We start from the raw sequence: 56,978 nt of genomic DNA on the forward strand, positions 1-56,978 counted from the left end.
CAGATGCAATGAAGAGCCTGTGGGAGCGGGCTTGTCCCGCGAATGGGGCGCAAAGCGCCCCCAATCCCACAGGTCCCCATCAACCTCAGATGCAATGGAGAGCCTGTGGGAGCGGGCTTGTCCCGCGAATGGGGTGCAAAGCGTCCCCAATCCCACAGGTCCCCATCAACCTCAGATGCAATGGAGAGCCTGTGGGAGCGGGCTTGTCCCGCGAATGGGGCGCAAAGCGCCCCAATCCAGTCAGCGGCCTTGCAGGAACGCGCGAATCCGCTCCGCCGCCTCGATGCACTCGGCCAGCGGCGCAACCAGCGCCATGCGCACACGCCCGGCACCCGGGTTCACTCCATCCACTTCGCGCGACAGGTACGACCCCGGCACCACCGTCACATGCTGGGCCTCGAACAGGTCACGGGTGAATTCGGCATCGTCACCGGGCACCTTGGCCCACAGGTAGAAGCTGCCATCCGGGCGCTGCACGTCCAGCACCGGTTGCAGGATGTCCAGCACGGCATCGTATTTGGCGCGGTACTGGTCGCGGTTCTCGCGCACATGCGCCTCGTCCTGCCAGGCGGCAATGCTGGCCAGTTGGGTTTGTACCGGCATGGCACAGCCATGATAGGTGCGGTACAGCAGGAACGGTTTGATGATCTCGGCATCACCGGCGACGAAGCCCGAACGCAGGCCCGGCAGGTTGGAGCGCTTGGACAGGCTGTGGAACACCACGCAGCGCTTGAAGTCGCTGCGGCCCAGCTCCGCACAGGCAGTCAGCAGGCCCGGTGGCGGGGCGTCTTCATCGAAGTACAGCTCGCTGTAGCACTCGTCGGCGGCAATCACGAAGTCGTGCTGGTCGGCCAGGGCAATCAGCTTTTTCAGGGTGGTCATCGGCACCAGCGCGCCCGTGGGGTTGCCCGGCGAGCACAGGAACAGGATCTGGCAGCGTTGCCACACCTGGGCCGGCACGGCATCGAAGTCGGGGTTGAAACCGTTGCTTTCCAGGCACGGCAGGTAGTGCGGGGTGGCACCGGCCAGCAGCGCTGCACCTTCGTAGATCTGGTAGAACGGGTTGGGGCTGACCACCAGGCCATCATCGGCGCGGTTGACCACGGCCTGGGTGAAGGCGAACAGCGCCTCGCGGGTGCCGTTGACCGGCAGGATATGGCGCTCGGCGTCCAGCCAGCCGGCCGGGACGCCAAAGCGGCGCTCGCACCACTGGCCGATCGCCTGGCGCAATGCCGGCAGGCCGATGGTGCTGGGGTATACCGCCAGCTTGTCGAGGTTGTCGGCCATGGCCTGGGCGACGAACGCCGGCGATTCATGCTTCGGCTCACCGATCGACAGGGCGATGGCGCGTTTGTCCGCCGCCGGCTTCACGCTGCCCAGCAGGGCGCGGAGTTTCTCGAACGGGTAGGGCTGAAGCTGGGTCAAGGCATGGTTCATCGGCGCAAGGTCTCGTCAATCGTCTGGTCGTTAAAAGGTCACGCGGGTCGGGCTGGTATCGCTGGCCTGGCCGGCCTGCAGCTGCTGGACAATGGCCTCCTGCAGGCGGCTGCACAGCTGTGGGTCGGACAGCGGCTGGTTGTCGGCGTCGGTGATGAAGAACACGTCTTCCACCCGCTCGCCAAGGGTGGCGATCTTCGCATTCTGCAGCGACAGGTCGAACTCCAGGAAGATCCGCCCCAGCCGGGCCAGCAGGCCTGGGCGGTCGGGCGCGGTGATTTCGAGGATGGTCACCGGCCGCTGGGCATCGTTGAGGATGGTTACCTGCGGCGGGAAGTCGAAGTGCTTGAGCTGGCGCGGGACCCGGCGCTGGATGATGGTCGGGTAGTTCTCGGGGTTGCGCAGCGCTTCGGTCAGGCCGTCGCGAATCTGCTTGACCCGCTGCGGGTTGTCGCCGATCGAGCCGCCATCGTTGTCCAGCACGATATAGGTGTCGAGGGTGAACTGGCTGCTCGAGGTGATGATCCGCGCGTCATGGATGTTCAGGTTCAGTTGCGACATCGCCGCCACCGTCACGGCAAAAAAGTCGTGCTGGTCGGGGGCGTAGATGAAGATCTGCGTGCCACCTTCGAATTCGCGCTGGGTGGTTTCCTTGATCAGCACCAGCGGCCCGCCGTCGGCCGGTTGCTGCAGGATCGCGTCACTGTGCCAGGCCACGTCGGCGGCGGTGTGCTTGAGGAAGTAGTCATCGCCCAGCTGCGACCACAATTGCTCGACGTCATCCGGGTCGGTGCCCTCGCGTACCAGGATATCCAGTGCTGCGGACTGGGTCTGGCGAATCTGCTCCTCGCGGTCCAGCGGGTTTTCCAGGCCACGGCGCAGGGCGCGCTTGGTCTCGGTGTACAGCTGGCGCAGCAGGCTGGCGCGCCACGAGTTCCACAGGCTGGGGTTGGTGGCGTTGATGTCGGCCACGGTCAGCACGTACAGGTAGTCCAGGCGCGTTTCGTCGCCCACGTGCAGGGCGAAGTCGTTGATCACCTGTGGGTCGGACAGGTCCTTGCGCTGGGCAGTGGTAGACATCACCAGGTGGTTCTGCACCAGCCAGACGATCAGGCGGCTGTCCCAGGCCGGCAACTGGTGGCGTTCGCAGAACTTCTGCGCATCCAGCGCGCCCAGGTCCGAGTGGTCGCCCTGGCGGCCCTTGCCGATGTCGTGGTACAGGCCGGCCAGGTAGATCAGCTCGGGCTTGGGCAGGCGCCCCATGAGCTTGCTGGCCAGCGGGAATTTCTCGGACACCGGCGTGTACTGCAGCTTGCGCAGGTGCTTGATGAGATTGAGGGTGTGCGCGTCGACCGTATAGATGTGGAACAGGTCGTGCTGCATCTGCCCGACGATCAGGCCGAATTCCGGCAGGTAGCGGCCCAGGATGCCGTAGCGGTTCATCCGCCGCAGGTTGCGGTGGATGCCGATTTCACACTTGAACAGCTCGATGAACAGGCTGGTGTTGCGGATGTCGGTGCGGAAGGTGTCGTCGATCAGGTGCCGGTGTTCGCGCAGCAATCGCACGGTATCGGCGCGCACGCCCTTGATCTCGGGGTGCTGGGCCATCAGCACGAAGATCTCCAGCATGGCGAACGGGGTGCGCTTGAACACGTTCGGCCGGGTGGCTTCTATATAGCCATCATGCAGGCGGAAGCGCGCATTCAGCGGCTGGGTAGTACCGCTGTCGTCATCGGCCAGGATGACCTCTTCGAAATGCTGGATGATCAGGTCGCACAGCTGGCTGATGCTCATCACCACCCGGTAGTACTGCTGCATGAACTGCTCGATGGCCCGCTTGGGGTTGTCGTCGCTGTAGCCCAGCAGCGTGGCGATGCTGCGCTGGTGGTCGAACAGCAGGCGGTCCTCGGCACGCCCGGCCAGCATGTGCAAGGCATAACGCACCTTCCACAGGAAGTCCTGGGAAGAAGCCAGCAGTTCGTTCTCGCTTTCCAGCAAAAAGCCTTCGTCGGCCAGGGCATGCAGGTTGAGGGTGCCATACTGACGACGCGCCACCCAGAGCACGGTCTGGATGTCTCGCAGGCCACCGGGCGAACCTTTCACGTTGGGTTCGAGGTTGTATTCGGTGTCGTTGTACTTGTGGTGGCGGGCTTTGAGCTCGGCGCGTTTGGCCAGGAAGAAGTCCTTGCTCGGCCACATGTGCGTGGTGTCGGTCACCTCCAGCATGCGCTGGCGCAAGGCCTCGGGGCCGGCGATGGTGCGGCTTTCCATCAGGTTGGTGATGACCGTCAGGTCGGCGCGGGCCTGCTCGGCACACTCGTCGACGGTGCGCACGCTCTGGCCCACTTCCAGGCCGATGTCCCACAGCAGGGTGAGAAAGCGCTCGATGGCGTCGCGGTACTGCTCGTGTTCGGCGGCACCCAGCAGGATCAGCAGGTCGATGTCCGAATGCGGGTGCAGCTCGCCGCGCCCGTAGCCGCCAACCGCGACCAGGGCAATGCCGCTGTGGTCGCCCCAGTCGAACTGGTTCCATGCCTGTTGCAGGATATTGTCGACGAGCCAGGCGCGGGCCTCGATCAGCGGGCGGATTTCGCCGCCGCTGCGAAAACGCCTGTCAAGCACCTCGCCGGCCTGGCGGATGGCCTTCTTGAAGGCGGCGATGGGGCTCGCCTTGAGGGCCAGTTCCGCCTGGAACTGGCCACGGTCGAACAGCTCGGAATCCACCTGGGGCATCGCGTCAGGTTCCTGTCGAGGGGTGGCCGTTGGCTGAGTACGCTCAGGCCGAGGTGCGCGGGATGGTGTCGTCCTTGCGCAGGGTGAAGATCTCGTAGCCGGTCGCGGTCACCACCAGGGTGTGTTCCCACTGGGCCGAAAGCTTGCGGTCCTTGGTGATGGCCGTCCAGCCGTCGCCCAGTACCTTGGTGTCGGCCTTGCCCTGGTTGATCATCGGCTCGATGGTGAAGGTCATGCCTTCCTTCAGCTCCATGCCGGTGCCGGCGCGGCCGTAGTGAAGGATCTGCGGCTCTTCGTGGAACACCTTGCCGATACCGTGGCCGCAGAACTCGCGCACCACCGAGAAACCGTTCTTTTCCGCGTGCTTCTGGATCACTTCGCCGATGTCGCCCAGGCGGCAGCCCGGCCTGACCAGCTCGATGGCCTTGTACATGCACTCCTGGGTAACCTTGGACAGGCGCTCGGCCCATACCGGCACGTTGCCGACGTGGAACATGCGGCTGGTGTCGCCGTGGTAGCCGTCCTTGATCACGGTGACATCGATGTTCAGCGTGTCACCGTCCTTGAGCGGCTTGTCGTTGGGAATGCCATGGCAGACCACATGGTTGATCGAGGTGCAGATCGACTTCGGGTAGCCCTTGTAGTTGAGCGGCGCCGGGATAGCCTGCTGGACATTGACGATGTAGTCGTGGCACAGGCGGTCCAGCTCTTCGGTGGTGACCCCGGGCTTGACGTGTTCTTCGATCATTTCCAGCACTTCGGCGGCCAGGCGGCCGGCGATGCGCATCTTCTCGATGTCTTCTGCGGTCTTGATGGTGACGGTCATTACAGGCTCTCTACAGCGCCGCATGCGGCGCGAACAAACGGGAAAGGCCGGATTCTAGCAGAGCAGGGCGCCGATCGGTCGGGATAAAGACGCTTATGCTGCTGTCTATAGCTGGCATTCTGGCGCGAAAGCCGGGGTGCTGCAAAAACCGCTGACGGACGCAACAGTATCCGGGTTCCGTTCGGCCGCTGTCTGTGGTATAAAATGCGCCGCTTTCGGGGACGACCCCGTCAGCACTTAACCCACACACGTGTCGACACGATGGCCTGGGTGCCCCGAGTTGCAGAATTCGCGGGTTGGTCATTGGGATACGTGGAGGCCCAACCCGACTTATCAAGGAACTATCATGTCCCAAGTCAACATGCGCGATATGCTGAAGGCCGGTGTGCACTTCGGCCACCAGACCCGTTACTGGAACCCGAAAATGGGCAAGTACATTTTCGGCGCGCGCAACAAGATCCACATCGTCAACCTGGAAAAAACCCTGCCGATGTTCAACGACGCCCTGGCGTTCGTAGAGCGCCTGGCCCAGGGCAAGAACAAGATCCTGTTCGTCGGCACCAAGCGTTCCGCTGGCAAGATCGTCGCCGAGCAGGCTGCTCGTTGCGGTTCGCCATACGTTGACCACCGTTGGTTGGGCGGCATGCTGACCAACTACAAGACCATCCGCGCTTCGATCAAGCGTCTGCGCGACCTGGAAACCCAGGCCGAAGACGGCACTTTCGCCAAGCTGACCAAGAAAGAAGCCCTGATGCGCTCCCGCGACCTGGAAAAACTGGATCGCAGCCTGGGCGGTATCAAGGACATGGGCGGTCTGCCTGACGCTCTGTTCGTTATCGACGTTGATCACGAGCGCATCGCGATCACCGAAGCCAACAAACTGGGCATTCCGGTTATCGGCGTTGTCGATACCAACAGCAGCCCGGAAGGTGTTGACTACATCATCCCAGGTAACGATGACGCCATCCGCGCTATCGAGCTGTACATGACTTCGATGGCTGACGCAGTCATCCGTGGCCGCAACAACGTTGCCGGCGGCACCGAAGTTTACGCTGAAGAAGCGGCTGCACCTGCTGCCGAGTAATTAGACGCTAGCGTCGACTTGGCACGCAAAAAGGGGGCTCTGCCCCCTTTTTGCCACCTTGAAATCCTGCTGTCAGCATCGCCCCCGCATCATGGGCCTTGCTGAGATAGACACAGTGGATTTGCAGAATTGAACGCCCGTGAGCAACGGGTGGAATGGTTGAAAAACTTTCCAAGAGGATTTTGAAATGGCAGCAATTACTGCAGCGCTGGTCAAAGAACTGCGCGAGCGTACCGGCGAAGGCATGATGGATTGCAAGAAGGCCCTGGAAAAGGCCGGCGGCGACATCGAGAAAGCCATTGACGACATGCGTGCCTCGGGCGCCATCAAGGCCGCCAAGAAGGCTGGCAACGTCGCTGCTGAAGGCGCTATCGCGGTCAAGACCGACGGTAAATCCGCCGTCCTGCTGGAAGTGAACTCGCAGACCGACTTCCTGGCCCTGCAAGACGACTTCAAGGCTTTCGTAGCCGACAGCATCGAAGAGGCCTTCGCCCAGAAGCTGACCGACGCCGCTCCGCTGATCGCATCGCGTGAAGCTGCGCGTGAAGCGCTGGTCGCCAAGTGCGGCGAAAACGTCAACATCCGTCGCCTGGTGCGCGTTGAAGGTGACGTGGTCGGTGCCTACCTGCACGGCAACAAGATCGGCGCTGCCGTTGTCCTGAAAGGCGGCGACGTCGAGCTGGCCAAGAACATCGCCATGCACGTTGCCGCTTCGAACCCTGAGTTCCTGCTGCCGTCGGAAGTTTCGGCCGAAGCGATCGAGCGCGAAAAGGGCGTCTTCCTGCAGCTGAACGCTGACAAGATCGCCGGCAAGCCAGAGAACATCGTCGAGAACATGATCAAGGGTCGTATCTCGAAGTTCCTGGCCGAAGCCTCGCTGGTCGAGCAGGCCTTCGTCATGAACCCGGAAGTCAAGGTTGGCGAGCTGGCCAAGAAAGCCGGTGCTGAAATCGTTTCCTTCACCTACTTCAAAGTCGGCGAAGGCATCGAGAAGCCAGTCGACAACTTCGCTGAAGAAGTTGCCGCCCAGGTCGCTGCTGCCAAGCAGTAAGACAGCCCCGTCTGTCGCCCCGAAGAGGCTGCCCGCTCACGCGCGCAGCCTCTTTGTCAAAACGGAGAGGGGTTTATCCGGCTCTCTCTTCGCTGGCACCGAAGCGGTGCCACGCTACAGTTAGCAGGCTGAAAACAGCCCGCACGAATTTTCTAAAAGTACGCCGCAGGAGAGACTCGCAATGGCTCAGCAGGTGAGTGGTCGCCAACCTCGCTATAAACGCATTTTGCTCAAACTTAGCGGCGAGGCCCTGATGGGCTCGGAAGACTTCGGAATCGACCCGAAGGTGCTGGATCGCATGGCCCTTGAAGTTGGCCAGCTGGTAGGGATCGGGGTCCAGGTCGGCCTGGTGATCGGCGGTGGCAACCTGTTCCGCGGCGCCGCGCTCAGCGCAGCCGGCATGGACCGCGTTACCGGTGACCACATGGGCATGCTGGCCACCGTGATGAACGCCCTGGCCATGCGCGATGCGCTGGAGCGCTCGAACATCCCGGCCCTGGTCATGTCGGCCATTTCCATGGTCGGCGTCACCGATCATTACGATCGTCGCAAAGCTATTCGCCACCTCAACTCCGGGGATGTGGTAATTTTCTCCGCCGGTACCGGCAACCCGTTCTTCACCACCGACTCCGCGGCCTGCCTGCGCGCCATCGAAATCGATGCCGACGTGGTGCTGAAGGCGACCAAGGTCGATGGTGTGTACACTGCCGATCCATTCAAGGACCCGCACGCCGAGAAGTTCGATCACCTGACCTACGACGAGGTGCTGGATCGCAAGCTGGGTGTGATGGACCTGACCGCAATCTGCCTGTGCCGTGACCACAAGATGCCATTGCGGGTATTCAACATGAACAAGCCTGGCGCCCTGCTGAACATCGTGGTGGGTGGCGCTGAAGGCACTCTGATCGAGGAAGGCCAAGCATGATCAACGACATCAAGAAAGACGCGCAGGAGCGCATGACCAAGTCCCTCGAGGCCTTGGGCCGCAACCTGGCGGCAATCCGTACCGGTCGCGCGCACCCAAGCATCCTGGATAGCGTCAAGGTCCCGGCCTGGGGCAGCGAGATGCCGCTGAACCAGGTGGCCGCGATCACCGTCGAAGATGCCCGCACCCTGAAGATCGTCGCCCACGACAAGAACCTCAGTGCTGCCATCGAGAAGGCCATCCTCACCTCCGACCTGGGCCTGAACCCGTCCAGCGCCGGCACTACCATTCGTGTGCCGATGCCGGCCCTGACCGAGGAAACCCGCAAGGGTTACACCAAGCAGGCCAGCGGCGTTGCCGAGGATGCCAAGGTCGCAGTGCGCAACGTGCGCCGCGATGCCCTGGCCGAGCTGAAGAAGCTGACCAAGGACAAGGAAATCAGCGAAGACGAAGAACGTCGCGCCGCCGACGAGATCCAGAAGCTGACCGACAAGTTCGTTGCCGAGGTAGATGCCGCCTTCAAAGCCAAGGAAAAGGACCTGATGGCCGTCTAAGGCCGGGGCTTTTTAATGGAAAAGACCAAGCCAGCGGTGCCGTCCTCGGTGCCGCGTCATGTCGCGATCATCATGGATGGCAACAACCGCTGGGCGAAAAAGCGCCTGCTGCCCGGCGTTGCCGGGCACAAGGCGGGTGTCGACGCCGTTCGCGCGGTCATCGAGGTATGTGCAGAATCCGGGGTCGAGGTGCTGACCCTGTTCGCGTTCTCCAGCGAAAACTGGCAGCGCCCCGCCGAAGAGGTCGGTGCGCTGATGGAGCTGTTCTTCTCGGCCCTGCGCCGCGAGGCCAGGCGCCTGAACGAGAACAACATCAGCCTGCGTATCATCGGTGACCGTTCGCGTTTCCATCCGGAACTGCAGGCTGCCATGCGCGAGGCCGAGGCGCTGACTGCCGGCAACAACCGTTTCATCCTGCAGATCGCGGCCAACTACGGTGGCCAGTGGGACATCGCCCAGGCCGCCCAGCGCCTGGCGCGGGAAGTGCAAGCCGGGCACCTGCGCCCGGAAGACATTACCCCGGGCCTGTTGCAGACTTGCCTGGCAACCGGCGAACTGCCGCTGCCGGACCTGTGCATCCGCACCGGTGGTGAGCACCGCATCAGCAATTTCCTGCTGTGGCAGCTGGCTTATGCCGAGCTGTACTTCTCCGACTTGTACTGGCCGGATTTCAAACACGAGGCCATGCGCAATGCCCTGGCCGATTTCGCTTCGCGCCAGCGCCGCTTCGGTAAGACCAGCGAGCAGGTCGAGGCTGGAGCTCGTGCTTAATGCTTAAACAACGCATCATTACCGCACTGATCCTGCTGCCGATCGCGCTGGGTGGCTTCTTCCTGCTCAATGGCGGGGATTTCGCCCTGTTCATCGGCTTTGTGGTAACCCTCGGCGCCTGGGAGTGGGCACGCCTGGCCGGGCTGATGGCCCAGCCGCTGCGTATCGCCTATGCCGCGGTGGTCGCCGGAGCGCTGATGCTGCTGTATATCCTTCCCGAGCTGGCGCCCTGGGTGCTGGGCGCTGCGGTGATCTGGTGGGGGCTGGCCACCTGGCTGGTGCTGACCTATCCGCGCAGCAGCGAACTGTGGGCCAGCGCCGCCTGCCGCCTGCTGATCGGCCTGCTGGTGTTGCTGCCGGCCTGGCAGGGGCTGGTGCTGCTCAAGCACTGGTCGCTGGGTAACTGGCTGATCCTGTCGGTCATGGTGCTGGTGTGGGCTGCTGATATTGGTGCGTATTTCTCCGGTCGTGCCTTCGGCAAGCGCAAGCTGGCCCCGCAGGTCAGCCCGGGCAAGAGCTGGGAAGGCGTGTATGGCGGCCTGGCGGTCAGCCTGGCCATCACCGTGGTGGTCGGGGTCAGCCGCGACTGGAGCGTCGGCCAGATCCTGCTGGGCCTGATGGGTGCCGCGCTGGTGGTCATGTCGTCGGTGGTCGGTGACCTGACCGAAAGCATGTTCAAGCGCCGCTCCGGTATCAAGGACAGCAGCAACCTGCTGCCCGGTCACGGCGGGGTGCTGGATCGCATCGACAGCCTGACTGCCGCCATCCCGATTTTCGCCGTGCTGTTGTGGGCTGCAGAATGGGGTGTGATGTGAGCCGTCCGCAGCGCATTACCGTGCTTGGCGCCACTGGCTCCATCGGCCTGAGCACGCTGGATGTCATCGCGCGCCATCCTGACCGCTATCAAGTGTTCGCCCTGAGCGGCTATTCGCGTATCGACGAGTTGCTGGCCCTGTGTTTGCGCCATCGCCCGGCGTTTGCCGTGGTGCCGGTGGCCGAGGCGGCCGGGCGTCTGCGCGAAGGCCTGGCTGCGGCGGGTTGCGCCACCGAAGTGCTGGAAGGCGAGGCCGGGCTGTGCCAGGTGGCTTGCGCGGCGGAAGTCGACGCCGTGATGGCGGCCATCGTCGGTGCCGCCGGCTTGCGCCCCACCCTGGCGGCGGTCGAGGCCGGCAAGAAGGTGCTGCTGGCCAACAAGGAGGCGCTGGTGATGTCTGGCGCGCTGTTCATGGACGCGGTGCGGCGCAGTGGTGCTGTGCTGCTGCCGATCGACAGCGAGCACAACGCGATCTTCCAGTGCATGCCTGGCGACTATGCGCGCGGCCTGAGTGCCGTAGGTGTGCGCCGGATCCTGCTCACCGCTTCCGGCGGCCCGTTCCGCGAGACGCCCGTCGAGGCGCTGCTCAACGTCACGCCGGAACAGGCCTGCGCGCACCCCAACTGGTCCATGGGGCGCAAGATTTCCGTGGACTCCGCCAGCATGATGAACAAGGGGCTGGAGCTGATCGAGGCCTGCTGGCTGTTCGATGCAGCACCGGCCAGGATCGAGGTGGTGGTGCACCCGCAGAGCGTGATTCACTCCCTGGTGGATTACGTCGACGGTTCGGTGCTGGCGCAGCTGGGTAACCCGGACATGCGCACGCCTATTGCCAACGCCCTGGCCTGGCCCGAACGGATTGATTCCGGGGTGGCCCCGCTGGACCTGTTCGCCATCGCCCGTCTGGATTTCCAGGCGCCCGACGAACAGCGCTTCCCTTGCCTGCGCCTGGCGCGGCAGGCTGCCGAGGCTGGCAACAGCGCGCCGGCGGTGCTCAATGCGGTCAACGAAATCGCGGTCGAGGCATTTCTCCAACGGCGTATCCGCTTCCCGGAAATCGCGGGTATGATCGAACAGGTGCTCGATCAGGAGCCCGTCATGCCGCTGCCGTCGCTGGATGCGGTGTTCGCCGCCGACCAGCGTGCCCGGGAGCTTTCCCGTGAATGGCTGAGGCGCCACGGTCGCTGATGCAGGCCCGCCATGGTTAACGAGGGAGGGCGGCACGACGCCGGCCCGCTGAACATCATTCGGAGATGGATATGACAGCGCTCTACATGATTATCGGCACCCTCGTGGCCTTGGGGGTGCTGGTCACCTTCCATGAGTTCGGCCACTTCTGGGTGGCGCGTCGCTGCGGGGTCAAGGTACTCCGCTTCTCGGTGGGCTTCGGCACGCCATTGCTGCGTTGGCATGATCGCCATGGCACCGAATTCGTGGTGGCCGCAATCCCGCTGGGTGGCTACGTCAAGATGCTCGACGAGCGCGAAGGCGAGGTGCCGCCGGCGCTGGTCGACCAGTCGTTCAACCGCAAGTCCGTGCGCCAGCGCATCGCCATCGTCGCAGCCGGCCCGGTTGCCAACTTCCTGCTGGCCATCCTGTTCTTCTGGGTGCTGGCGATGCTGGGTACCCAGCAGGTCCGTCCGGTGATCGGCGCCGTCGAAGCTGGCAGCCTGGCAGCTTCGGCAGGCCTGGCCGCAGGTCAGGAAATCGTCTCCATCGATGGCAAGCCGACCAATGGCTGGTCGGCGGTCAACCTGCAGCTGGTCCGACGCCTGGGCGAGAGTGGTACCTTGCAGGTAGGCGTGCGCGACGAGGGCGCCACTGCCGAGCGTCAGTTGCAGGTGAAGCTGGACAGCTGGCTCAAGGGAGCCGACGAGCCCGACCCGATCCAGTCCCTGGGCCTGCAGCCCTGGCGCCCGGCGATCGTGCCGGTGCTGGCCGAAATCGATCCGAAGGGGCCGGCTGCCGCTGCCGGCCTGAAAACCGGTGACAAGCTGCTGGCCCTCGATGGTATTGCCGTGACCGAGTGGCAGCAGGTGGTCGATGCCGTGCGCGCCCGCCCGCAAGCCAAGGTTCTGGTGCGTATCGAGCGTGACGGCGCTGCGCTGGAACTGCCGGTGACCCTGGCGCGCAAGGGCGAGGGCAAGGCGTCCGGTGGCTATCTCGGTGCCGGGGTAAAAGGTGGCGAGTGGCCTGCCAGCATGCTCCGCGAAGTCAGCTACGGCCCGCTGGAAGCGGTGGGTGAGGGCTTGTCGCGGACCTGGAGCATGAGCGTCCTGACCCTTGAATCGCTGAAGAAAATGCTGTTCGGGGAGCTCTCGGTAAAAAACTTGAGCGGACCGATAACCATTGCTAAAGTGGCGGGCGCTTCAGCCCAGTCCGGCGTGGGGGATTTCCTGAATTTCCTGGCCTACCTGAGCATAAGCCTGGGGGTTCTTAACCTGCTGCCCATTCCGGTTCTGGATGGGGGGCATTTGCTGTTTTACCTGGTCGAGTGGGTGCGCGGTCGTCCGCTGTCGGATCGGGTGCAAGGTTGGGGGGTCCAGATCGGTATCAGTTTGGTCATAGGGGTGATGTTGCTCGCCCTGATCAACGATCTGGGTCGACTATAAAGCTTCGCTCAATTGCGAACCTGCCGTTTAGTGACGGCGGGTTGTTTATTGCCAGTTGGAATAAAAGGACTTCATGAAACGTCTGCTGCTAACTGCGGTCATGTCCGCACTGATGATCGCTGAAGTTCACGCCGAGTCCTTCACCATCTCCGATATCCGCGTCAACGGCCTGCAGCGGGTTTCCGCCGGCAGCGTGTTTGGTGCGCTGCCGCTGAACGTCGGCGACCAGGCCGATGACCGCCGCCTGGTGGAATCGACCCGTTCCCTGTTCAAGACCGGCTTCTTCCAGGACATCCAGCTGAACCGCGATGGCAATGTCCTGATCATCAATGTGGTTGAGCGCCCGTCGGTGTCGAGCATCGAGATCGAAGGCAACAAGGCGATCAGCACCGAAGACCTGATGAAGGGGCTGAAGCAATCGGGCCTGGCCGAAGGCGAGATCTTCCAGCGAGCCACCCTCGAAGGCGTGCGTAACGAGCTGCAGCGCCAGTATGTGGCCCAGGGCCGCTACTCGGCCGAGGTCGACGCCGAGGTGGTGCCGCAGCCGCGCAACCGTGTGGCGCTGAAGATCAAGATCAACGAAGGCACCGTCGCCGCCATCCAGCACATCAACATCGTCGGCAACAACGTGTTCGACGACGAGACCCTGGCGCAGCTGTTCGAGCTGAAGACCACCAACTGGCTGTCGTTCTTCAAGAACGACGACAAGTACGCCCGCGAAAAACTGTCCGGTGACCTGGAGCGCCTGCGTTCCTACTACCTGGACCGCGGCTACATCAACATGGACATCGCTTCCACCCAGGTGTCCATCACGCCGGACAAGAAGCACGTCTACATTACCGTCAACATCAACGAAGGCGAGAAGTACACCGTTCGCGACGTGAAGCTGTCCGGTGACCTCAAAGTGCCGGAAGACCAGGTCAAGTCGTTGCTGCTGGTGCAGCCAGGCCAGGTGTTCTCGCGCAAGGTGATGACCACTACCTCCGAACTGATTACCCGCCGCCTGGGTAACGAAGGCTATACGTTCGCCAACGTCAACGGGGTGCCGAAGCCGAACGATGAAGACCATACCGTCGACATCATGTTCGTGGTCGACCCGGGCAAGCGTGCCTACGTCAACCGCATCAACTATCGTGGCAACACCAAGACCGAAGACGAAGTGCTGCGTCGCGAAATGCGTCAGATGGAAGGTGGCTGGGCCTCGACCTACCTGATTGACCAGTCCAAGACCCGTCTGGAGCGCCTGGGCTTCTTCAAGGAAGTCAACGTCGAGACCCCGCCGGTGCCAGGCACCGACGACCAGGTCGATGTCAACTACAGCGTCGAAGAGCAAGCCTCCGGCTCGATCACCGCCAGCGTCGGTTTCGCCCAGAGCGCCGGCCTGATCCTCGGTGGTTCGATCAGCCAGAGCAACTTCCTCGGTACCGGTAACAAGGTATCCATCGGCCTGACCCGTTCGGAATACCAGACCCGCTACAACTTCGGCTTCGTCGACCCCTACTTCACTGCCGATGGCGTGAGCCTGGGTTACAACGCCTTCTACCGCAGCACCGACTACGATGACCTCGACGTCGACGTGGCCAGCTATGCGGTGGACAGCTACGGTGCCGGTGTCAGCCTGGGCTACCCGATCAGCGAAACCTCGCGCCTGACCTATGGCCTGAGCGTGCAGCAGGACAAGATCAAGACCGGCAAGTACACCGTCGACGAGATCTTCGACTTCCTTGAAGAGGAGGGCGACAGCTTCCTGAACTTCAAGGCCTCGATCGGTTGGTCGGAATCGACCCTGAACAAAGGCGTGCTGGCAACCCGTGGTCACTCGCAGAGCCTCACCCTGGAATCCACCATTCCAGGTAGCGACCTGTCGTTCTTCAAGCTTGACTACCGTGGCCAGCTGTTCAAGCCGATTACCAACGAATACACCCTGCGCCTGCACACCGAGCTGGGCTATGGTGACGGTTACGGCAGCACTTCGGGCCTGCCGTTCTACGAGAACTACTTCGCCGGTGGTTTCAACTCTGTTCGTGGCTTCAAGGACAGCAGCCTGGGCCCGCGCAGTACGCCAAGCCGTGGCGAGGCCAACGGTGGCAAGCCTGGTACCATCGCCGACCCGGACCAGGATCCGTTGCCGTTCGGTGGTAACGTGCTGGTGCAAGGTGGTGTCGAGCTGCTGTTCCCGCTGCCGTTCGTCAAGGACCAGCGTTCGCTGCGCACCTCCGTGTTCTGGGACGTGGGTAACGTATTCGACACCAATTGCGGCAACAAGCCTGATTGCGAGAAGGTCGGTTTCTCAGGCATGGCCAGTTCGGTCGGCCTCGGCGTGACCTGGATCACTGCACTGGGCCCGTTGAGCTTCAGCCTGGCAATGCCGGTGAAGAAGCCGGACGATGCCGACACGCAGGTGTTCCAATTCTCTCTGGGCCAGACCTTCTGAGGTCGGCCCTCGCTTAACGACAACGGTTTATCCAGGAGTGCATCGTGCGTAAGTTGACTCAACTGGCCGTAGTGGCCGCGGCGCTGGTCGCCACCCCGGCTTTCGCCGAAATGAAGGTTGCCGTCCTGAACTATCAGATGGCCCTGCTGGAATCGGACGCCGCCAAGAAATACGCGGTGGATGCCGAGAAGAAGTTCGGCCCGCAACTGACCAAGCTGAAAAGCCTGGAAAGCAGCGCCAAGGGTATCCAGGACCGCCTGATCAAAGGCGGCGACAAGATGCAGCAGCAGGAGCGTGAGCGCCTGGAGCTCGAGTTCAAGCAGAAGGCTCGTGACTTCCAGTTCCAGTCCAAGGAGCTGAACGAAGCCAAGGCCGTTGCCGACCGCGACATGCTCAAGCAGCTGAAGCCCAAGCTGGATGGCGCAGTCGAGGAAGTGATCAAGAAGGGTGGTTATGACCTGGTCCTCGAGCGTGGTGCGGTCATCGATGTCAAACCTCAGTACGACATCACCCGCCAAGTCATCGAGCGCATGAACCAAGCCCGTTGATATGACCGTGACCATGACGCTAGGCCAGCTGGCCGAGGCTCTCGGCGCCACCCTCAAGGGCCCCGAGGCGCTGCAGATTACCGGGCTGGCCACCTTGCAGGAGGCAGGCCCCGGTCAGTTGAGCTTCCTCGCCAACCCGCAATACCGCAAATACCTGGACAACAGCCAGGCGGCCGCGGTGCTGCTCAAGGCGGCGGATGCCGAAGGCTTTGCCGGCAACGCACTGATCGTGGCCGATCCGTACCTGGCCTACGCACGTATTTCCCACCTGTTCGATCCCAAACCCAAGGCTGTGGCGGGTATTCATCCCAGCGCCGTGGTGGCTGAGGACGCACAGGTGGATGCCAGCGCCAGCATCGGGCCGTTTGCGGTCATCGAAAGCGGCGCGCGTATCGGCGCCAATGTCAGCGTGGGCGCGCACTGCGTGGTCGGTGCCCGTTGCGTGATCGGCGAGGGCGGATGGCTGGCGCCAAGGGTCACTCTGTACCATGACGTGACCATCGGTAAGCGTGTGGTCATTCAGTCGGGGGCGGTGATCGGCGGCGAAGGCTTCGGCTTTGCCAACGAGAAAGGTGTGTGGCGCAAGATCGCCCAGATTGGTGGCGTGACCATCGGTGATGATGTGGAAATCGGTGTCAACACCGCGGTTGACCGTGGTGCATTGTCGGATACGCGCATCGCTGACGGGGTCAAGCTCGACAACCAGATCCAGATCGCCCACAACGTTCAGATCGGTGAGCATACGGCCATGGCCGCCTGCGTCGGTATTTCCGGCAGTACGCGCATCGGCAAGCATTGCACCATCGCCGGCGGTGTCGGCATGGTGGGTCATATCGATGTCTGTGATAACGTTTTCGTGTCCGGAATGACCATGGTGACCCGTTCGATCACCGAACCGGGTGCCTATTCTTCCGGCACTGCCATGCAGCCATTGGCTGAATGGCGCAAGAGCGCCGCGCGTATCCGCCACCTGGACGACATGGCCAAGCGTCTCCAGCAGCTGGAAAAACGCGTCGATACCGTGACCTCAGGTGGCCAGCCGACATCAGAAGGCTGATACCATTCCCTGAGCAAGAGTGAACAGTCGCTAGCTGGCTCCTCTTTGGATTGCAAAAGGAGCGTGTGGTCAGCACCTGCGCTCCCTATTCTTATTACAGGCTTCCCCCCGAAATGATGGACATCAACGAGATTCGCGAATACCTGCCTCACCGTTACCCGTTCCTGCTGGTGGACCGTGTAACGGATCTGGACTTCGAGGCCCAGAGCATTCGTGCCTACAAGAATGTCAGCATCAACGAGCCATTCTTCAATGGACATTTTCCGGCGCACCCGATCATGCCCGGTGTTCTGATCATCGAAGCCATGGCCCAGGCAGCCGGTATCCTTGGTTTCAAGATGCTCGACGCCAAGCCGGCCGATGGCACCCTGTACTACTTCGTCGGTTCCGACAAACTGCGCTTCCGTCAGCCGGTGCTGCCGGGTGACCAGCTGGTGCTGGAAGCCAGGTTCCTCAGCCGCAAGAGCATGATCTGGAAGTTCGAGTGCCGTGCGCTGGTCGACGGCAAGCCGGTTTGTTCGGCCGAGATCACTTGCGCGGAACGCTCCCTATGAATTCGATTGATCCTCGGGCCATTATCGATCCATCGGCCAAACTGGCCGATGGCGTCGAGGTCGGCCCCTGGTCGATCGTAGGCCCCGATGTGGAAATCGGGGAGGGCACCGTTATCGGCCCGCATGTTGTGCTCAAAGGGCCGACCCGCATCGGCAAGCACAACCGTATCTTTCAGTTTTCCTCGATCGGCGAAGACACCCCGGACCTGAAGTACAAGGGTGAGCCGACGCGCCTGGTGATCGGTGACCATAACGTCATCCGCGAAGGGGTGACCATCCACCGCGGCACCGTCCAGGACCGCGCGGAAACCACCGTGGGCGACCACAACCTGATCATGGCCTATGCCCACATCGGCCACGATAGCGTCATCGGCAACCACTGCATCCTGGTCAACAACACAGCGCTGGCCGGGCATGTGCACGTGGGCGACTGGGCGATCCTGTCCGGCTATACCCTGGTGCACCAGTACTGCCACATCGGCGCTCATGCGTTTTCCGGCATGGGCACGGCGATCGGCAAGGACGTCCCGGCTTTTGTCACCGTGTTCGGCAGCCCGGCCGAGGCCCGCAGCATGAACTTCGAGGGTATGCGCCGGCGCGGTTTCAGCGACGAAGTCATCCATGTGCTGCGCCGTTGCTACAAGATCGTCTACCGCCAGGGCCTGACCGTCGAAGACGCGCTCAAGGAACTGGCCGAACTGGCTGTGCAGCACCCTGAGGTCGAGCTGTTCCGTCAGTCGATCGTGAATTCTGCCCGCGGCATCACCCGCTGACATGGCCCGGCTTTGCGTAGCGTTGGTCGCCGGTGAGGCCAGCGGTGACATCCTCGGTTCAGGTTTGATGCGTGCCCTCAAGGCACGCCACCCGGACGTGCGGTTCATCGGCGTCGGCGGCCCGCTGATGGAGGCCGAAGGGTTGCAGTCCTATTTCCCCATGGAGCGCCTGGCCGTCATGGGCCTGGTCGAAGTACTGGGGCGCCTGCGCGAGTTGCTCAAGCGCCGCAAGCTGCTGATCGAAACCCTTGTTGGCGAAAAGCCTGATGTGTTCATCGGCATCGATGCTCCCGATTTCACCCTGAATATCGAGCTGAAGCTGCGCCAGGCCGGCATCAAGACCGTGCACTACGTCAGCCCCTCGGTGTGGGCCTGGCGGCAGAAGCGTGTGCTGAAGATCCGCGAAGGCTGCGACCTGATGCTCACGCTGTTGCCGTTCGAGGCGCGCTTCTATGAGGAAAAGGGTGTGCCGGTGCGCTTCGTTGGCCACCCATTGGCTGACACCATTCCGCTCGTAGCCGACCGTCCGGCGGCGCGCGCCGAGCTTGGCCTGGGCGAGGGGCCGGTAGTGGCACTGATGCCGGGCAGCCGGGGCGGTGAAGTCGGGCGCCTGGGGGCGCTGTTTCTCGATGCCGCCGCACGGCTGTGCCAGCAGGTGCCGGGGGTGCGTTTCGTGCTGCCTTGTGCCAATGCCGCGCGACGCGCGCAGATCGAACAGATGCTCGAAGGGCGCCAGCTGCCGTTGACCCTCCTCGATGGTAAGTCGCACCAGGCCCTGGCGGCCTGCGACGCGGTGCTGATCGCCTCGGGTACCGCTACACTCGAAGCACTGTTGTACAAGCGGCCGATGGTGGTGGCCTACCGCCTGGCGCCGTTGACCTACTGGATCCTCAAGCGCCTGGTCAAAAGCCCTTACGTGTCGCTGCCAAACCTGCTCGCCCAGCGTGCGCTGGTGCCTGAACTGTTGCAGGACGATGCTACCAGCGAAGCGCTGGCCGATACCCTGGCGCCTCTGGTGGCCGACGGCAGCCAGCAGACCGGGCGTTTCGACGAAATTCACCGCACCCTGCGCCGTGACGCCTCGAATCAGGCCGCCGAGGCGGTGCTGGCGCTGTTGAAGGACCGCTGACATGCAGATTGGACTGGATTTCAACCTGGTCGAAGACCTCGTCGCTGGCGTCGACGAGGTGGGCCGTGGCCCGCTGTGCGGCGCGGTGGTGACGGCGGCGGTGATCCTCGACCCGGCGCGCCCGATCCTCGGCCTGAACGATTCGAAGAAACTCACCGAAGCCAGGCGTGAGGCGCTGTTCGATGAGATCTGCGAGAAGGCCCTGAGTTTTTGTATCGCCCGTGCCGAGGTCGAGGAAATAGACCGGTTGAACATCCTCCACGCCACCATGCTGGCCATGCAGCGTGCAGTCGAAGGGCTTCACGTTACGCCGAAACTGGCCCTCATCGATGGCAATCGCTGCCCGAAACTGGCGGTGCCTTCGGCGCCGGTCGTACAGGGTGATGCAAAGGTGCCAGCCATTGCTGCGGCTTCGATCCTGGCCAAGGTGACCCGAGACCGTGAGATGAGCGCATTCGAGCTGATCTATCCGGGCTATGGCATTGGTGGGCACAAGGGCTACCCGACACCGGTGCACCTCGAGGCCCTGGCGCGCTTGGGGCCTACGCCCATTCATCGGCGTTCCTTTGCCCCGGTGCGGGCTGCCTGGGATGCGCGCGAAGGCGTCATGGAATCCCTGATCTGACCTCGGGGCCTGCTTCGCGGATAAATCCTCTTCTGCAGTGGGCGCCGTACCTGTAGATACTCTGTTCGCGATCACCGGCATCGCCGGTGCGATCCGCCGCGTAGCCTGCTCCGCAGGTCTATCCGCGCCCACAGAAACAACGCCAGCGCTGGAGAACAGCGCGACGCGTGTGAGCGCCTTGTGTCGCGACAGGCTGCAACGCAACCCAAAACCTCGCCTCATTTACGCTACAATCCCGCCCTTGTCGTTCAGCACTGCTACAGGATCTTCCATGTCGGTTCCCTTCGTTCACCTGCGCGTCCACTCCGAATTCTCGCTGGTCGACGGCCTGGTGCGGATCAAGCCGCTGGCCAAGGCACTGGCCGGGATGAACATGCCGGCGGTGGCAATCACCGACCAGAGCAACATGTGCTCGCTGGTGAAGTTCTACAAGACCGCCATGGGTGCCGGCATCAAGCCGATCTGCGGTGCCGACCTGTGGCTGGCCGGCGCCGACCCGGAAGCACCGCTGTCGCGGATCTGCTTGCTGGCCATGAACCCGAAGGGCTACCGCAACCTCACCGAGCTGATCTCGCGTGGCTGGACCGACGGCCAGCGCAACGGCCTGGTGATTCTCCAGCGCGAATGGATCGCCCCGGCCAGCGAAGGCCTGATCGCCCTCTCTGCAGGCAAGGAGGGCGACATCGGCATGGCCTTGCTGGCCGGCAAGGACAATGAAGCCGCAGTCCTGCTGCAAGACTGGATGGGCATGTTCCCGGAGCGCTTCTACGTTGAAGTGCAGCGCACCAACCGCGCCCGCGACGAAGAGTACGTGCATGCTGCCGTAGCCCTGGCGGACAAGTTCGGTGCTCCGCTGGTAGCCACCAACGACGTGCGTTTCATCAAGCAGTCCGACTTCGACGCCCATGAAACGCGGGTGTGCATCGGTGAGGGCTGGACCCTCGACGACCCGCGCCGCCCAAGGATGTACAGCGACCAGCAGTACCTGAAGTCGGCTGAGGAAATGGCCGAGCTGTTCAGCGACCTGCCCGACGCCATCGCCAACACTGTCGAGATCGCCAAGCGCTGCAACATCCAGGTACAGCTGGGCAAGTACTTCCTGCCCGACTTCCCCACGCCCAATGGCATGGGTATCGATGACTACCTGCGTCACGTCTCCCACGAAGGCCTGGAAGAGCGCCTGGCGGTGCTGTGGCCGAAAGAGACCACGCCCAACTACGAAGAGAAGCGCCAGGTCTATCTGGACCGCCTGAAGTTCGAACTGGACATCATCATCCAGATGGGTTTTCCCGGTTACTTCCTGATCGTGATGGACTTCATCAAGTGGGCCAAGAACAACGGCGTCCCGGTGGGCCCGGGCCGGGGTTCGGGGGCCGGCTCGCTGGTGGCCTACGTGCTGAAGATCACCGACCTCGACCCGCTGGCCTACGACCTGCTGTTCGAACGTTTCCTCAACCCTGAACGTATTTCCATGCCGGACTTCGACGTCGACTTCTGCATGGACGGGCGTGACCGGGTAATCGACTACGTGGCCGAAACCTATGGCCGCAACGCGGTCAGCCAGATCATCACCTTCGGCACCATGGCCGCCAAGGCGGTGGTGCGTGACGTGGCGCGGGTGCAGGGCAAGTCGTACGGGTTGGCCGACCGCCTGTCGAAGATGATCCCGTTCGAAGTCGGCATGACCTTGGAAAAGGCCTACGAGCAGGAAGAAATCCTCCGCGACTTCCTCAAGGGTGACGAAGATGCCCGCGAGATCTGGGACATGGCCCTGAAGCTCGAAGGCGTGACGCGGGGCACCGGCAAGCATGCCGGTGGTGTGGTGATTGCCCCGACCAAGCTCACCGACTTTTCGCCGATCGCCTGTGATGAAGAGGGTGGCGGCCTGGTAACCCAGTTCGACAAGGACGATGTCGAAGCCGCGGGCCTGGTGAAGTTCGACTTCCTCGGCCTGCGTACCCTGACCATCATCAAATGGGCCATGGAGATCATCAACCGCGAGCAGGCAAAGAAGAACCTGCCCGAGGTCAACATCGACTTCATCCCGCTGGACGACCGCAAGACATACGAGCTGTTGCAGAAAGCCGAAACCACGGCGGTGTTCCAGCTTGAATCGCGTGGCATGAAGGAGCTGATCAAGAAGCTCAAGCCCGACTGCCTGGAAGACCTGATCGCCCTGGTGGCACTGTTCCGCCCCGGCCCGCTGCAGTCGGGCATGGTGGACGACTTCATCAACCGCAAGCACGGCCGCGCCGAGCTGGCCTACCCGCACCCGGACTACCAGTACGAAGGCCTGCAGCCGGTGCTGGCGCCAACCTACGGCATCATCCTGTACCAGGAACAGGTGATGCAGATCGCCCAGGTGATGGCTGGCTACACCCTTGGCGGCGCCGACATGCTGCGCCGGGCCATGGGCAAGAAAAAGCCCGAGGAAATGGCCAAGCAGCGCGGCGGCTTCATCGAAGGTTGCGCCAACAACAATATCGATGCGGACCTGGCCGGCAACATCTTCGACCTGGTGGAGAAGTTCGCCGGTTACGGCTTCAACAAATCCCACTCCGCCGCCTATGGCCTGGTGTCCTACCAGACGGCCTGGCTGAAGACCCATTACCCGGCGCCGTTCATGGCCGCGGTGCTGTCTGCGGACATGCACAACACCGACAAGGTGGTGGTGCTGGTAGAAGAAGTACGCAGCATGAAGCTGCGCCTTGACGCACCGGACGTGAACTTCTCCGACTTCAAGTTCACCGTCAACGATGACGGACGCATCGTCTATGGACTGGGCGCCATCAAGGGTGTGGGCGAGGGCCCGGTGGAGGCGATCGTCGAGGCACGTGCCCAGGGCGGCCCGTTCAAGGACCTGTTCGATTTCTGCGAGCGTATCGACCTCAAGCGGGTCAACAAGCGTACCCTCGACGCGCTGATCCGCAGTGGCGCGCTGGACCGTCTGGGCCCGCATTTCCATGACGAGATCAAGGCCTATCACGCCCATATCGACATCAACCGGGCCACCTTGCTGTCGGCGCTGGGCGAAGCCATCAAGGCCGCCGAGCAGGCCGCCCACACCGCGGACAGTGGCCACGTCGACCTGTTTGGCGGCATGTTCGACGCTGCCGATACCGACGTCTACGCCAACCACCGCAAGGTACGCGAGCTGACCCTCAAGGAACGCCTGAAAGGCGAGAAGGACACCCTTGGCCTGTACCTCACCGGCCACCCGATCGATGAGTACGAGGCCGAGATCCGCCGCTTCGCCCGCCAGCGCATCATCGACCTCAAGCCGTCGCGCGACACCCAGACCATCGCCGGCATGATCATCGCCTTGCGGGTGATGAAGAACAAGAAGGGCGACAAGATGGGCTTCGTTACTCTGGATGACCGCTCCGGGCGCATCGAGGCGTCGCTGTTTGCCGATGCCTTCATGGCGGCGCAGTCCTTGCTGCAGACCGATGCCATGGTGGTGGTCGAAGGCGAGGTCAGCAACGACGACTTCTCCGGCGGCCTGCGCCTGCGGGTGAAGCAGGTGATGACCATGGAAGATGCGCGTACCAAGCTGGCCGAGAGCCTGCGCCTGAAGGTGGCCCACGAAGCGCTCAAGGGCGACCGGCTGAAGTGGTTGGGCGAACTGATTACCCGTCACCGTGGTGCTTGCCCGATCACCCTGGAATATACCGGCAGCGACGCCAAGGCCATGCTGCAGTTCGGCGACCAGTGGGCGATCGACCCGGCCGATGGGCTGATCCAGGCACTGCGTGACCAGTTCGGACGTGAGAACGTCTTCCTGCAATATCGTTGAACCGACAAAAAATTTAATCTCGACCTGAATGCGCCTGATCCCTTAAGGTAGGGCGCCAAACGGATCAACCGGCCGGCCGCCTGGCCGTAGACCCAAGACGGATGACTATGAACCCGAATTTTCTCGATTTCGAACAGCCGATTGCCGACCTGCAAGCCAAGATCGAAGGCCTGCGTCTGGTGGGCAACGACAACTCGCTGAACATCAGCGATGAAATTGCCCGTCTGCAAGACAAGAGCAACACCCTGACCGAAAGCATCTTCGGCAACCTGACCAGCTGGCAGATCGCCCGCCTGGCCCGTCATCCACGTCGTCCTTACACCCTGGACTACCTGGAGCATATCTTCACCGAGTTCGAAGAGCTGCACGGCGACCGCCACTTCTCCGACGACGCCGCCATCGTCGGTGGTACCGCCCGCCTGGACGGCAAGCCGGTGATGGTCATCGGTCACCAGAAAGGCCGTGAAGTACGCGAGAAGGTGCGCCGCAACTTCGGCATGCCGCGCCCTGAAGGCTATCGCAAGGCCTGCCGCCTGATGGAAATGGCCGAGCGCTTCAAGATGCCGATCCTGACCTTCATCGACACCCCGGGCGCCTACCCGGGCATCGACGCCGAGGAGCGTAACCAGAGCGAGGCGATCGCCTGGAACCTGCGCGTGATGGCGCGCCTGAAAACGCCGATCATCGCCACCGTGATCGGTGAGGGTGGTTCCGGCGGCGCGCTGGCCATCGGCGTGTGCGACCAGCTGAACATGCTGCAGTACTCCACCTACTCGGTGATCTCGCCGGAAGGCTGTGCGTCAATCCTGTGGAAGACCGCCGACAAGGCCGCCGACGCGGCCGAGGCCATGGGCATCACGGCCGAGCGCCTGAAGAGCCTGAACATCGTCGACAAGGTCATCCAGGAGCCGCTGGGCGGCGCCCACCGTGACCCGGTCAAGATGTCGGAAAGCATCCGTGCCGACCTGGTACAGCAGCTGGACATGCTCGGCAAGCTCGACCACGACGCGCTGCTGGCCCGTCGTTACGAGCGCCTGATGAGCTACGGCGTCTGATTCTCTGATTAGACCCGGGGTCGCTTTGCGGCCCCTGTGGGAGCGGGTTCAGCGGCGAAGAAGGTGACGCGGTGCCTGGCACCAGCTGCGCCGCTGTTCGCGGGGTACACCGCTGCCACAGGGTTCTCGATCTTCCCGGCGATGTGAGGCCCAGATGATCAACCTCACCCCCTGGCTCAGCGCCCGCACCTGGTACATCGCCTTCTCCGGCGGCCTCGACTCCACTGTGCTCCTGCACCTGCTGGCCGAGCACGCCCGCAACCACGCCACCCCCGCGCTGCGCGCCATCCATATCCACCACGGCTTGCAGCCTGCCGCTGACGCCTGGCCTGCACACTGCCAATCCGTCTGCGACCAGCTCGGTATCGTACTCCAGGTCATCCACGTCCAAATCAGCCCCGGCGCCAGCCTCGAACAGGCCGCCCGCGCCGCCCGCTATGCCGCCTTCAGCCAGAGGCTGGGCCCGGGCGATGTCCTGTTCACCGGCCAGCACCGCGACGACCAGGCTGAAACCTTGCTGTTCCGCCTGCTGCGCGGTGCCGGCCTGCGTGGCCTGGCGGCGATGCCGGGGCAACGACGGCTAGGGCAGGGCAACCTGGCCAGGCCTTTGCTGGGGTGGTCCCGCCAACAGTTGCGCGACTACGCCGAGGTGCACCAACTGGCCTGGATCGAAGACCCCTCCAACGCGGATACCCGATTTGCCCGCAACTACCTGCGCGCCGAAGTATTCCCGCACCTGCAGCAGCGTTGGCCACAAGCCAGCCAGAACCTCGCCCGCGCTGCCGAGCACCTGGGTGAAGCCCTGAGTCTGCTGGACGAGCTTGCCCAGGGCGATCTGGCGCTTGCCGAGGAGGGTGCTCCGCTGGCCTGGCCCGGGCTCGATTCGCTCGACCTGGCCGCCCTGGTTGCGCTGTCGCCGGCCCGTCAGCGCAATGCCTTGCAGTACTGGCTGAGTCGGCGTACCCGCTTGCCCGACACCCGGCACTGGGCGGGGTGGGCTGACCTGCGCGATGCGGCCGCCGATGCCCAGCCGGTATGGCGGCTGGGCGATGGGCAGCTGCTGCGCAGCCACGGACGCATCTGGTGGCTGAGCGGCGACTGGCTGCAGCAGCCTGGTGCAGGGCCGACGTGGCCTGATCCCGGCAAGCCCTTGCGGCTGCCGGGTAACGGTAGTGTGCGGCTGGTCGGCGCAGTACCTGTAGGTGACCTGCGCATTGCCTACCGCCAGGGTGGCGAAGTGCTGGACATCCCCGGCCGTGGCCGACGCGAACTCAAGCGCCTGCTCAACGAGCTGCAAGTACCCCACTTCCTGCGCCCGCGCCTGCCATTGCTGTACCAGGGCGAGCGCCTGCTGGCGCTGGCCAACCTGCCCGGCCTGGTACAGGCGGATTGCCAGCTGGATTGGCAGTTGCCGACGAACGCGCAAGGTTTGAGCTGAAGGGTACATTCGGGTAGACTACCCTCCCTTCTTGATACAGCTTCTGTGGGTTCCGCGAAAACACAGGAGTTGCCGATTACCAAGCAGTTTTTTGCTGGGCTGATTCTGAAAATGACGAGCGAGCTCCATGCCGGGGATGCCCCTGGTCTGTACAGACGCGGCAGTTTTTCGAGATGCACTGTGATTGACGCAGGTGATCGGGGGCTTCGGCCTTCCTTCGCTTTCTCCGGCGGCGCTGGCCGCCTTAACGCAGACTTCTAGGGTTTTTCATGACGCGCTACATATTCGTCACGGGCGGTGTTGTTTCTTCATTGGGGAAAGGCATTGCCTCGGCTTCCCTGGCGGCCATCCTGGAAGCGCGGGGCCTGAAGGTCACCATGCTCAAGCTGGATCCGTACATCAACGTCGATCCGGGCACCATGAGCCCGTTCCAGCATGGTGAAGTGTTCGTCACCCACGATGGCGCCGAGACCGACCTCGACCTGGGCCACTACGAGCGGTTCATCCGCACCACCATGACCCAGAACAACAACTTCACCACCGGGCGTATCTACGAGCACGTGCTGCGCAAGGAGCGCCGTGGTGACTACCTGGGCGCGACCATCCAGGTCATCCCGCACATCACCGACGAAATCAAGCGTCGTATCATCAAGGGCGCCGGCGACGCCGACGTGGCCCTGGTGGAAATCGGCGGTACCGTGGGCGACATCGAATCGCAACCGTTCCTCGAGGCCATCCGCCAGCTGCGCGTCGAAGTGGGCTCCAAGCGCGCCATGCTGATGCACCTGACCCTGGTCCCGTACATCGCTACCGCTGGCGAGACCAAGACCAAGCCGACCCAGCACTCGGTCAAGGAGCTGCGCTCCATCGGCCTGCAGCCTGACGTGCTGATCTGCCGCTCCGACCACCCGGTCGATGCCTCGTCGCGTCGCAAGATCGCGCTGTTCACCAACGTTGAAGAGCGTGCGGTAATTTCGCTGGAAGACGTTGACACCATCTACAAGATCCCGGGCGTGCTGCATGCTCAGGGCCTGGACGATTTCGTCGTCGAGCGTTTCGGCCTGCAGTGCAACGGCGCCGACCTGTCCGAGTGGGACAAGGTGGTCGATGCCAAGCTCAACCCGGAGCACGAAGTGACCATTGCCATGGTCGGCAAGTACATGGAACTGCTGGATGCCTACAAGTCGCTGATCGAAGCGATGAGCCACGCTGGCATCACCAACCGCACCAAGGTCAACCTGCGCTACATCGACTCGGAAGACATCGAGAACCAGGGCACCAGCCTGCTCGAAGGCGCCGATGCCATCCTGGTGCCGGGCGGTTTCGGCCTGCGCGGCGTGGAAGGCAAGATTACTGCGGTGCAGTACGCCCGTGAGAACAAGGTGCCGTACCTGGGTATCTGCCTGGGCATGCAGGTGGCGGTGATCGAGTTCGCCCGTAACGTGATGGGCTGGAAAGACGCCAACTCCACCGAGTTCGACCGCAACAGCGGCCACCCGGTGGTCGGCCTGATCACCGAGTGGGCCGATGCCACGGGTGCCGTCGAGACCCGCAGCGAGGCCTCCGACCTGGGTGGCACCATGCGCCTGGGCGCACAGGACTGCCAGCTGATCGCCGGTTCCAAGGTGCACGACTGCTACGGCAAGGACGTGATCACCGAGCGTCACCGCCACCGCTACGAAGTGAACAACAACCTGCTGCCACAACTGGTCGACGCCGGCCTGGTGGTTTCCGGTCGCTCCGAAGACGGTGCGCTGGTGGAAGTGGTCGAGTCCAAGGACCACCCATGGTTCGTCGCCTGCCAGTTCCACCCGGAATTCACCTCGACCCCGCGTGACGGCCACCCGCTGTTCAGCGGTTTCGTCAAGGCAGCCCTGGCTCAGAAGAACAAGGCCTGATCAATGACCCAGAAGATCATCCGCGTCGGTAACATCGAGATCGCCAACGACAAGCCGTTCGTCCTGTTCGGCGGCATGAACGTCCTGGAGTCCCGTGACCTGGCAATGAAGGTCTGCGAAGAGTACGTGCGGGTCACCGAGAAGCTCGGTATTCCGTACGTGTTCAAGGCCAGTTTCGACAAGGCCAACCGCTCGTCGGTAACCTCCTACCGCGGCCCGGGCATGGAAGAAGGCTTGAAGATCTTCGAAGAGATCAAGCGCACCTTCAACGTGCCGGTCATCACCGACGTGCACGAGCCCTACCAGGCCGAGCCGGTGGCCAAGGTGTGCGACATCATCCAGCTGCCGGCCTTCCTGTCGCGGCAGACCGACCTGGTGGTGGCCATGGCCAGGACCGGCGCGGTGATCAACATCAAGAAGGCGCAGTTCCTCGCACCCCAGGAAATGAAACACATCCTGACCAAGTGCGAGGAAGCCGGTAACGACCAGCTGATCCTCTGCGAGCGTGGTTCGAGCTTCGGCTACAACAACCTGGTGGTGGACATGCTCGGCTTCGGCATCATGAAGCAGTTCGAGTACCCGGTGTTCTTCGACGTGACCCACGCCCTGCAGATGCCGGGTGGCCGCGCCGATTCCGCCGGTGGCCGCCGTGCGCAGGTCACCGACCTGGCCAAGGCCGGCATGAGCCAGGGCCTGGCCGGCCTGTTCCTCGAAGCCCACCCCGATCCGGACAACGCCAAGTGCGATGGCCCATGCGCCCTGCGCCTGGACAAACTGGAGCCATTCCTGGCCCAGCTCAAGCAACTGGATGACCTGGTGAAAAGTTTTCCGACGGTAGAAACCGCGTAAAGCTCGATTCTCGGGTAAAGTACCGTCCGATCCACCCCTGACCAGTCGGTCAGGGGTCCCCTTCACTGGGCCTGCCCACTGCACGTCCGCCTGGTGAACGGCAAGATTTCCCAAGCTAAGTTGTTTTCGTCAATTCTGGAGTGCTTACAACAATGGCAAAAATCGTCGACATCAAAGGTCGTGAAGTTCTCGATTCGCGTGGCAACCCCACCGTGGAAGCCGATGTACTGCTCGACAACGGCATCATCGGCAGCGCTTGCGCGCCGTCCGGTGCTTCCACTGGCTCGCGCGAAGCGCTGGAGCTGCGAGATGGCGACAAGAGCCGTTACCTGGGCAAGGGCGTGCTGAAGGCCGTCGCCAACATCAACGGCCCGATCCGTGACCTGCTGCTGGGCAAGGACCCTGCCGACCAGAAGGCCCTGGACCGTGCCATGATCGAGCTCGACGGTACCGAGAACAAGGCCAAGCTGGGCGCCAACGCCATCCTGGCCGTCTCCCTGGCTGCAGCCAAGGCCGCAGCCCAGGACCTGGACCTGCCGCTGTACGCGCACATCGCCAACCTGAACGGCACCCCGGGCCAGTACTCGATGCCGGTTCCGATGATGAACATCATCAACGGTGGCGAGCACGCCGACAACAACGTCGACATCCAGGAATTCATGGTGCAGCCGGTTGGCGCCAAGACCTTCTCCGACGGCCTGCGCATGGGTACCGAAATCTTCCACCACCTCAAAGCCGTGCTGAAGGCCCGTGGCCTGAACACCGCCGTGGGTGACGAAGGTGGTTTCGCCCCGAACCTGGCCTCCAACGAAGACGCCCTGGGCGCCATCGCCGAAGCGGTCGAGAAAGCCGGCTACAAGCTGGGCACCGACGTGACCCTGGCCCTGGACTGCGCGGCGTCGGAGTTCTACGAAGACGGCAAGTACAACCTGTCCGGCGAAGGCAAGTCGTTCGACGCCGAAGGCTTCGCCGAGTACCTCAAAGGCCTGACCGAGCGCTTCCCGATCATTTCGATCGAAGACGGCCTGGACGAGTCCGATTGGGCAGGCTGGAAGATCCTCACTGACAAGATCGGCGCCAAGGTGCAGCTGGTGGGCGACGACCTGTTCGTGACCAACACCAAGATCCTCAAGGAAGGCATCGAGAAGGGCATCGGTAACTCGATCCTGATCAAGTTCAACCAGATCGGCTCGCTGACCGAAACCCTGGAAGCCATCCAGATGGCCAAGGCTGCTGGCTACACCGCGGTGATTTCGCACCGTTCCGGTGAAACCGAAGACTCGACCATCGCCGACCTGGCGGTAGGTACCGCTGCTGGCCAGATCAAGACCGGCTCGCTGTGCCGTTCCGACCGCGTTTCCAAGTACAACCAGCTGCTGCGTATCGAAGAGCAACTGGGTGCCAAGGCGGTTTACCGTGGTCGTGCCGAGTTTCGCGGCTAAGCAAGAGATGGTAAAAAGACAGCAGCCGGAGTTGTAGGGGCTTTCATACCGAAATTCCTACGTTCCAACGGGTTTCTGTCGACGAAGCCTGGCCTCGGCCAGGCTTCGTGCTATTCGAGACCCCGAATCGAACATTCTGCGACGGTCTTTTTTAACCTGGATACCTAGATGCGCAGTCCTTATTGGTTGTTCCTTGTCCTGCTCCTGCTGCTGGGTGGTCTGCAATACCGCCTGTGGGTGGGTAATGGCAGCCTGGCGCAAGTGACCGAGCTGAAGCAGCAGATCGCCGAGCAGCATGCCGAGAACGAGCGCCTGCTTGAGCGAAACCGCGTGCTCGACGCCGAAGTGCTGGAGCTGAAAAAAGGCATGGAGACCGTTGAAGAACGGGCTCGCCACGAATTGGGAATGGTCAAAGAGGGCGAAACCCTCTTCCAGTTGCCACAGAAATGATCGATACGTTACCGGCCTTCTGGGCCGTGATTCCTGCTGCGGGCGTTGGTGCCCGCATGGCTGCCGACCGCCCCAAGCAATACCTGGAGCTGGCCGGGCAGACTCTTCTCGAGCATAGCCTCGACTGTTTTCTTGGCCACCCGGCGCTCAACGGCGTGGTGGTCAGTGTTGCCGAACACGATCCCTACTGGCCGACCTTGCGCTGCGCCAGAGACCCGCGCATCCGCCGCGCGGCGGGTGGCCGTGAGCGTGCCGACTCGGTACTCAACGCCTTGCTGATGCTGCATGCCGAAGGGGCAGCGGACAGCGACTGGGTGCTGGTGCACGATGCTGCGCGCCCGAACCTGGCGCGCAGCGACCTGGACAAGCTGCTGTCGGAACTGGCGGACGACCCGGTGGGGGGGCTGCTGGCGGTGCCGGCACGCGATACCCTCAAGCGGGCTGACGCCAGCGGGCGGGTCAGCGCCACGGTTGACCGCAGCACCATCTGGCAGGCCTACACGCCACAGATGTTCCGCCTGGGGGCGCTGCACCGGGCGCTGGCCGAGTGCCTGGTGTCGGATGTGCTGGTGACCGACGAGGCCTCGGCCATTGAATGGTCCGGCCAGGCGCCAAAGCTGGTGGAAGGGCGCAGTGACAACATCAAGGTGACCCGCCCGGAAGACCTCGAATGGTTGCGCCAGCGCTGGGCCGGGCGCCGCTGAATTTCGTACACCTGTACCGGCCCTTTCGCGGGTGAACCCGCGAAGAGGCCTGTGCAGCCAGTACAAGGTTTCAATTCAGGCGATACTCCGGCAACCCTGCCAAGCCTTCCTTCAGGTAATCCACCAACCGTCGTACCTTCGGCGACAGGTGCCGCTGTTGCGGATACAGCGCCCACACCGCCGTGTTCGGCGGCTGGTGCGCTTCCAGCAACGACACCAGGGCACCACTGTTGAGGTGCTCCAGCACGTAATAATCCGGCAGCTGACACAAGCCCATGCCCAGCAACGCCGCATCCAGCACTGCCTGCCCGCTGTTGCAGCGCCAGTTGCCCTGCACCCGCTGGCTGATCTCACGACCGTCCTGCTGCAGCGCCCACAGGTCCGAGCTGCCCACCAGGCAATTGTGCCGCGCCAGCTCCGACAGGCTGTGAGGCCGCCCATAACGTTCCAGATAGGCCGGCGAGGCGCATAGGTACATGCGCCTTGGCGCCAGGCGCGTGGCCACCAGCCGAGAGTCGGCCAGCCGGCCCAGGCGGATGGCCAGGTCCATGCCCTCATGCACCAGGTCGAGGGTGTGGTTGCTCAGTTCCACGTCCACCCGCAATTGCGGGTATTGGGCCATGAACCGCGTCACCAGCGGCACGATGAAGCGTTCGCCATAGGCCACCGCGCAGGTCATGCGCAACAGGCCCTTGGGCTCGCTGGCCAGGTCGCCCATGGCGCGCAAGGCTTCCTCGCGGCCATCCTGCAGGCGCTGGCAGTGCTGTAGAAAGGTCTGCCCGGCTTCGCTCAGGGTCACGCGCCGGGTGCTGCGGTACAGCAAGCGGGTCTGCAGGCGTTCTTCCAACCGGGCGATCTGCCGGCTGACATGCGACGAAGAAACCCCCAGGCGTTCGGCAGCCGCAGTGAACTGGCCGGTTTCTGCCACGGCGACGAATTCATCGATGCCTTCCCAGCGGCTGCTCATGGATTATCCCTGCATGGCAATAATGTTTTGTCTTCGGCCGGATTATTCCCCAAATGGCAGTGAATTACACTGCCAGACTGAATCGACCTTCTGTCTGGAGACCTTTGATGATCAAGTCCCGTGCTGCCGTAGCCTTCGAAGCCAAGAAACCGCTGGAAATCGTCGAGGTCGACGTAGCCATGCCCAAGGCCGGGGAAGTGCTGCTGCGCGTAGTCGCCAGCGGTGTCTGCCACACCGATGCCTATACCCTGTCCGGTGCTGACCCGGAGGGCATTTTCCCGTCGATCCTTGGTCACGAAGGCGGTGCGATCGTCGAGGCGGTAGGCGAAGGCGTCACGTCGGTCGCCGTCGGTGACCACGTCATCCCGCTGTACACCCCGGAATGCGGCAAGTGCAAATTCTGCCTCTCGGGCAAGACCAACCTGTGCCAGGCAATTCGCGCCACCCAGGGCAAGGGCCTGATGCCGGATGGCACCACGCGTTTTTCCTACAAGGGCCAGCAGCTGTTCCACTACATGGGCACCTCGACCTTCTCCGAATACACCGTGCTGCCGGAAATTTCCGTGGCCAAGATCCAGAAAGAAGCGCCACTGGAAAAGGTCTGCCTGCTGGGTTGCGGCGTTACCACCGGTATCGGCGCGGTGCTCAATACCGCCAAGGTCAAGGCGGGTGATACCGTGGCCATCTTCGGCCTGGGCGGCATCGGCCTGTCGGCAGTGATCGGCGCGGTGAAGGCCAAGGCCTCGCGTATCATCGCCATCGACATCAACCCGGCCAAGTTCGAGATTGCCCGCCAGCTGGGTGCCACCGACTGCATCAACCCGAAAGACTACGACCGCCCGATCCAGGAAGTGATTGTCGACCTCACCGACGGCGGCGTGGACTTCTCCTTCGAGTGCATCGGCAACGTGCAACTGATGCGTGCCGCGCTGGAATGCTGCCACAAGGGTTGGGGTGAGTCGGTCATCATCGGTGTGGCCGGTGCCGGCCAGGAAATCGCCACCCGTCCGTTCCAGCTGGTCACCGGACGCGTCTGGCGTGGTTCGGCGTTCGGCGGCGTGCGTGGCCGCAGCGAACTGCCAAGCTACGTGGAAATGTCCGAAAAGGGCGAGATCCCGCTGGACACTTTCATTACCCACACCATGGGCCTGGAAGACATCAACAAGGCCTTCGACCTGATGCATGAAGGCAAGAGCATCCGCAGCGTGATCCACTTCTGAGGTACGCCATGAGCCTGGATAACATCTCCTGCCAGAAGAGCTTCGGCGGCTGGCACAAGCGTTACCGGCATCACTCCAGGGTGCTGGGCTGTGACATGGTGTTCGCCGTGTACCTGCCACCGCAGGCCGAGCAGGGCGAGAAGCTGCCGGTGCTGTACTGGCTCAGCGGCCTCACCTGTACCGACGAGAACTTCATGCAGAAGGCCGGCGCCCAGCGCCTGGCCGCCGAGCTGGGGCTGATCATCGTCGCGCCGGATACCAGCCCGCGTGGCGAGCAGGTGCCGGGCGACCCTGACGGTGCCTGGGATTTCGGCCTGGGGGCGGGTTTCTACCTCAACGCCACCCAGCAACCCTGGGCGCAACACTACCGCATGCACGACTATGTGGTGGAAGAGTTGCCGGCCCTGATCGAGGCGCATTTCCCGGCATCCGCCGAGCGCAGCATCAGCGGCCATTCCATGGGCGGGCATGGTGCGCTGGTGTGTGCCTTGCGTAACCCTGGGCGGTACCGCTCGGTGTCGGCGTTCTCGCCAATCAGCAACCCGATGGATTGCCCTTGGGGTGAAAAGGCCTTCAGCCGCTACCTGGGCGAAGACCGTGCGCGCTGGCGCGAATGGGACGCCAGCGTGCTACTGGCCGAGGCGCCGGCGGGCGAGTGTCCGCCGCTGCTGGTCGACCAGGGGGACCGGGACGACTTTCTCGAGAAGCAGCTCAAGCCCGAAGCGCTGGAGCAGGCGGCACGCAAAGGCGGGCATGCGCTGACCCTGCGCCTGCAACCCGGTTATGACCATAGCTACTACTTCATCGCCAGCTTCATCGAGGAGCACCTGCGCCATCATGCGGTGGCGCTGGGGCGGGTGTAGCCTTGGCTGCGGCCGCGCCCACATGGCGGCCCCAATAGCGGCTAAAGCAGGTAGAATCACGCCCTGACTCATTCAGGGCGTTTTTCTATGCGTATTGGCCACGGCTACGATGTGCACCGTTTCTGCGACGGTGATTTCATTACCCTGGGCGGGGTGCGTATCCCCCATAAATACGGCCTCCTGGCTCACTCCGATGGCGACGTGCTGCTGCACGCCCTGAGCGACGCCTTGCTGGGCGCGGCGGCGCTGGGAGACATCGGCAAACATTTCCCTGACACCGACCCGCAGTTCAAGGGCGCCGATAGCCGCGTGCTGCTGCGCCACGTGGTCGGCATCGTCCTGGCCAAAGGCTGGAAGGTCGGCAATATCGACGCCACAATCGTCGCCCAGGCGCCAAAGATGGCCCCACACATCGAGACCATGCGCCAGCGCATCGCCGAAGACCTGCAGGTCGAACTCGACCAGGTCAACGTCAAGGCCACCACCACTGAAAAACTGGGCTTCACCGGTCGTGAGGAGGGTATCGCCGTGCATGCGGTTGCCCTGCTGCTGCCAGCATGACCGAAGTGGAACTGCTGGGCCCGCGCGCATCGGGCGAACCCTTGGGCACTGCTGTACTCAAGGCGGTGGCCGAAGACTTCCAGGTCGACGAAGTGCTGGACATTCCGTTGTCGGGGCAGGGCGAGCACTTGTGGTTGTGGGTCGAAAAGCGTGACCTCAACACTGAAGAGGCGGCCCGCCGCCTGGCGCGCGCTGCCGGCGTGCCGGTGCGCAGTATCAGCTACGCCGGGCTCAAGGACCGCCAGGCACTGACCCGCCAATGGTTCAGCCTGCACCTGCCGGGCAAGGCCGACCCGGACCTGTCGCGTGCCGAGGATGCCAGCCTGCGTGTACTCAGGCAGGTACGCCACCAGCGCAAGCTGCAGCGCGGTGCGCATTCGGCCAACGGCTTCACCCTGCGTCTGACCGCCTTGGCCGCCGACCACCAGGCGGTGAACGCGCGCCTTGAACAGCTCAAGCAGCACGGGGTGCCCAACTATTTCGGCAGCCAGCGCTTCGGCCACGCCGGCGGCAATGTCCATGACGCGCTCGACTGGGCCGCGCGCAATGCCCTGCCCGAACAGCGCAACGTACGTTCGCGGCTGCTGTCGGCCGGGCGCAGCTACCTGTTCAACCAGCTGTTGGCCGCCCGTGTCGCCGATGGCAGCTGGTCGCGGGCGCAAGTGGGCGACCTGCTGGCGTTCACCGACAGCCGCAGTTTCTTCCCGGCGGGGGAGGCCGAATGCGCCGACCCGCGCCTGGCGATCCTGGACCTGCACCCGACCGGCCCGCTGTGGGGCGCGGGCGATTCGCCAGCCGGCGCTGCCACCGGGCAGCTGGAAAACGCCATCGGCGCACGCCAGCCAGCTCTTTGCCAATGGTTGGCCCAGGCGGGCATGGATCACGAACGGCGTATTCTGCGGCTCCCTATTGGCGGCCTGACGTGGCATTATCCCGAGCCTGATATCCTGCAACTGGAATTCGTCCTTCCGGCCGGATGCTTCGCCACCGTGGTGGTGCGCGAAGTCGTGGATCTGGTGTCGGCAGGGCAGACGGACAGCCCATGCGTATTCTGATTTCGAACGACGACGGTGTTACCGCACCCGGCATCGCCGCGCTGCACGCTGCGCTGGCGGATTACGCCGAGTGCGTGGTGATCGCCCCGGATCAAGACAAGAGCGGCGCCAGCAGTTCGCTGACGCTGGACCGGCCACTGCACCCGCAGACCTTGGCCAATGGCTTCATCAGCCTCAACGGCACGCCGACCGACTGCGTGCACCTGGGGCTCAATGGGCTGTTGCCGCAGACGCCGGACATGGTCGTGTCGGGGATCAACCTCGGTGCCAACCTGGGCGATGACGTGCTCTACTCGGGCACGGTCGCCGCCGCGCTGGAAGGCCGTTTCCTCGGCGGGACATCGCTGGCGTTTTCGCTGTTGTCGCGCCAGCCGGACAACCTGCCGACGGCGGCCCATATCGCCCGCCGCCTGGTCGAGGCGCAGTCGCGCCTGAGCTTGCCGCCACGCACCGTGCTCAACGTCAATATTCCCAACCTGCCGCTGGAACACATCCGCGGTATCCAGCTCACCCGCCTCGGTCACCGGGCGCGGGCGGCAGCGCCGACCAAGGTGGTCAACCCGCGCGGCAAGGAAGGCTACTGGATCGCCGTGGCCGGGGATGCCGAGGACGGCGGGCCGGGCACCGATTTCCACGCCGTGATGCAAGGCTACGTGTCGATCACGCCGCTGCAGCTCGACCGCACCTTCAGTGATGCCTTCGAGCAGCTCGACGGTTGGCTGGAGGGCCTGCTCTGATGCGCGAGGACGATATGCTGCGGCGTGGCATCGGCATGACTTCCCAGCGTACCCGGGAGCGGCTGATCCAGCGCCTGTGCGAAGAGGGGGTGTCGAACAGCAAGGTGCTCGACGTGATCCGTCGTACCCCGCGCCACCTGTTCGTCGACGAGGCGCTGGCGCATCGTGCCTACGAAGACACCGCGCTGCCGATCGGCCACAACCAGACCATTTCCCAGCCGTTCATGGTTGCCCACATGAGCGAGCTGCTGCTTGAAGCCGGGCCGCTGGACAAGGTGCTGGAGATCGGCACCGGTTCGGGCTACCAGACGGCAATTCTGGCCCAGCTGGTCGAGCGGGTGTTCTCGGTGGAGCGCATCAAGGTCCTGCAGGACAGGGCCAAGGAGCGTCTGGTGGAGCTGAACCTGCGCAACGTGGTGTTTCGCTGGGGCGATGGTTGCGAAGGCTGGCCGGCGCTGGCGCCGTACAACGGCATCATTGTCACTGCCGTGGCGCCGGAAGTGCCGCAGGCGCTGCTCGACCAGCTGGCGCCCGGCGGCCGCATGGTGATCCCGGTGGGGCCGGCTGGCGAAACGCAGCAGCTGATGCTGATCGTGCGTGAAGAACATGGGTTCTCCCGCCGTGTGCTCGGGGCTGTGCGCTTCGTGCCGTTGCTCAACGGTCCACTGGCCTGAGCGCTGCGGGCGCGCACCAGCGGTATTTTTGCGCGAGTGGCGAATTCCTGTTGCTTCGCCCTGTCTATCTGGCGGGGTGAAGCGCTGGCGCACAGATCGCCATGGCTTGCAGCAGTCATTGAACCTGCCTGCGAGGAATGGCCGGCTTGGTTATAATTGCAACATTATTGCATTTCTTGTCTTCATATCGTTTTCGGCACCATGAGGGGAGCGCGGGTGGGTCACACAGTCATTCGGCAGCGCAAGGACGGGTCGGGTTTCACGCTTCTGGTGATTGCACTGGCCATGAGTACGCTACTGGTGGGTTGCTCGAGCACCAGCAGCAACAGCGCGCGGGTGGTCGACCGCAACAATACCGTGCCCAAGCGCCCGGCGGTGACTTCCGGGCAGTACATCGTCAAGCCTGGCGATACACTGTTCTCCATCGCCTTCCGTTATGGTTGGGACTACAAGGAACTGGCCGCGCGTAACGGCATCGCGGCGCCTTATACCATCCGCCCGGGGCAGGCTATTCGTTTCAGCAGTGGTTCGGCCGGCAGCACCACGGTGGTGTCCAGCCCCTCATCGTCGAGCAAGACCACGGTTATCCGCCGGCCTGCGGGCAGTGCGGCTACACCACCTGCCAGCCCTGGCAAACCGGCCGCGCCGGCATCTTCAAGCAGCGCCCCGGTGGTCGCTACCGTACCCGCCGCGGAGCGTGCGGTGGGTGGCTGGACCTGGCCAGCCAATGGCGTGCTGATTGGAAAATTCGCTTCAAACGGTAGTTTGAATAAAGGCATTGATATCGCCGGTGATTTGGGACAGCCTGTTTTTGCTGCGTCTGATGGTACAGTGGTCTACGCCGGGAGTGGGCTGCGGGGCTACGGCGAGCTGATCATCATCAAGCACAGCGACACCTACGTCAGTGCCTACGGTCATAACCGCAGGCTGTTGGTTCGGGAGGGGCAGCAGGTCAAGGCAGGGCAGTCGATTGCTGAAATGGGGTCCACGGGCACAGATCGGGTGAAGCTGCATTTCGAGATTCGCCGCCAGGGCAAACCCGTCGATCCGCTCCAGTTCCTGCCACGTCGTTGACTGTTGTACCTGGCCTGTTCCGCTGATGTAGAGGGGACAGGCTCCAGCGCTGCCAGGGAGACAGGTGCCGCTCGAGTCTGAGTTCGAACTCAGCAAAGGACTATAACAATGGCTCTCAGTAAAGAAGTGCCGGAGTTTGACATCGACGATGACGTCCTCCTGATGGAGACGGGCATCGTTTTGGAAACGGATGTGGTGTCAGACGAACCTGCTGTATCTTCGGTTCGGACGAGGGCCAAATCGGGCTCTTCGCTCAAGCAACACAAGTACATCGATTACAGCCGTGCGCTCGATGCCACCCAGCTGTATCTCAACGAGATCGGATTCTCGCCTCTGCTTTCGCCGGAAGAAGAAGTGCACTTTGCGCGCCTGTCGCAAAAGGGCGACCCTGCCGGCCGCAAGCGCATGATCGAAAGCAACCTGCGCCTGGTTGTAAAAATCGCCCGTCGTTACGTGAACCGCGGCCTGTCGCTGCTCGACCTGATCGAGGAGGGCAACCTGGGGCTGATCCGTGCCGTCGAGAAGTTCGACCCGGAGCGTGGTTTCCGGTTCTCGACCTACGCGACCTGGTGGATTCGTCAGACCATCGAGCGGGCGATCATGAACCAGACCCGCACCATTCGCCTGCCGATCCACGTGGTCAAGGAACTGAACGTTTACCTGCGGGCGGCGCGGGAACTGACGCAGAAACTCGACCACGAGCCATCGCCAGAGGAAATCGCCACGTTGCTGGAAAAACCGGTTGGCGAGGTCAAGCGCATGCTGGGCCTGAACGAGCGGGTATCTTCCGTGGATGTGTCGCTGGGCCCGGACTCGGACAAGACCCTGCTCGATACCCTGACCGACGATCGGCCGACCGACCCATGCGAACTGTTGCAGGACGACGACCTGTCGCAGAGCATCGATCAGTGGCTGGGCGAGCTGACCGACAAGCAGCGGGAAGTGGTGGTGCGTCGCTTCGGCTTGCGCGGGCATGAAAGCAGCACGCTCGAAGATGTCGGCCTGGAAATCGGTCTGACTCGTGAGCGGGTGCGGCAGATCCAGGTAGAAGGCCTCAAGCGCCTGCGTGAGATCCTCGAGAAGAACGGGCTGTCCAGCGAGTCGCTGTTCCAGTAGCGAAGGCCTGCACCAGCAAACGCCCCGATGACCTCGGGGCGTTTTTGTTTGTCTTGCGTGTTGGTCAGGGCCTAGTAGTAGCCTGGGTCCAGGGTCGAAACATTATGTACAGCGCTACCCTGTTAACATTGCGTGTAAGCCTTTGCTTATTTGTTCTGTAAGCCTTCTATGTAGCTGACAGTAAATCAATAGCTCCTTAAAAGCCCGATATTCTTCAAGGCTTTGAAAAATATGGATTATTCAGGCATGAAGAAATGTGTCACCGGCAACACGCTGTGAGGTTTTGCGGTTGCCTGCCGTGCCCAAGCCGCTAGTATTCGAACTGTGCACAGGGACATGCACAGGCTTTCAGGATGAAGGCCAAGGACATCGCAAGAAGCGATTTCATCAGGATGATGTCAGGGACAAGCAGGGACTACGGAAAAAAATGTGGGCGGGTCAAACCGCCCCTTTTTTTGCCCGCAGAAAACCAAAAAGGCCCAGAAGGGCCTTTTTCGTATCGGCGCTATCAGCGCTCCAGGTGTTCGATCTTGCCGGTCTTGCCATCCCACTCTTCAGCGTCTGGCAGGGCGTCCTTACGCTCGGTGATGTTCGGCCAGATTTCCGCCAGTTCGGCGTTCAGCTCGATGAAGTTCTCCATGCCGGCAGGCACTTCGTCTTCCGAGAAGATGGCTTGCGCCGGGCATTCCGGCTCGCACAGGGCGCAATCGATGCACTCGTCCGGGTGGATGACCAGGAAGTTCGGGCCTTCGTAGAAGCAGTCCACCGGACAGACTTCCACGCAGTCGGTGTATTTGCATTTGATGCAGTTGTCGGTGACGACGAAGGTCATTTCTAGTTCTCTCCTCAGGCGACGGCGGCGGCCCTTCCTCTCAGGGCCGCGCGGTTTACAGGCATGTGGCTGCAGGCCAGGCTAATAACCTGCAGCACCAGCAAACCGCGGCGGATTCTACCAGCTTGTAGTGGGCGCCGTTATAACAGGTTCTTTAGTTGATATAGCGTTTCGATAGCTTGACGTGGGGTCATGTCGTCCAGCTGCAGCTTGCCCAACTTCTCGATGGCCGGGTGTGGCAGGCTGGCGAACAGGTCGCTCTGGTGCGGTACCTGTGGCACATCCTTGGCCTTCTGGGCTGGCGGTTGTTCATGCGGCAGGCTGGTGGTCTCCAGGCGTGCCAGGTGTTCGCGGGCCCGCTGGATGACTGCCGTCGGTACGCCTGCCAGCTGGGCCACGGCCAGGCCGTAGCTCTGGCTGGCAGGGCCAGGCAGCACATGGTGCAAGAACACGATGCGTTCATTGTGCTCGGTGGCATTCAGGTGCACGTTGGCTACCAGAGGCTCGCTTTCGGGCAGCACGGTGAGCTCGAAGTAGTGCGTGGCGAACAGCGTGTAGGCGCGCAGCTGGGCCAGCCGCTCGGCGGCAGCCCAGGCCAGCGACAGGCCGTCGAAGGTACTGGTGCCGCGGCCCACTTCGTCCATCAGCACCAGGCTGCGGTCGGTGGCATTGTGCAGGATGTTGGCGGTTTCGCTCATTTCGACCATGAAGGTCGAGCGCCCGCCGGCCAGGTCGTCGCTGGAACCGATACGGGTGAAGATGCGGTCGACCAGCGACAGTTCGCAACTGGCCGCTGGCACGAAGCTGCCGATATGTGCCAGCAGCACGATCAGGGCGGTCTGGCGCATGTAGGTGGACTTACCGCCCATGTTCGGGCCGGTGATGATCAGCATGCGCGTGTTGTCGTCCAGGCCCAGGTCGTTGGCCACGAACGGCGTGGTCAGTACCTGTTCCACCACCGGGTGGCGGCCTTGCTCGATACGCAGGCACGGCTCGTCGACGAAGCGCGGGCAGTTCAGATCCAGGTTCAGCGCACGTTCGGCCAGGTTGCTGAGCACGTCCAGTTCAGCCAATGCGGCGGCGCTGTCCTGCAGCGGCGCCAGGTGGCTGATCAGGGTTTCCAGCAAGCCGTCGTAGAGCATCTTCTCGCGGGCCAGCGCGCGGCTTTTGGCCGACAGCGCCTTGTCCTCGAACGCCTTCAGCTCCGGGGTGATGAAGCGCTCGGCACCTTTGAGGGTCTGGCGGCGGATATAGTCGCCCGGCGCCTGCTCCGCCTGTTTGGTCGGCAGCTCGATGAAATAGCCGTGCACACGGTTGTAGCCGACCTTCAGGTTGGCCAGGCCGGTGCGGGCTTTTTCCCGCGCTTCCAGGTCGATCAGGAACTGGCCGGCGTTCTCGCTGATCGCCAGCAACTCGTCCAGTTCGTTGTCATAGCCAGGCTTGAGCACGCCACCGTCGCGGATCACCGCCGGCGGGTTGTCGATGATCGCCCGCTCCAGCAGGCTGGCCAGCTCCGGGTAGGTACCGGTAATGGCGGCCAGGCGCGCCAGGTGCGGCGCCTCCAGTTCGGCCATGGCGTTCTGCAGCTCGGGCAGCGCACCCAAGGCATCGCGCAGGCGTGCCAGGTCGCGTGGGCGGGCGTTGCGCAGGCCGATACGGGCGAGGATCCGCTCGATATCGCCAATTTCCTTGAGCTGCGGCTGCAGTTTCTCGAAGCGGTAGCCGTCGAGCAGGCAGCGGATCGAATCCTGGCGGGCCTGCAGCACCTTGAGGTCGCGCAACGGGCGGTTCAGCCAGCGGCTCAGCAGGCGGCTGGCCATCGCGGTCTGGCAGCGGTCGATGACCGACTGCAAAGTGTTGTCACGCCCGCCGGCGAGGTTGATGTCCAGCTCCAGGTTGCGGCGGCTGGCGCCGTCGAGGATGACCGTATCATCCAGCCGTTCGTGGCGCAGGCTGCGCAGGTGCGGCAGGGCAGTGCGCTGGGTTTCCTTGGCGTAGATCAGCAGGCAGCCGGCGGCGCCGATGGCCAGGGTCAGCTTGTCGCAGCCAAAGCCCTTGAGGTCCTTGGTCGCGAACTGCTGGCACAGGGCCTTGCGCGCCGAGTCGCGGTCGAAGTCCCACGGCGCACGGCGACGGGCGCCAGGGCGCTTTTCCGCCGGCAAGTCGCGTGGCCAGTCGTCGGGGATGAGCAGCTCGACCGGGTTGAGGCGCTCGAGTTCGGCCAGCAGGTTTTCCCAGCCCTTGATTTCCTGGACGCTGAAGTTGCCGCTGGTGATATCCAGCACCGCCAGGCCGAACAGGCGTTCGTCACCCAGCAGCGCGGCGATCAGGTTGTCGCGGCGCTCGTCAAGCAGGGCCTCGTCACTGACCGTGCCGGGGGTGATGATACGCACCACCTGGCGTTCCACCGGGCCCTTGCTGGTGGCCGGGTCGCCAATCTGTTCGCAGATCACCACCGATTCGCCGAGCTTGACCAGCTTGGCCAGGTAGCCCTCCAGCGAATGGAACGGAATCCCGCACATGGGGATCGACTGGCCGGCCGACTGACCGCGTGCGGTCAGGGTGATGTCCAGCAGTTTCGCGGCCTTTTTCGCATCTTCGTAGAAGATTTCGTAGAAGTCGCCCATGCGGTAGAACATCAGCTGGTCCGGGTGCTGGCTTTTCAGCTTCCAGTACTGCTGCATCATCGGGGTGTGTGCGGAAAGATCAGACATTCAGGGCCTTACAGCGGGTGATCTGGTTGGCGTTTGTGAAACCGGCAATGGTACAGGCTTTTTCGCGCAGATGCAGGCGCAGCGCCGCATGCATCATCGCGCTGCCCATGCGTTGCATTTCCTCGCGCATGCCTGCATTATGCATGCTATGCAAAAACGCAACGTAGCCTCCGTACTCAGAGAACTGCTCGACCGCCACGGCCTGTCCCCGACGGAGCTGTACCGGCGCACGGGTGTTCCTCAATCCACCTTGTCGCGGATTCTCGGCGGCAAGATCGTCGACCCCTCCGACAAGCACGTGTCGAAGATCGCCGAGTACTTCGGCGTGAGCACCGATCAGCTGCGTGGCCGCGCCGAGCTTGGCGAGTCTCGCGAGGCCGCGCTGCCGGCTCACGGCCATGCCGATCTCAGTGACATCAGCCTGTGGGATGATGAAACCCCCGTCGAGGATGACGAGGTGTCGGTACCTTTCCTTCGCGAGGTCGAATTGGCAGCAGGATCAGGAAGATTCGTCATTGAAGAAAGCGAGCACGCGCGCCTGCGCTTCGGCAAGCGCAGCCTGCGCCACAACGGTGTGCAGTTCGACCAGGCCAAGTGCGTGACCGTGCGCGGCAACAGCATGTTGCCAGTGCTGCGTGACGGCGCGACGGTCGGGGTGAATACCGGCAAGTGCTCGATCGGCGACATCATCGACGGCGACCTTTATGCAATCAATCACAACGGTCAATTGCGGGTGAAGCAGGTCTATCGCCTGCCTACCGGTATCCGCCTGCGCAGTTTCAACCGCGACGAACACCCCGACGAGGACTACAGCTTCCAGCAGATGCAGGACGAGCAGATCAGCTTGCTCGGGCATGTATTCTGGTGGGGCATGTACGCTCGCTGACAGCCCTCGCTTCGCAGAAACCCGCTTCGGCGGGTTTTTTTTCGCCTATTGAAAAGTCCTACAAACCAGGCCACGCATGGCTTTCATGCATTGCAGCAAAAAATAGCGCATAGAAATTTTCAGAAATGCATTGACTGCATATGCACAAATGCATAGCCTGTGTCTCAAGCCGGCCGTAACCGGTTGTTACACAGGCAGCGATGGACAGGCCTCAATTGTCCAGAGGGTTGGCAACTGGCCCGGGTGTGCAGCGTAAAGCACCACGATCAGTTATCCGGCGGGCAGGTGGCCGCGGCCGGAGTCATCAATCAGTAGCGGAACCGCACGGCGTCACCAGTCGTGGCCGGCGGTTCGCCAACGCATTACTGAAAAGCCTGCGAGCCGGGCTTTTTGGAATGCCGAGGTATTCACGGCAAAGCATCCATAACCGACCTGTTGGCCTGCGCCAACAGGCATTACACAGGAGACAGGACAGTGACGTACGAGCAACAGGCGTTACTCGAGATGCCGCTCTGGCTGGTAATCGTCCTGGCATTGCTGGGCGGTGTGAGCGGCGAAATGTGGCGGGCCGACAAGGCCGGCGCCACGGGTTGGTCGCTGCTGCGACGGCTGTTGTTACGCTCAGGGGCCTGCATGGCCTGCGGTGTGTCGACGGTGATGCTGTTGTATGCCGGCGGCCTGTCGATCTGGGCGGCCAGTGCATTGGGCTGCATGACAGCGGTCGGCGGCGCCGATGTTGCCATGCGGCTTTATGAACGCTGGGCGACCCGACGTCTGGGCCTGCGCGACAGCACACAGCGCGACGAGCGTTAAGGAGGATTATGCATGAGCGAACTGGCCACGTTACATGGTGCGGTGACGGCAACCATCCGTGAGGCAATGCCGGAGCTGGCATCGGTAGATGCTTATACCGCCGTAGGAAACGTTCCAGAACGGCCTTCGCTGCGCCACGGCATCGTCCGCATGACGGCCGATGCGGCACCGCGGGATGGCCGCTCGGTGTTGATTGCAACCTTCGAGGCGGATATCACCGCTGACAGTGCCAATCCAGAGGCGCGTCTGCAGGGCAGTCTGCTGGCTGCCCAATTGATGGACCTGCTGCGCCAGCAGCATTGGGCGCTGGATTTCGTCGAAGCCAGCCGCAATGTGCAGGCGCAGTTCCTGGGCACCGCCTGGACCGTGCGCTGGGACCAGCCGGTACTGCTCGGCGAGCCACGCTGGAACTGGCCCGACCAGCCGCCCGGCAGCCTGGTCCTGGGCTTTGCCCCGGATATCGGCCACGGTAACGAAGCGCATTATGTCGCCCCGGAGGATCTGTCATGAGCTACGTCAGCGCCATGCATGACCGTATGCTGGCGTGCATGGTGATTCCCTGCCGGGTGGTCGCCCTGGACCTTGCCGCCGCCCGCGTTCGGGTGTCTGACGGCAGCGGCTGGACCAGCGCCTGGCTGCGCTGGCACACCCAGGCGGCCGGCCAGGCCAGGCACTGGCGGGCGCCGAGCCTGGGCGAGCAGGGGGTGCTGCTGAGCCCCAGCGGCGAACCGGCCCAGGGCACCTTCCTGCCCGGCCTGTATGGCGATGCCGGTAGTGCAGCGGACAATCGCGGGCACACCGAGGTCTGGCGTTTTGCCGATGGCGGTTCGATCAGTTACGACTGGCAGGCCAGCCAATACGACATCCGGCTGCCGGCTGGCAGCGCGACCATCAAGGTCGGCGCTGCCACGGTGCAGGTCAGTGACGGTGCGATCAGCCTGCAGGCCGCCACAATCAAGCTCTCCGGCAACGTCACAGTCGATGGCCCGTTGCAGGTCAGCGGCGATATCAACGGCGGCGGCCGGATCATCGACACCGCCGGCAACACGGCCAACCACAAACACTGAACCGAGCCCGCCCATGCGGGCTTTTTCATACCAGGAGAACGCCATGCATAGCCATGAACAGGGCGGTGCGCCATGATCGGCATGGACCGCCGTACCGGCCAGCCTCTTGCCGGCCTCGATCACCTGCGCCAGTCCATCGAAGACATCCTCGGCACACCGCTGGGTAGCCGGCGCATGCGCCCGGAGTACGGCAGCCAGCTGCGGCGTTTCGTCGACCTTCCGGTCAACGAAGGCTGGAAAAGCGCCGTGCAGGCCGAAGTGGCGCGCGCGCTGGGCCGCTGGGAGCCGCGCCTGCAGTTACAGCGGGTCAAGGTAGTCGCGGTGCTCGACGGTCAGGTCAGCCTGGCGCTCAGTGGCCGCTACCTGGGCGACGAAGCGCTGCTGGAGATCAGCGTATGAGCCAGGTCGACCTGTCGAAACTGCCAGCGCCGCAGCTACTGGAGGACCTCGATTACGAAGCGCTCTACCAGGGCGACCTGGACACCTTCCGGGAATACCTGGGCGAAGCCTGGAGCGCCAATCTGGAAAGCGACCCGGTCACCAAGCTGCTCGAGGTCGGTGCCTACCGCAAGCTGCTCAACCGGGCGCGTATCAACGACGCCGCCAAGGCGTTGCTGCTGGCCTACGCCCAGGGCACCGACCTTGCCCAGTTGGCGGCCAATGTCGGTCTGCAGCGCCTGGTGATCCAGGCCGAGGACCTGGCCAGCGTCCCGCCGGTCGAGGCGTTGCTGGAATCGGACGATGCCCTGCGCGAGCGGGTGCAACTGGTTTACGAAGGCCTGACCACGGCCGGCCCGCGCAACAGCTACATCCTGCATGCCCGCAACGCTTCGGGACAGGTGGCTGACGCCACCGCCGAAAGCCCGTCGCCGGCGGTGGTGGATGTCACCGTACTGAGTCTGGAAGGTAATGGCGAAGCCAGTGCCGAACTGCTGGCGCAGGTAGCGGCCTACCTCAACGATGACGATATCCGCCCGGTTGCCGACCGGGTCAACGTACGCAGCGCTGAAGTGCTGCCTTACCGCATCGATGCCGTGCTGCATCTGGCCGACAGCGGCCCCGAGTACGAAGCGATACTGGCCGAGTGCCAACGCCGCCTGCAGGCCTGGATCAACCCCCGGCGACGCCTTGGGGTGGAAGTGGCACGTTCTGGCATCGATGCGCAACTGCACATCGATGGGGTCAGCCGGGTCGAGTTGAATGGCTGGGCCGACCTTCGCCCGAGCAAGGCGCAGGCAGCCTGGTGCAGCGGCTTCAGCCTGAAGCGGGGGAGCTGACATGCACAGCCTGTTGCCGCTCAACCGCACCGCGCTGGAGCGGGCCATCGAAGTGGCTGGCGACGAGGACCTCAAGGTCAGCCTGCGTCAACTCTACAACCCCGATAGCTGCCCGGCGCACCTTCTGTACCAATTGGCCTGGGCCTGGTCGGTGGACCGCTGGGAGGACAGCTGGAGCGATGAAATCAAACGCTCGGTGATCCGCTCGGCGTTCTTCGTCCATGCCCACAAAGGCACCTTGGGTGCACTGCGGCGGGTAGTGGAGCCGTTCGGCTACCTGATTGAGGTAGAGGAATGGTGGCAGACCACACCGCCGGCCCCGGCGGGCACTTTCGCGCTGAAGATCGGCGTTTCCGATTCCGGCATCAGCGAAAGCACCTACCAGGAACTGACTGCGCTGATCGACGACGCGCGCCCGGTCAGCCGCCACCTGACCGGCCTGGTGATCAGCCTCGAAAGCCGTGGCGCCCTTCATTTCGGCTGCGCGATCCAGGACGGCGACGAACTGGACATCTACCCGCTGACGCCCCGTGACATCGAGGTCATCGGCGTGGTGGGGCGAGGCGGCCGTGAACACACAATCGATACCTTGGACATTGCACATGGTTGACCAGACTTCTCAGTTCTACGCCATCCTCACCAACGTGGGCGCGGCGAAACAGGCCAATGCCGATGCCTTGGGCATTGCCTGGAAAATCACCCAGATGGGTGTCGGCGATGCCAACGGCAGCGACCCTACCCCGAATGCCACCCAGACCCGCCTGATCAACGAATGGCGCCGCGCGCCGTTGAACCAGCTGAAGGTGGATGACAAGAACAGCGCGATCATCATTGCCGAGCAGGTCATCCCGGCTGACGTCGGCGGCAAGTGGATTCGCGAGATCGCGCTGTACGATGCCGATGGCGACATGGTTGCCGTGGCCAATTGCGCACCCACCTACAAGCCGCTGTTGAGCCAGGGCTCAGGACGGACCCAGGTGGTGCGGATGAACCTGGTGGTCAGCAGCGCCAGCAATGTGCAACTGAAGATCGATCCGGCGGTGGTGCTGGCGACTCGGGAGTGGGTGACCGAGGAGCTGGCCAGGCAGGATTTCAAGCATTCGGTGCTGGCGGCGACTACAGCGAACATTGCCTTGACCGGATTGCAGACGGTTGATGGCGTGGCGCTTGCTGCCGGGGCGCGGGTGTTGGTGAAGAACCAGACTGCCTCCAAGGATAATGGAATCTACAAGGTCGCTGCCGGGGCCTGGAGTCGCAGTAGCGATGCCGATACCGATGCCAAGGTGACACCAGGGTTGTTGGTATCGGTGGAGAAAGGGGTGGTCAATGGTGATAGCGCCTGGCAACTGGTGACCGACGGACCCATCTCGCTAGGTGTCACAGCGGTGAGCTTCGCCATGGCTTTTGGGCGTACCACAGTTGCTGCGGGAACCTACCGCAGCGTCACTGTCGATACGTATGGCCGGGTCGTCGCAGCCAGCAGTCCTGATACCGTTGCCGGCTATGGCTTGACTGATGTTTATACCAAGAGTCAGATCGACCAATCCCTTACCTTGAAGGCGCCACTTGCGAGCCCTGCACTGACCGGACTTCCAACTGCACCAACAGCCTCTCCTGGAACGAATAACGGGCAGCTTGCAAATACGGCATTCGTAATGACTGCAGTAGCCAATCTGGTTGCTTCAGCTCCAGGTACGCTCGATACCTTGAATGAGTTGGCTGCCGCACTAGGGGATGACCCTAATTTTGCTACCACAATGGCTAATGAATTGGCAAAAAAAGCCTCTTTGGTCAGCCCTTCGTTCACTGGCGATCCGAAAGCACCAACGGCTGCGGCTTCCGATAACGACACCACCATCGCTACAACGGCGTTCGTTCGCTCGGCCATGGCGCTCTTCGGCATCGGCGCGCCCTCTGCAGCGGTAACGAATATTGATGAAGTTGCTGCCAGCGGCTTTTACGTCGTTGGCCAGGATACTGCCGGCACAAAACCAAAGCACCCAACCTCAGGGCAAGTGCTTCCTTCGGGCCAGATCATGCACATTCATCGGTCGAGTACTGTCGGGGCAACCCAACTTTGGGACACTCTGACAAGTGGCGAGCCGCTGACGTTCATTCGAAGCCGAATTGGCAACACCTTGCAGTGGAACGACTGGACACTGTTATGGACAAGTGGAAACACACCCAAGCAAGTTTCCCCAACGGACACGACAGCGGGAGCCATGGTGGTCGTTGGCTCCTTCGGGCTTGGCAAAGCCTATTTAAGTGCTGAAACAGACCTCAACCAGTACGTGGTGCCGGGTAACTACCTGACGCCCATGGCCGGTTTGACCAACCTTCCCAGAGGGTGGCTGACTGCTGCTCGCTATAACTTGATGGTTGAAGGTTCCGATGCCAACAATTATTTGGTCCAGCGTATCACCGGGGGATTATCTGTCGGCGCGGCGCCGATCCATGCCATGCGTGTCATGCAGAATGCCAACGGCTGGACCGAATGGCAGATTATCAATACCAATATCAATCTGCCATTTCGCAATCAGGTACGTTTCAAAACTGCGGGTGTCTACCAATGGTCGGTCCCTGACGGCGTTCACAAGGTCGAAGTAGAGGTCCGTGGTGGCGGCGGAAGTGGTGCATTTGGAGCTTTTGATTCGACGGTAACTGGACCTGGCGGTGGCGGTGGCGGTGGCATCAGCAAACGCTTGTGCGCCGTGACTCCAGGTAGCGTCATCACGATCACCGTAGGTGCAGGAGGGACTGCCGTTTCTGGAGAAGGTGAGAGTGGAGTCGCCGGTGGATCGTCGTCATTCGGTACTTTTTGCTCCGCAACCGGGGGGGCTGCCGGTGGAATGAACGTCGCGGCCTTTGGTGGCCAAGGGACAGGCGGTGATTTCAACGCATCGCTTGGTAGGGGGTTCCCTCCCGTGCGGAGTTCCGGTGGAACTACGAACTGGGGAGGCCAAGGAGGTGGTGGTGAAAGCATCTTTGCGGCCTCTGATACTTCCACCCTCAGCCAGCCTGGCATGGGTGGTGGCGGCAGGACCGTTACCCGCTCCCAGGCTGGTGCTGCGGGCTGTGTTTTCATTACGTATTAAAGGTGCAGAAATGTGGGCATTAGTACAAGACGAGGTCGTGCTGGAAACAACCGGGGTTGATCCAGAAGGCCGATATCACCCCGATCTGAAATGGCGTAACTGCCCCCCACAGGTGCAGGCAGGCTGGCGCTATGTAAATGCAGTTTTCGTCGAGCCGGTTCAATCCAGGCAAGATAAAGAGACGATAGAGCGCGCCTGGCGTGACGCAGAAATCACGTTGTACCAGTGGCTGCGAGACCGTCATCGCGACGAGCTGGATTTGGGGCGGCCAACGACGTTCAGTGATGTGCAATTCCTGGAGTTGCTCAACTATCTCCAACGGCTGCGTGACTGGCCGCAAGATCAACACTTTCCTGATCGAAGTGCCCGACCTGTATCACCCGACTGGATCCATTTATATACCTGATGACGCCCCGCACCCCGGGGCGTTTTCTTTTCTGGCAACTCCCATCAGGCCCTGCACCCGCAGGGCCTTTTCGTACCCCAATCCGGAGTAAAACTACATGAGTGGATTCTTCCACGGCGTCACCGTAACAAACGTCGATACCGGCGCCCGCAGCATAGCGCTGCCTTCTTCTTCGATCATCGGCCTGGTCGACACCTTCACCGAGGGCGCCGGCGCCACGGCCAAGGCCAACGACCTGGTGCTGATCACCAGCGAGCGTGAAGCGGTTGCCGCCTTCGGCGAAAACGCCGCCATCACCAAGGCTTGCCGCGCCATCTACACCCGCGCCAAGGCGGTCATCGTCGCTTGCGGCGTGGCCAAGCTGGACGATGCAGCGGAGCAGACCGCCGCGATCATCGGCACGGTGCAGGCCGACGGCAAACGCACCGGCCTGCAGGCGCTGCTTGACGGCAAGAGCCGTTTCAACGCCCAGCCACGCCTGCTGGCAGCGCCGCGCCACAGCGCCACCCAGGCGGTGGGCACGGCACTGGTGGCCCTGGCCGACAAGCTGCGCGGCATCGCCATCATCGACGGCCCCAACACCACCGACCAGGCGGCCATCGACTACGCGAAGAGTTTCGGCGCCAAACGCGCCTTCCTGGTCGACCCGGGCGTGCAGTACTGGGACAACGGCGAGGAAGCCACCCTCGATGCACCCGGTTCGGCCTGGGTCGCCGGCCTCTTCGCCTGGACCGACCGCGAATACGGTTTCTGGGCCTCGCCCTCGAACAAGGAGTTCGTCGGCATCACCGGTACCACCCGCCCCGTGGAGTTCCTCGATGGCGATGACAGCTGCCGCGCCAACCTGCTGAACAACGCCAACATCGCCACCATCATCCGCGATGACGGCTTCCGCCTGTGGGGCAACCGCACCCTGTCGAGCGACCCGAAATGGGCGTTCGTCACCCGCGTACGGACCATGGACATCGTCATGGACGCGATCCTCTATGGCCACAAATGGGCCGTCGACCGCGCCATCACCGCTACCTACGTCAAGGACGTCACCGAAGGCCTGCAGGCCTTCATGCGCGACCTGAAGAACCAGGGCGCGATCATCAACTTCGAGGTCTTCGCCGACCCGGAGCTGAACACCGCCAGCCAGCTCGAGCAGGGCAAGGTGTACTGGAACATCCGCTTCACCGACGTGCCACCTGCCGAAAACCCCAATTTCCGCGTCGAAGTCACCAACCAGTGGCTGACCGAAGTCCTCGATTCCGCCGCTTAAGGAGCGCATCCACATGGCAATGATTCCCGAAACCCTGGCCAACCTGAACCTGTTCGTCGATGGCGTCAGCTTCCAGGGCGATGTACCCAGCCTGACTCTGCCCAAACTCACCCTGAAGATGGAAGAGCACCGCCCCGGCGGCATGGACATGCCGGTCGAGATGGACCTGGGCATGGAGAAGCAGGAGGCGGCCTTCACCACCACCGGTGTGCGCCGCGAAGCGCTGAAATTCTTCGGTCTGGCCGACGGCAGCGGCTTCAACGGCACGTTCCGCGGCGCCTTCAAGGGCCTCAAGGGCAAGATCAACCCGGTTGTGGTCACCCTGCGTGGCACGCTCAAGGAAATTGACATGGGCGACTGGAAGTCCGGTGACAAGGCCGAGATCAAGCACAGCGTCGGCCTGACCTACTACAAACTCGAAGTCGATGGCCGCCTGGTCTACGAGATCGACGCGCTGGGCATGAGGCGCGTGATCGATGGCGTCGACCAGCTGGCCGCCCAGCGCGCCGCGCTTGGCTTGTAAGGAGACAAACATGGCTCAAGCGAAAAAGCAGCCGCAGTGGCTGACCCTGAGCGCCGACCGCGTCAGTGTGCGCCTGTCACGCCCCAGCGAAGCCAACGGCGTTCAGGTCGACTGCCTGTCGCTGCGGGCACCGACCGTGCGCGATATCCGCAACGCCCAGGCCGGCGGCGTCGACGATGACGAGCAGCGCGAACTGAACCTGTTCGCGTCGCTGGCCGAAGTCGGCATCAAGGACCTCGAAGGCCTGACCCTGAAGGACTATAGCCGCCTGCAAAGCGGTTATTTTCGCCTGGTGCAGGACGACGAACTTTGACCCGGCCCGGCAAAAGGTCGCCGCTCGGCGGCTGGCCAGGGAGCTGAATTTTTCCGCGAGCGAGATCATGACCATGTCGTACAGCGACATGGTCTGGTGGCTCGCCCCGTGACAAGGAGGAACCTATGGCGAACACACAGCTGTTCTTGCTCGGGCTCGGCGTCACCGCCATCAACCCCTTGGGCCAGGCCATCGGGCTGCTGCGCCGGGATGTCGAACGCCTGCGCAGGCAGGCTGACGGCACCCGGCTTGGCCGGCTCGTCGGCGAAGTGATGCGGCTGGGGTTGGAGCTTGGCAAGCTACGCCAGGCCGAACGCGAGCTGGCGCCGGACCAGGCAGCGCAAGGCCAAGACCCGACTGTGAGGCTGGGGGATGAAGCCGATGCCATTGAGCGTTTGCGCCAGCATTACCTGATGCTGGACCGGGTTGTCGCTGGGCTGGCGCAGCTCAAGCCATTGCCGGGCCAGATGACAGTCAATGTCTTTCAGCAGTGGCATACGCTGGTGCAGGGGCAAGGCGCCGTCACACCTGGCAAGGTGCAAGCGCCTGTGCAGGCCCCTGCGCAGGCTGCCAGGCCGGCCCCCGGCGCCGATGCAGGTGGCGACACCGGCATCCTTGCCGGCGGGCTCGCGCTGCTTGCTGGGGGGAGTGGCGCTGCTATCGCAGACGTCGTACGCAAACTGCCACCGGAAAGACAGCGCGCGATACGCGAGCGTGCTTCGAAGGAATGGCGGGACAACCGTGTCGAAACCTTTGGCAAGGTGGCCAAGGCGGTAATCACTGCTGAGGACGGCGAAGGAAGTGCGCGCGGCGTCGGCGCTGCTGTCGGCGAAATCGGCGGTCGCGTGCTGGGCGCCGTGGCACCTCTGCTGTTCAAAGGCAAGGGCAAAGCGATAGGCAAAGCCTCGAGCACGAGCATGAGCAGAGGTAAACGTCAGCGCCGGCGCCAAGGCCAGCGGGCCAGCAAGCAGGCGGCGCAAAAGGACGCAGATAGAACGCAAGACGACGCCGCGCAGGAGCGATGGGCCAAATTTGGCGCCCAGGTGGGCGAGGCTGCGGGTGGTGAGGCCGGCGCTGCGTTGTTCAACTGGATCACCGAGGAGGAAGAGCCGGCGCCGCAAAGCAGCGGGGCGTCTGTGCCAGAGCCGGCGCAAACCATTGCCCAAGGCGTCGCTTCCCTACCTTCGCTCGGCACAGCAAAACAGTTGCCATTGGCAGGAAAACTGTTCAAGCGCGTGCCACTGACGGCGGTGCTGGATACCTCGCTGCAGGTGGCCGACATCCACCAGAGTGACGGCACTCCCGCAGAAAAGCTGCAAGGCTATGGCGAGGTTTTCGGCGGGTTGGGTGGCAACCTGGCCGGCACCTCGGCCGGGTGGCTCGGTGGCGCGGCAGCAGGTGCCATGCTTGGCTCGGTGGTACCGGGTGTAGGAACCGTGATCGGTGGCGCGGTCGGTGGCCTGCTGGGCAGCATGGGTGGTGGTTATCTGGGCGGCATCGGTGGTGAATGGGTCGGGGGCGCGTTGGGCAAGGCCGTGGCAGCCGTCGTCGGCTCCGATGCGCCAGCGGCGAGCCGGGATGTTGCCGCTTCCGCAGAACAGCCAAGCCGCTTGCAGAAAGACGTCAGCACACCTGCACCGTTGCCTGCCAGTTCGACAGCGCAGCTGTTTGGCAGCCTGGCCGGTTCATCGGTCGGTGGGCTCGGTGGTGCGGCAGCCGGCGCCATGATCGGCTCGGTGGTACCGGGTATAGGAACCGTGATAGGCGCCGCGGTTGGTGGCCTGCTGGGCAGCCTGGGTGGCAGTCAACTCGGCGGCATGGGCGCCAAGCTCATTGGCGAAGCGTCGGGCAAGGCCGTGCAGTCTGTCGCCGGCTCCGATGCGCCGGGGGCGAGCCTGGAGGTTTCCAGTCTCTCCGAGCAGGCGACCCGAGCGCCGAGAAACGTCGGCCCGCCTACGTCGTCGCCTGCTGTTTCGATACCGCCGTCATCGGCTGTGTCGCCACCCGCCATCAACCAGCAATTCACTTTCACCGCCAATATGCCGGTGACCTTGCACAACAGCCTCGATGACCCGACCACCCTGCAACAACTGGAAACCATCGCTCGCCGCGTGCTCGACGACCTGATGCGTCAGGCGCGTGCGGTGCAGATGGTCGATCAACCACAGCCATGAGGAGCACCCATGACCTACCTGGAACAGTTGCAAGGCGGCTTGCATGCGCTGGTCAAGGCGGGCGAGGCGGGGCGTCGGCGTGCCGACGCCATGCTCGACCCGATGAACCAGGCGGTCGGCCATGCCAGGGAGGCGGCCGCCGAGCTCGAAGCCCTGCCATGGATCGGCCCGCAAATCGGCAAACGCCTGCAGCGCACCCTGCGCGCCATCGACTCGGCCAGGCAGCGCGTCGACAAGGTGATTGCCAAGTACGACCAAGCCCTCGATGTGGTACGCAAGGTGCGCGCCCGCGTCGAAGCCTTCACCGAGCACCTGGGCAAGGCCGGCGCGGCTGTGCGGCGGGTGATCGGGGATGTGCGCTCGGTCGCCAACGGTGTGTTGTCAACCTTCGGCTTCGCGCCGGATGCCACGCCGACGGCGCAAGCGATCAAGCCGTTCCCGCACCTGCTGGTACTGCAGCCGCTGAAGGCCAACAGCGCGCCGTATTACTTCAACCTCGACACCGCCGCCTTCGACCAACTGCGCCGGCAAACGCGCTTTCGCTGGGCCGGGCAAGAGCGCCTGGGCCGCGAGAATGCCCAACAGGCGGTGAGCCAGGGTGAAGAGAGCATCACCATCCGTGGCGCGATCTATCCGGGCTTCAAAGGCGGGCTGGGCCAGCTACAGGCCCTGCGTGGCATCGGCCGCCAGCTGCTGCCGTTGTCGTTGACCACCGGCTATGGCGAAGTGCTCGGCACCTGGTGCCTGACCCGCATCGAGGAAGAGCAGGGCGCATTGCTGGCAGGCGGCATACCGCGCAAACAAGGTTTCTCACTGGAGTTCGTCAGTTATGGACAAGATTTGCAAAACGTCTGAGGGCGACCTGCTCGACACCCTTTGCCAGCATAATTACGGGCACCTCGACGGTAGCGTCGAAGCGGTGCTGCGAGCCAACCAGGGGTTGGCAGACGAGCCTCAGCCATTTCGCAGCGGCGTGACGTTCCGCTTGCCGGGACTGGTACTGACAGCGGCTGGCGTCGTGCAGCTGTGGAGCTGATGCCATGCAGCCACTATTTAGCATCCAGGCTGATGGCAAGGATATTACTGCGCTGATCAACGATCGCCTGTTGCTGCTGCGGACCACCGACAAACCGGGCATGGAAGCGGATGACTTCGAGCTGCGCATCGATGCCCGGGACGGCACCATAGCCGTGCCCGCTCGCGGTGCACTGATCGAACTGCATCTGGGGTATGCCGGCCAGCCGCTGACCCGGCTGGGGCGTTACACCGTCGATGAAGTCGAGTTGTCCGGCCCGCCGGATACTCTGGTGATCCGGGGCAAGGCTAGCGACCTGCGCGGCAGTGGCCGAACCGTCCGCAGCGGCAGCTGGGAAGCCGTGCCCCTGCAACGTATCGTTGCCGAAATCGGTGCGCGCAATGGCTGGCAGGCAATCTGCCCGGTGCTCACGCTGGTACCTCGGGTCGACCAGGTCAACGAATCGGACTTCAACTTCATCACCCGCCTGGCGCGCCAGTACGACAGCACTGCCAAACTTGCCAATGGCCAGTTGCTGGTGTTGCCGCGCCAGGGCGGGCAGAGCGCTAGCGGCAAACCTCTGGGCGTGGTAGGGATTGCCCGTGGTGACGTCAGCCAATGGCACTTCCGCCTCGACGACAAGGCCGCGCGCAAGGCCGTGCGTACCCGTCATCTCGACGCCGCCACTGGCGAGTCCAAGGTCATCGAGCTGGTCAACGATGAGGCCGCCGAGGGGCAGCGGCCGGTGCATACCGACCGTCATCTCTACCCCA

General features: G+C 63.1%; 53 protein-coding genes and 1 pseudogene (1 of these 54 running past the window's edge). 47 read left to right on the forward strand and 7 right to left on the reverse strand.

The features are described from left to right. Positions 1-240: 240 nt before the first annotated feature. Genes dapC through map form a run of 3 tightly spaced genes read right to left on the reverse strand, consistent with a single transcriptional unit; the run spans position 241 to position 4,996 of the window. Positions 241-1,437: a succinyldiaminopimelate transaminase gene (gene dapC, locus B4L76_RS15140; protein ID WP_296233595.1), complete on the reverse strand. Its 1,197-nt coding sequence runs from the start codon at positions 1,435-1,437 to the stop codon at positions 241-243. 30 nt (positions 1,438-1,467) lie between these two features. After that, positions 1,468-4,170, reverse strand: a complete 2,703-nt coding sequence (locus tag B4L76_RS15145; protein WP_296233596.1) for a [protein-PII] uridylyltransferase — start codon at positions 4,168-4,170, stop codon at positions 1,468-1,470. A gap of 43 nt (positions 4,171-4,213) precedes the next feature. Then, positions 4,214-4,996: a type I methionyl aminopeptidase gene (gene map / locus B4L76_RS15150; RefSeq protein ID WP_296233597.1), complete on the reverse strand. Its 783-nt coding sequence runs from the start codon at positions 4,994-4,996 to the stop codon at positions 4,214-4,216. A 346-nt stretch (positions 4,997-5,342) separates the two neighbouring features. Between map and rpsB the strand changes: the two genes are divergently transcribed. From rpsB to ispD, 23 genes are all read left to right on the forward strand, one after another. Next, the gene (rpsB, locus tag B4L76_RS15155; RefSeq protein WP_046616139.1) at positions 5,343-6,080 is read left to right on the forward strand and encodes a 30S ribosomal protein S2; all 738 of its coding nucleotides are present in this window, start codon (positions 5,343-5,345) and stop codon (positions 6,078-6,080) included. A gap of 187 nt (positions 6,081-6,267) precedes the next feature. Next, entirely contained in the window at positions 6,268-7,131 is an 864-nt protein-coding gene (gene tsf, locus B4L76_RS15160; RefSeq protein ID WP_225776613.1) for a translation elongation factor Ts, read from the forward strand. A 181-nt stretch (positions 7,132-7,312) separates the two neighbouring features. Then, positions 7,313-8,056: a UMP kinase gene (gene pyrH / locus B4L76_RS15165; RefSeq protein ID WP_056796398.1), complete on the forward strand. Its 744-nt coding sequence runs from the start codon at positions 7,313-7,315 to the stop codon at positions 8,054-8,056. Beyond that, positions 8,053-8,610, forward strand: coding sequence for a ribosome recycling factor (frr, locus tag B4L76_RS15170; RefSeq protein WP_186679220.1), 558 nt, complete (start codon positions 8,053-8,055; stop codon positions 8,608-8,610). The genes pyrH and frr overlap by 4 nt, the downstream gene beginning before the upstream one ends. 15 nt (positions 8,611-8,625) lie before the next feature. After that, a complete protein-coding gene (gene uppS, locus B4L76_RS15175; RefSeq protein WP_114168929.1) occupies positions 8,626-9,381 on the forward strand; it encodes a polyprenyl diphosphate synthase in 756 nt (251 codons plus the stop codon). Then, positions 9,381-10,196 (forward strand): phosphatidate cytidylyltransferase, encoded by an 816-nt coding sequence (locus B4L76_RS15180; RefSeq protein WP_296233604.1) that lies wholly within the window; start codon positions 9,381-9,383, stop codon positions 10,194-10,196. The genes uppS and B4L76_RS15180 overlap by 1 nt, the downstream gene beginning before the upstream one ends. After that, entirely contained in the window at positions 10,193-11,383 is a 1,191-nt protein-coding gene (gene ispC, locus B4L76_RS15185; protein ID WP_296233605.1) for a 1-deoxy-D-xylulose-5-phosphate reductoisomerase, read from the forward strand. Before B4L76_RS15180 ends, ispC begins: the two co-directional genes overlap by 4 nt. Before the next feature lie 71 nt (positions 11,384-11,454). After that, positions 11,455-12,807 (forward strand): RIP metalloprotease RseP, encoded by a 1,353-nt coding sequence (gene rseP, locus B4L76_RS15190; RefSeq protein ID WP_296233608.1) that lies wholly within the window; start codon positions 11,455-11,457, stop codon positions 12,805-12,807. A gap of 73 nt (positions 12,808-12,880) precedes the next feature. After that, on the forward strand, positions 12,881-15,241 hold the full coding sequence (gene bamA, locus B4L76_RS15195) for an outer membrane protein assembly factor BamA (protein ID WP_296233609.1): 2,361 nt from the start codon (positions 12,881-12,883) through the stop codon (positions 15,239-15,241). A gap of 44 nt (positions 15,242-15,285) precedes the next feature. Beyond that, positions 15,286-15,789, forward strand: coding sequence for an OmpH family outer membrane protein (locus B4L76_RS15200; protein WP_015269197.1), 504 nt, complete (start codon positions 15,286-15,288; stop codon positions 15,787-15,789). 1 nt (position 15,790) lies between these two features. Beyond that, positions 15,791-16,846 carry a UDP-3-O-(3-hydroxymyristoyl)glucosamine N-acyltransferase gene (gene lpxD, locus B4L76_RS15205; RefSeq protein WP_289134597.1) on the forward strand — a complete coding sequence of 352 codons (1,056 nt, stop codon included), beginning with the start codon at positions 15,791-15,793 and terminating at the stop codon, positions 16,844-16,846. Between the two features lie 113 nt (positions 16,847-16,959). Beyond that, a complete protein-coding gene (gene fabZ / locus B4L76_RS15210; RefSeq protein WP_051097422.1) occupies positions 16,960-17,400 on the forward strand; it encodes a 3-hydroxyacyl-ACP dehydratase FabZ in 441 nt (146 codons plus the stop codon). After that, positions 17,397-18,173, forward strand: a complete 777-nt coding sequence (gene lpxA / locus B4L76_RS15215; RefSeq protein WP_296233615.1) for an acyl-ACP--UDP-N-acetylglucosamine O-acyltransferase — start codon at positions 17,397-17,399, stop codon at positions 18,171-18,173. Before fabZ ends, lpxA begins: the two co-directional genes overlap by 4 nt. Before the next feature lies 1 nt (position 18,174). After that, the gene (lpxB, locus tag B4L76_RS15220; protein WP_296233617.1) at positions 18,175-19,302 is read left to right on the forward strand and encodes a lipid-A-disaccharide synthase; all 1,128 of its coding nucleotides are present in this window, start codon (positions 18,175-18,177) and stop codon (positions 19,300-19,302) included. Between the two features lies 1 nt (position 19,303). Next, a complete protein-coding gene (rnhB, locus tag B4L76_RS15225; RefSeq protein WP_296233619.1) occupies positions 19,304-19,927 on the forward strand; it encodes a ribonuclease HII in 624 nt (207 codons plus the stop codon). A gap of 271 nt (positions 19,928-20,198) precedes the next feature. Beyond that, a complete protein-coding gene (dnaE, locus tag B4L76_RS15230) occupies positions 20,199-23,723 on the forward strand; it encodes a DNA polymerase III subunit alpha (RefSeq protein WP_296233621.1) in 3,525 nt (1,174 codons plus the stop codon). A gap of 107 nt (positions 23,724-23,830) precedes the next feature. After that, positions 23,831-24,778, forward strand: coding sequence for an acetyl-CoA carboxylase carboxyl transferase subunit alpha (accA, locus tag B4L76_RS15235; protein ID WP_289134586.1), 948 nt, complete (start codon positions 23,831-23,833; stop codon positions 24,776-24,778). Between the two features lie 154 nt (positions 24,779-24,932). After that, positions 24,933-26,216, forward strand: coding sequence for a tRNA lysidine(34) synthetase TilS (gene tilS, locus B4L76_RS15240; protein WP_296233623.1), 1,284 nt, complete (start codon positions 24,933-24,935; stop codon positions 26,214-26,216). A 269-nt stretch (positions 26,217-26,485) separates the two neighbouring features. Then, positions 26,486-28,114 carry a CTP synthase gene (locus tag B4L76_RS15245; RefSeq protein ID WP_225776626.1) on the forward strand — a complete coding sequence of 543 codons (1,629 nt, stop codon included), beginning with the start codon at positions 26,486-26,488 and terminating at the stop codon, positions 28,112-28,114. A 3-nt stretch (positions 28,115-28,117) separates the two neighbouring features. Further along, the gene (gene kdsA, locus B4L76_RS15250; RefSeq protein ID WP_170028661.1) at positions 28,118-28,963 is read left to right on the forward strand and encodes a 3-deoxy-8-phosphooctulonate synthase; all 846 of its coding nucleotides are present in this window, start codon (positions 28,118-28,120) and stop codon (positions 28,961-28,963) included. A 152-nt stretch (positions 28,964-29,115) separates the two neighbouring features. Beyond that, positions 29,116-30,405: a phosphopyruvate hydratase gene (gene eno, locus B4L76_RS15255; protein ID WP_170028662.1), complete on the forward strand. Its 1,290-nt coding sequence runs from the start codon at positions 29,116-29,118 to the stop codon at positions 30,403-30,405. A 168-nt stretch (positions 30,406-30,573) separates the two neighbouring features. Continuing rightward, complete coding sequence (ftsB, locus tag B4L76_RS15260; RefSeq protein ID WP_004375443.1) at positions 30,574-30,855, forward strand: cell division protein FtsB; 282 nt, start codon at positions 30,574-30,576, stop codon at positions 30,853-30,855. Next, entirely contained in the window at positions 30,852-31,559 is a 708-nt protein-coding gene (ispD, locus tag B4L76_RS15265) for a 2-C-methyl-D-erythritol 4-phosphate cytidylyltransferase (RefSeq protein WP_296233629.1), read from the forward strand. Before ftsB ends, ispD begins: the two co-directional genes overlap by 4 nt. Before the next feature lie 70 nt (positions 31,560-31,629). On the opposite strand, the gene B4L76_RS15270 is transcribed toward ispD, so the two are convergent. After that, positions 31,630-32,526 (reverse strand): LysR substrate-binding domain-containing protein, encoded by an 897-nt coding sequence (locus tag B4L76_RS15270; RefSeq protein ID WP_296233631.1) that lies wholly within the window; start codon positions 32,524-32,526, stop codon positions 31,630-31,632. A 107-nt stretch (positions 32,527-32,633) separates the two neighbouring features. Here B4L76_RS15270 and B4L76_RS15275 point away from each other — a divergent pair, with 107 nt between their 5' ends. The 8 genes from B4L76_RS15275 (at position 32,634) to rpoS (ending at position 39,826) form a co-directional block, all read left to right on the forward strand. Next, positions 32,634-33,746 carry an S-(hydroxymethyl)glutathione dehydrogenase/class III alcohol dehydrogenase gene (locus B4L76_RS15275; protein ID WP_013971270.1) on the forward strand — a complete coding sequence of 371 codons (1,113 nt, stop codon included), beginning with the start codon at positions 32,634-32,636 and terminating at the stop codon, positions 33,744-33,746. An 8-nt stretch (positions 33,747-33,754) separates the two neighbouring features. Continuing rightward, positions 33,755-34,609 (forward strand): S-formylglutathione hydrolase, encoded by an 855-nt coding sequence (gene fghA, locus B4L76_RS15280; RefSeq protein ID WP_296233634.1) that lies wholly within the window; start codon positions 33,755-33,757, stop codon positions 34,607-34,609. Between the two features lie 87 nt (positions 34,610-34,696). Beyond that, positions 34,697-35,170, forward strand: coding sequence for a 2-C-methyl-D-erythritol 2,4-cyclodiphosphate synthase (ispF, locus tag B4L76_RS15285; protein WP_186679178.1), 474 nt, complete (start codon positions 34,697-34,699; stop codon positions 35,168-35,170). Then, positions 35,167-36,225, forward strand: coding sequence for a tRNA pseudouridine(13) synthase TruD (gene truD, locus B4L76_RS15290; RefSeq protein ID WP_296233636.1), 1,059 nt, complete (start codon positions 35,167-35,169; stop codon positions 36,223-36,225). The genes ispF and truD overlap by 4 nt, the downstream gene beginning before the upstream one ends. After that, entirely contained in the window at positions 36,213-36,962 is a 750-nt protein-coding gene (gene surE, locus B4L76_RS15295) for a 5'/3'-nucleotidase SurE (protein ID WP_296233638.1), read from the forward strand. The genes truD and surE overlap by 13 nt, the downstream gene beginning before the upstream one ends. 35 nt (positions 36,963-36,997) lie before the next feature. Continuing rightward, positions 36,998-37,636, forward strand: coding sequence for a protein-L-isoaspartate(D-aspartate) O-methyltransferase (locus B4L76_RS15300; protein WP_170034070.1), 639 nt, complete (start codon positions 36,998-37,000; stop codon positions 37,634-37,636). 216 nt (positions 37,637-37,852) lie between these two features. Continuing rightward, the gene (locus tag B4L76_RS15305; RefSeq protein WP_296233782.1) at positions 37,853-38,710 is read left to right on the forward strand and encodes a peptidoglycan DD-metalloendopeptidase family protein; all 858 of its coding nucleotides are present in this window, start codon (positions 37,853-37,855) and stop codon (positions 38,708-38,710) included. A 108-nt stretch (positions 38,711-38,818) separates the two neighbouring features. After that, positions 38,819-39,826, forward strand: a complete 1,008-nt coding sequence (rpoS, locus tag B4L76_RS15310; RefSeq protein WP_170028669.1) for an RNA polymerase sigma factor RpoS — start codon at positions 38,819-38,821, stop codon at positions 39,824-39,826. Between the two features lie 508 nt (positions 39,827-40,334). Here rpoS and fdxA read toward each other — a convergent pair. The 3 genes from fdxA to B4L76_RS15325 form a co-directional block, all read right to left on the reverse strand. Beyond that, positions 40,335-40,658: a ferredoxin FdxA gene (gene fdxA / locus B4L76_RS15315; RefSeq protein WP_085626452.1), complete on the reverse strand. Its 324-nt coding sequence runs from the start codon at positions 40,656-40,658 to the stop codon at positions 40,335-40,337. Between the two features lie 140 nt (positions 40,659-40,798). Beyond that, complete coding sequence (mutS, locus tag B4L76_RS15320) at positions 40,799-43,372, reverse strand: DNA mismatch repair protein MutS (RefSeq protein WP_296233641.1); 2,574 nt, start codon at positions 43,370-43,372, stop codon at positions 40,799-40,801. Beyond that, on the reverse strand, positions 43,365-43,502 hold the full coding sequence (locus B4L76_RS15325) for a hypothetical protein (RefSeq protein ID WP_296233643.1): 138 nt from the start codon (positions 43,500-43,502) through the stop codon (positions 43,365-43,367). Before B4L76_RS15325 ends, mutS begins: the two co-directional genes overlap by 8 nt. A gap of 9 nt (positions 43,503-43,511) precedes the next feature. Between B4L76_RS15325 and B4L76_RS15330 the strand changes: the two genes are divergently transcribed. From B4L76_RS15330 to B4L76_RS15405, 16 genes and pseudogenes are all read left to right on the forward strand, one after another. After that, positions 43,512-44,258 carry a LexA family transcriptional regulator gene (locus tag B4L76_RS15330; RefSeq protein WP_296233644.1) on the forward strand — a complete coding sequence of 249 codons (747 nt, stop codon included), beginning with the start codon at positions 43,512-43,514 and terminating at the stop codon, positions 44,256-44,258. A 474-nt stretch (positions 44,259-44,732) separates the two neighbouring features. Beyond that, complete coding sequence (locus tag B4L76_RS15335) at positions 44,733-45,071, forward strand: phage holin family protein (RefSeq protein ID WP_296233646.1); 339 nt, start codon at positions 44,733-44,735, stop codon at positions 45,069-45,071. Between the two features lie 12 nt (positions 45,072-45,083). After that, positions 45,084-45,581 carry a hypothetical protein gene (locus B4L76_RS15340; RefSeq protein ID WP_296233648.1) on the forward strand — a complete coding sequence of 166 codons (498 nt, stop codon included), beginning with the start codon at positions 45,084-45,086 and terminating at the stop codon, positions 45,579-45,581. Then, the gene (locus B4L76_RS15345) at positions 45,578-46,138 is read left to right on the forward strand and encodes a phage baseplate assembly protein V (RefSeq protein WP_296233649.1); all 561 of its coding nucleotides are present in this window, start codon (positions 45,578-45,580) and stop codon (positions 46,136-46,138) included. The genes B4L76_RS15340 and B4L76_RS15345 overlap by 4 nt, the downstream gene beginning before the upstream one ends. 72 nt (positions 46,139-46,210) lie before the next feature. Next, positions 46,211-46,537: a GPW/gp25 family protein gene (locus tag B4L76_RS15350; RefSeq protein WP_296233651.1), complete on the forward strand. Its 327-nt coding sequence runs from the start codon at positions 46,211-46,213 to the stop codon at positions 46,535-46,537. Beyond that, positions 46,534-47,415, forward strand: coding sequence for a baseplate assembly protein (locus B4L76_RS15355; RefSeq protein WP_296233653.1), 882 nt, complete (start codon positions 46,534-46,536; stop codon positions 47,413-47,415). The genes B4L76_RS15350 and B4L76_RS15355 overlap by 4 nt, the downstream gene beginning before the upstream one ends. Position 47,416: 1 nt before the next feature. Continuing rightward, positions 47,417-48,025, forward strand: coding sequence for a phage tail protein I (locus B4L76_RS15360; RefSeq protein ID WP_296233654.1), 609 nt, complete (start codon positions 47,417-47,419; stop codon positions 48,023-48,025). Beyond that, positions 48,018-49,085: pseudogene (locus B4L76_RS15365) on the forward strand (phage tail protein); the annotation flags it as partial. The gene B4L76_RS15360 and the pseudogene B4L76_RS15365, both read left to right, overlap by 8 nt. Positions 49,086-50,490: 1,405 nt before the next feature. Next, positions 50,491-50,916, forward strand: coding sequence for a phage tail assembly chaperone (locus B4L76_RS15370; protein ID WP_296233656.1), 426 nt, complete (start codon positions 50,491-50,493; stop codon positions 50,914-50,916). A 97-nt stretch (positions 50,917-51,013) separates the two neighbouring features. Beyond that, positions 51,014-52,180 carry a phage tail sheath family protein gene (locus tag B4L76_RS15375; protein WP_296233657.1) on the forward strand — a complete coding sequence of 389 codons (1,167 nt, stop codon included), beginning with the start codon at positions 51,014-51,016 and terminating at the stop codon, positions 52,178-52,180. A 13-nt stretch (positions 52,181-52,193) separates the two neighbouring features. Next, complete coding sequence (locus tag B4L76_RS15380) at positions 52,194-52,703, forward strand: phage major tail tube protein (protein ID WP_296233659.1); 510 nt, start codon at positions 52,194-52,196, stop codon at positions 52,701-52,703. A gap of 10 nt (positions 52,704-52,713) precedes the next feature. After that, the gene (locus B4L76_RS15385) at positions 52,714-53,016 is read left to right on the forward strand and encodes a phage tail assembly protein (RefSeq protein WP_296233661.1); all 303 of its coding nucleotides are present in this window, start codon (positions 52,714-52,716) and stop codon (positions 53,014-53,016) included. 125 nt (positions 53,017-53,141) lie between these two features. After that, the gene (locus tag B4L76_RS15390; RefSeq protein ID WP_296233663.1) at positions 53,142-55,190 is read left to right on the forward strand and encodes a hypothetical protein; all 2,049 of its coding nucleotides are present in this window, start codon (positions 53,142-53,144) and stop codon (positions 55,188-55,190) included. Positions 55,191-55,199: 9 nt separating this feature from the next. Beyond that, on the forward strand, positions 55,200-56,045 hold the full coding sequence (locus B4L76_RS15395) for a phage tail protein (protein WP_296233665.1): 846 nt from the start codon (positions 55,200-55,202) through the stop codon (positions 56,043-56,045). Continuing rightward, entirely contained in the window at positions 56,020-56,226 is a 207-nt protein-coding gene (locus B4L76_RS15400) for a tail protein X (protein ID WP_296233666.1), read from the forward strand. The genes B4L76_RS15395 and B4L76_RS15400 overlap by 26 nt, the downstream gene beginning before the upstream one ends. Positions 56,227-56,230: 4 nt before the next feature. Next, positions 56,231-56,978, forward strand: the 5' portion of a protein-coding gene (locus B4L76_RS15405) for a phage late control D family protein (RefSeq protein WP_296233667.1). The gene runs 287 nt beyond the window's last position; the window shows 748 of its 1,035 coding nt (coding positions 1-748); its start codon is at positions 56,231-56,233; its stop codon lies beyond the right edge, outside the window.

The sequence above is a fragment of the Pseudomonas sp. UBA4617 genome, from assembly GCF_002386445.1.
In the GTDB taxonomy this organism is placed as follows: domain Bacteria; phylum Pseudomonadota; class Gammaproteobacteria; order Pseudomonadales; family Pseudomonadaceae; genus Aquipseudomonas.

What these genes read in the sequence shown, in the direction of transcription:
- ftsB (WP_004375443.1), top strand. Translation starts at nt 30,574, where the DNA reads ATGCGCAGTCCTTATTGGTTGTTCCTTGTCCTGCTCCTGCTGCTGGGT.
- lpxB (WP_296233617.1), top strand. Translation starts at nt 18,175, where the DNA reads ATGGCCCGGCTTTGCGTAGCGTTGGTCGCCGGTGAGGCCAGCGGTGAC.
- B4L76_RS15325 (WP_296233643.1), bottom strand. Translation starts at nt 43,502, where the DNA reads ATGCGCGAGGAAATGCAACGCATGGGCAGCGCGATGATGCATGCGGCG.
- B4L76_RS15330 (WP_296233644.1), top strand. Translation starts at nt 43,512, where the DNA reads ATGCATGCTATGCAAAAACGCAACGTAGCCTCCGTACTCAGAGAACTG.
- B4L76_RS15360 (WP_296233654.1), top strand. Translation starts at nt 47,417, where the DNA reads ATGCACAGCCTGTTGCCGCTCAACCGCACCGCGCTGGAGCGGGCCATC.
- B4L76_RS15270 (WP_296233631.1), bottom strand. Translation starts at nt 32,526, where the DNA reads ATGAGCAGCCGCTGGGAAGGCATCGATGAATTCGTCGCCGTGGCAGAA.
- fabZ (WP_051097422.1), top strand. Translation starts at nt 16,960, where the DNA reads ATGATGGACATCAACGAGATTCGCGAATACCTGCCTCACCGTTACCCG.
- B4L76_RS15400 (WP_296233666.1), top strand. Translation starts at nt 56,020, where the DNA reads ATGGACAAGATTTGCAAAACGTCTGAGGGCGACCTGCTCGACACCCTT.
- B4L76_RS15145 (WP_296233596.1), bottom strand. Translation starts at nt 4,170, where the DNA reads ATGCCCCAGGTGGATTCCGAGCTGTTCGACCGTGGCCAGTTCCAGGCG.
- B4L76_RS15180 (WP_296233604.1), top strand. Translation starts at nt 9,381, where the DNA reads ATGCTTAAACAACGCATCATTACCGCACTGATCCTGCTGCCGATCGCG.
- surE (WP_296233638.1), top strand. Translation starts at nt 36,213, where the DNA reads ATGCGTATTCTGATTTCGAACGACGACGGTGTTACCGCACCCGGCATC.
- B4L76_RS15350 (WP_296233651.1), top strand. Translation starts at nt 46,211, where the DNA reads ATGATCGGCATGGACCGCCGTACCGGCCAGCCTCTTGCCGGCCTCGAT.
- B4L76_RS15340 (WP_296233648.1), top strand. Translation starts at nt 45,084, where the DNA reads ATGAGCGAACTGGCCACGTTACATGGTGCGGTGACGGCAACCATCCGT.
- B4L76_RS15300 (WP_170034070.1), top strand. Translation starts at nt 36,998, where the DNA reads ATGACTTCCCAGCGTACCCGGGAGCGGCTGATCCAGCGCCTGTGCGAA.
- fghA (WP_296233634.1), top strand. Translation starts at nt 33,755, where the DNA reads ATGAGCCTGGATAACATCTCCTGCCAGAAGAGCTTCGGCGGCTGGCAC.
- dapC (WP_296233595.1), bottom strand. Translation starts at nt 1,437, where the DNA reads ATGAACCATGCCTTGACCCAGCTTCAGCCCTACCCGTTCGAGAAACTC.
- accA (WP_289134586.1), top strand. Translation starts at nt 23,831, where the DNA reads ATGAACCCGAATTTTCTCGATTTCGAACAGCCGATTGCCGACCTGCAA.
- truD (WP_296233636.1), top strand. Translation starts at nt 35,167, where the DNA reads ATGACCGAAGTGGAACTGCTGGGCCCGCGCGCATCGGGCGAACCCTTG.
- lpxD (WP_289134597.1), top strand. Translation starts at nt 15,791, where the DNA reads ATGACCGTGACCATGACGCTAGGCCAGCTGGCCGAGGCTCTCGGCGCC.
- bamA (WP_296233609.1), top strand. Translation starts at nt 12,881, where the DNA reads ATGAAACGTCTGCTGCTAACTGCGGTCATGTCCGCACTGATGATCGCT.
- pyrH (WP_056796398.1), top strand. Translation starts at nt 7,313, where the DNA reads ATGGCTCAGCAGGTGAGTGGTCGCCAACCTCGCTATAAACGCATTTTG.
- B4L76_RS15355 (WP_296233653.1), top strand. Translation starts at nt 46,534, where the DNA reads ATGAGCCAGGTCGACCTGTCGAAACTGCCAGCGCCGCAGCTACTGGAG.
- B4L76_RS15245 (WP_225776626.1), top strand. Translation starts at nt 26,486, where the DNA reads ATGACGCGCTACATATTCGTCACGGGCGGTGTTGTTTCTTCATTGGGG.
- B4L76_RS15385 (WP_296233661.1), top strand. Translation starts at nt 52,714, where the DNA reads ATGGCTCAAGCGAAAAAGCAGCCGCAGTGGCTGACCCTGAGCGCCGAC.
- ispF (WP_186679178.1), top strand. Translation starts at nt 34,697, where the DNA reads ATGCGTATTGGCCACGGCTACGATGTGCACCGTTTCTGCGACGGTGAT.
- B4L76_RS15375 (WP_296233657.1), top strand. Translation starts at nt 51,014, where the DNA reads ATGAGTGGATTCTTCCACGGCGTCACCGTAACAAACGTCGATACCGGC.
- B4L76_RS15395 (WP_296233665.1), top strand. Translation starts at nt 55,200, where the DNA reads ATGACCTACCTGGAACAGTTGCAAGGCGGCTTGCATGCGCTGGTCAAG.
- tilS (WP_296233623.1), top strand. Translation starts at nt 24,933, where the DNA reads ATGATCAACCTCACCCCCTGGCTCAGCGCCCGCACCTGGTACATCGCC.
- B4L76_RS15345 (WP_296233649.1), top strand. Translation starts at nt 45,578, where the DNA reads ATGAGCTACGTCAGCGCCATGCATGACCGTATGCTGGCGTGCATGGTG.
- frr (WP_186679220.1), top strand. Translation starts at nt 8,053, where the DNA reads ATGATCAACGACATCAAGAAAGACGCGCAGGAGCGCATGACCAAGTCC.
- rpsB (WP_046616139.1), top strand. Translation starts at nt 5,343, where the DNA reads ATGTCCCAAGTCAACATGCGCGATATGCTGAAGGCCGGTGTGCACTTC.
- B4L76_RS15390 (WP_296233663.1), top strand. Translation starts at nt 53,142, where the DNA reads ATGGCGAACACACAGCTGTTCTTGCTCGGGCTCGGCGTCACCGCCATC.
- uppS (WP_114168929.1), top strand. Translation starts at nt 8,626, where the DNA reads ATGGAAAAGACCAAGCCAGCGGTGCCGTCCTCGGTGCCGCGTCATGTC.
- mutS (WP_296233641.1), bottom strand. Translation starts at nt 43,372, where the DNA reads ATGTCTGATCTTTCCGCACACACCCCGATGATGCAGCAGTACTGGAAG.
- dnaE (WP_296233621.1), top strand. Translation starts at nt 20,199, where the DNA reads ATGTCGGTTCCCTTCGTTCACCTGCGCGTCCACTCCGAATTCTCGCTG.
- lpxA (WP_296233615.1), top strand. Translation starts at nt 17,397, where the DNA reads ATGAATTCGATTGATCCTCGGGCCATTATCGATCCATCGGCCAAACTG.
- B4L76_RS15380 (WP_296233659.1), top strand. Translation starts at nt 52,194, where the DNA reads ATGGCAATGATTCCCGAAACCCTGGCCAACCTGAACCTGTTCGTCGAT.
- rseP (WP_296233608.1), top strand. Translation starts at nt 11,455, where the DNA reads ATGACAGCGCTCTACATGATTATCGGCACCCTCGTGGCCTTGGGGGTG.
- eno (WP_170028662.1), top strand. Translation starts at nt 29,116, where the DNA reads ATGGCAAAAATCGTCGACATCAAAGGTCGTGAAGTTCTCGATTCGCGT.
- ispD (WP_296233629.1), top strand. Translation starts at nt 30,852, where the DNA reads ATGATCGATACGTTACCGGCCTTCTGGGCCGTGATTCCTGCTGCGGGC.
- rnhB (WP_296233619.1), top strand. Translation starts at nt 19,304, where the DNA reads ATGCAGATTGGACTGGATTTCAACCTGGTCGAAGACCTCGTCGCTGGC.
- tsf (WP_225776613.1), top strand. Translation starts at nt 6,268, where the DNA reads ATGGCAGCAATTACTGCAGCGCTGGTCAAAGAACTGCGCGAGCGTACC.
- kdsA (WP_170028661.1), top strand. Translation starts at nt 28,118, where the DNA reads ATGACCCAGAAGATCATCCGCGTCGGTAACATCGAGATCGCCAACGAC.
- rpoS (WP_170028669.1), top strand. Translation starts at nt 38,819, where the DNA reads ATGGCTCTCAGTAAAGAAGTGCCGGAGTTTGACATCGACGATGACGTC.
- map (WP_296233597.1), bottom strand. Translation starts at nt 4,996, where the DNA reads ATGACCGTCACCATCAAGACCGCAGAAGACATCGAGAAGATGCGCATC.
- B4L76_RS15275 (WP_013971270.1), top strand. Translation starts at nt 32,634, where the DNA reads ATGATCAAGTCCCGTGCTGCCGTAGCCTTCGAAGCCAAGAAACCGCTG.
- fdxA (WP_085626452.1), bottom strand. Translation starts at nt 40,658, where the DNA reads ATGACCTTCGTCGTCACCGACAACTGCATCAAATGCAAATACACCGAC.